At 64.1% G+C, this 57,671-nt stretch carries 33 protein-coding genes and 1 tRNA gene (2 of these 34 running past the window's edge); 2 read left to right on the top strand and 32 right to left on the bottom strand.

What is annotated here, in order from left to right; genetic code table 11:
* From BE0216_RS09125 to BE0216_RS09115, 3 genes are all read right to left on the bottom strand, one after another.
* Positions 1-2,016, bottom strand: partial view of an alpha-L-rhamnosidase-related protein gene (locus BE0216_RS09125; RefSeq protein WP_094637215.1) — the 5' portion only. 786 nt of this gene lie to the left of the window's left edge; 2,016 of the gene's 2,802 nt are visible here — the first part of the coding sequence; the start codon lies at positions 2,014-2,016; the stop codon falls past the left edge of the window.
* Between the two features lie 74 nt (positions 2,017-2,090).
* The gene (locus tag BE0216_RS09120) at positions 2,091-3,635 is read right to left on the bottom strand and encodes a glycoside hydrolase family 30 protein (protein ID WP_094637214.1); all 1,545 of its coding nucleotides are present in this window, start codon (positions 3,633-3,635) and stop codon (positions 2,091-2,093) included.
* 73 nt (positions 3,636-3,708) lie between these two features.
* Positions 3,709-5,268, bottom strand: coding sequence for a glycoside hydrolase family 30 protein (locus BE0216_RS09115; protein ID WP_193042853.1), 1,560 nt, complete (start codon positions 5,266-5,268; stop codon positions 3,709-3,711).
* Positions 5,269-5,531: 263 nt separating this feature from the next.
* Here BE0216_RS09115 and BE0216_RS09110 point away from each other — a divergent pair, with 263 nt between their 5' ends.
* On the top strand, positions 5,532-6,725 hold the full coding sequence (locus BE0216_RS09110; RefSeq protein ID WP_158217261.1) for a substrate-binding domain-containing protein: 1,194 nt from the start codon (positions 5,532-5,534) through the stop codon (positions 6,723-6,725).
* Between the two features lie 89 nt (positions 6,726-6,814).
* Here the strand turns inward: BE0216_RS09110 and BE0216_RS09105 are convergent, their stop codons facing one another.
* The 3 genes from BE0216_RS09105 to BE0216_RS09095 all read right to left on the bottom strand — a co-directional run bounded on the left by BE0216_RS09105 (position 6,815) and on the right by BE0216_RS09095 (position 11,931).
* Positions 6,815-7,492 (bottom strand): HAD family hydrolase, encoded by a 678-nt coding sequence (locus tag BE0216_RS09105; RefSeq protein ID WP_158217260.1) that lies wholly within the window; start codon positions 7,490-7,492, stop codon positions 6,815-6,817.
* Positions 7,493-7,604: 112 nt separating this feature from the next.
* The gene (locus BE0216_RS09100; protein WP_158217259.1) at positions 7,605-10,940 is read right to left on the bottom strand and encodes a DUF5107 domain-containing protein; all 3,336 of its coding nucleotides are present in this window, start codon (positions 10,938-10,940) and stop codon (positions 7,605-7,607) included.
* 100 nt (positions 10,941-11,040) lie between these two features.
* Positions 11,041-11,931 carry an AraC family transcriptional regulator gene (locus tag BE0216_RS09095; protein WP_158217258.1) on the bottom strand — a complete coding sequence of 297 codons (891 nt, stop codon included), beginning with the start codon at positions 11,929-11,931 and terminating at the stop codon, positions 11,041-11,043.
* A 194-nt stretch (positions 11,932-12,125) separates the two neighbouring features.
* Between BE0216_RS09095 and BE0216_RS09090 the strand changes: the two genes are divergently transcribed.
* The gene (locus tag BE0216_RS09090) at positions 12,126-14,363 is read left to right on the top strand and encodes a beta-galactosidase (protein WP_094637764.1); all 2,238 of its coding nucleotides are present in this window, start codon (positions 12,126-12,128) and stop codon (positions 14,361-14,363) included.
* A gap of 58 nt (positions 14,364-14,421) precedes the next feature.
* Here BE0216_RS09090 and BE0216_RS09085 read toward each other — a convergent pair whose 3' ends face one another.
* The 26 genes from BE0216_RS09085 to BE0216_RS08960 all read right to left on the bottom strand — a co-directional run.
* On the bottom strand, positions 14,422-15,279 hold the full coding sequence (locus BE0216_RS09085) for an AraC family transcriptional regulator (protein WP_094637763.1): 858 nt from the start codon (positions 15,277-15,279) through the stop codon (positions 14,422-14,424).
* A gap of 25 nt (positions 15,280-15,304) precedes the next feature.
* On the bottom strand, positions 15,305-16,204 hold the full coding sequence (locus BE0216_RS09080) for a helix-turn-helix domain-containing protein (protein WP_094637762.1): 900 nt from the start codon (positions 16,202-16,204) through the stop codon (positions 15,305-15,307).
* Positions 16,205-16,235: 31 nt separating this feature from the next.
* Positions 16,236-18,527 carry a beta-galactosidase gene (locus BE0216_RS09075; protein ID WP_158217257.1) on the bottom strand — a complete coding sequence of 764 codons (2,292 nt, stop codon included), beginning with the start codon at positions 18,525-18,527 and terminating at the stop codon, positions 16,236-16,238.
* A gap of 2 nt (positions 18,528-18,529) precedes the next feature.
* Positions 18,530-19,363 carry a carbohydrate ABC transporter permease gene (locus tag BE0216_RS09070; RefSeq protein WP_094637760.1) on the bottom strand — a complete coding sequence of 278 codons (834 nt, stop codon included), beginning with the start codon at positions 19,361-19,363 and terminating at the stop codon, positions 18,530-18,532.
* On the bottom strand, positions 19,360-20,322 hold the full coding sequence (locus BE0216_RS09065; RefSeq protein WP_094637759.1) for a carbohydrate ABC transporter permease: 963 nt from the start codon (positions 20,320-20,322) through the stop codon (positions 19,360-19,362). The genes BE0216_RS09070 and BE0216_RS09065 overlap by 4 nt, the downstream gene beginning before the upstream one ends.
* Positions 20,323-20,427: 105 nt before the next feature.
* On the bottom strand, positions 20,428-21,681 hold the full coding sequence (locus BE0216_RS09060) for an ABC transporter substrate-binding protein (RefSeq protein WP_158217256.1): 1,254 nt from the start codon (positions 21,679-21,681) through the stop codon (positions 20,428-20,430).
* A gap of 325 nt (positions 21,682-22,006) precedes the next feature.
* On the bottom strand, positions 22,007-25,372 hold the full coding sequence (locus tag BE0216_RS09055; RefSeq protein ID WP_094637757.1) for a DUF5107 domain-containing protein: 3,366 nt from the start codon (positions 25,370-25,372) through the stop codon (positions 22,007-22,009).
* A 268-nt stretch (positions 25,373-25,640) separates the two neighbouring features.
* Positions 25,641-26,042 (bottom strand): HI0074 family nucleotidyltransferase substrate-binding subunit, encoded by a 402-nt coding sequence (locus BE0216_RS09050; protein ID WP_094637756.1) that lies wholly within the window; start codon positions 26,040-26,042, stop codon positions 25,641-25,643.
* The gene (locus BE0216_RS09045; RefSeq protein ID WP_094637773.1) at positions 26,029-26,316 is read right to left on the bottom strand and encodes a nucleotidyltransferase family protein; all 288 of its coding nucleotides are present in this window, start codon (positions 26,314-26,316) and stop codon (positions 26,029-26,031) included. Before BE0216_RS09045 ends, BE0216_RS09050 begins: the two co-directional genes overlap by 14 nt.
* Before the next feature lie 488 nt (positions 26,317-26,804).
* Positions 26,805-27,806 carry an alpha/beta hydrolase gene (locus BE0216_RS09040; protein ID WP_226805758.1) on the bottom strand — a complete coding sequence of 334 codons (1,002 nt, stop codon included), beginning with the start codon at positions 27,804-27,806 and terminating at the stop codon, positions 26,805-26,807.
* A gap of 46 nt (positions 27,807-27,852) precedes the next feature.
* Positions 27,853-29,124, bottom strand: coding sequence for an MFS transporter (locus BE0216_RS09035; RefSeq protein WP_094637754.1), 1,272 nt, complete (start codon positions 29,122-29,124; stop codon positions 27,853-27,855).
* A 159-nt stretch (positions 29,125-29,283) separates the two neighbouring features.
* A complete protein-coding gene (locus BE0216_RS09030) occupies positions 29,284-30,267 on the bottom strand; it encodes an AraC family transcriptional regulator (RefSeq protein WP_226805757.1) in 984 nt (327 codons plus the stop codon).
* Positions 30,268-30,602: 335 nt separating this feature from the next.
* A complete protein-coding gene (locus BE0216_RS09025; protein ID WP_094637753.1) occupies positions 30,603-31,463 on the bottom strand; it encodes an aldo/keto reductase in 861 nt (286 codons plus the stop codon).
* Between the two features lie 318 nt (positions 31,464-31,781).
* Positions 31,782-34,040 (bottom strand): DUF2207 domain-containing protein, encoded by a 2,259-nt coding sequence (locus BE0216_RS09020; RefSeq protein ID WP_094637752.1) that lies wholly within the window; start codon positions 34,038-34,040, stop codon positions 31,782-31,784.
* Between the two features lie 343 nt (positions 34,041-34,383).
* On the bottom strand, positions 34,384-34,950 hold the full coding sequence (locus tag BE0216_RS09015) for a LemA family protein (protein ID WP_094637751.1): 567 nt from the start codon (positions 34,948-34,950) through the stop codon (positions 34,384-34,386).
* A 217-nt stretch (positions 34,951-35,167) separates the two neighbouring features.
* A complete protein-coding gene (locus tag BE0216_RS09010; protein WP_094637750.1) occupies positions 35,168-37,822 on the bottom strand; it encodes a polyribonucleotide nucleotidyltransferase in 2,655 nt (884 codons plus the stop codon).
* A 336-nt stretch (positions 37,823-38,158) separates the two neighbouring features.
* Positions 38,159-38,428, bottom strand: a complete 270-nt coding sequence (gene rpsO, locus BE0216_RS09005; protein ID WP_072723388.1) for a 30S ribosomal protein S15 — start codon at positions 38,426-38,428, stop codon at positions 38,159-38,161.
* 126 nt (positions 38,429-38,554) lie between these two features.
* The gene (locus BE0216_RS09000; protein ID WP_226805756.1) at positions 38,555-39,328 is read right to left on the bottom strand and encodes a hypothetical protein; all 774 of its coding nucleotides are present in this window, start codon (positions 39,326-39,328) and stop codon (positions 38,555-38,557) included.
* 617 nt (positions 39,329-39,945) lie between these two features.
* Positions 39,946-40,019: transfer RNA gene (locus tag BE0216_RS08995), tRNA-Gly, on the bottom strand.
* Between the two features lie 235 nt (positions 40,020-40,254).
* Positions 40,255-41,172 (bottom strand): biotin--[acetyl-CoA-carboxylase] ligase, encoded by a 918-nt coding sequence (locus BE0216_RS08990; RefSeq protein ID WP_094637748.1) that lies wholly within the window; start codon positions 41,170-41,172, stop codon positions 40,255-40,257.
* 51 nt (positions 41,173-41,223) lie between these two features.
* Positions 41,224-41,703 (bottom strand): holo-ACP synthase, encoded by a 480-nt coding sequence (locus tag BE0216_RS08985; protein WP_094637771.1) that lies wholly within the window; start codon positions 41,701-41,703, stop codon positions 41,224-41,226.
* A gap of 204 nt (positions 41,704-41,907) precedes the next feature.
* On the bottom strand, positions 41,908-43,734 hold the full coding sequence (locus BE0216_RS08980; RefSeq protein ID WP_094637747.1) for an alpha-amylase family protein: 1,827 nt from the start codon (positions 43,732-43,734) through the stop codon (positions 41,908-41,910).
* Between the two features lie 228 nt (positions 43,735-43,962).
* A complete protein-coding gene (locus tag BE0216_RS08975) occupies positions 43,963-45,174 on the bottom strand; it encodes an ATP-binding protein (protein ID WP_226805755.1) in 1,212 nt (403 codons plus the stop codon).
* A gap of 204 nt (positions 45,175-45,378) precedes the next feature.
* On the bottom strand, positions 45,379-54,789 hold the full coding sequence (locus BE0216_RS08970) for a type I polyketide synthase (RefSeq protein ID WP_094637746.1): 9,411 nt from the start codon (positions 54,787-54,789) through the stop codon (positions 45,379-45,381).
* A gap of 231 nt (positions 54,790-55,020) precedes the next feature.
* Entirely contained in the window at positions 55,021-56,676 is a 1,656-nt protein-coding gene (locus tag BE0216_RS08965; RefSeq protein ID WP_094637745.1) for an acyl-CoA carboxylase subunit beta, read from the bottom strand.
* Positions 56,673-57,671, bottom strand: the 3' portion of a protein-coding gene (locus tag BE0216_RS08960; RefSeq protein ID WP_094637744.1) for an acetyl/propionyl/methylcrotonyl-CoA carboxylase subunit alpha. 903 nt of this gene lie beyond the right edge of the window; 999 of the gene's 1,902 nt are visible here — the last part of the coding sequence; the start codon falls outside the window, past its right edge — the gene reads right to left on this strand; it ends in the stop codon at positions 56,673-56,675. The genes BE0216_RS08965 and BE0216_RS08960 overlap by 4 nt, the downstream gene beginning before the upstream one ends.

Genomic DNA, 57,671 nt, shown 5'->3' with positions numbered 1-57,671 from the left:
GTATGAACCGCACGAGCCGCACGAGCCGGCGTACGAACCATACGAACCGGCGGGCGCGTCCTCCAAACCGTCGATATACGCGCCAATCGTCCGGTCGTAGCAGTATCGATGCAGGGCGGAGCGGATGCCTTCGGCCGCATGCCGCCAACGTTCGGCGTCGCGGGGACGGCCGAGGGCCGCGGCCATATCGGCCATATCGGCGTATGCCTGGCTGGCGATCGCGTTGACCACCGTGTTGACCCGACCGAACACGTACCCGTCGCGCTCACTTTGCGGCCAGTCGACCAGATCGCCGTCCATCACGCTGGGTTCGCCCGGATCCTTGACGATCAGCCCGCTGGCCTCGTCACGGTAGCGTTCGGGCAGCAGCGCCGCCAAACCTTCGTATCGCATGCGAGCCTGGTCGAGGGAGCCCGTATGCATCCAAGCGTCGTGCACGGCGAGAATCAGGTAGAACGGCCATTCGGTGGGCCAGGTGCGGTTCGCGATCAGATGGTCCACGGTGAGACGGCCGAGCGCGGGCGCGTCGTCAAGGGCCAGGTGCGCACGCTGTTGGATCCACGCGTCGGCCTCGTAGGGCGCGCGTTCGCGGGTCCACGAATCGACGTAGATATTGCCGTTGAAGGCCTCGATGGTGTGGCGGCACAGCTCCCACACCCGGTTGAGGGTGGCGTCCGACGAGACGAAGCGGCCGTCGCCAGACATCGGCTGCACCAGCACGGCCGCGCGCAGCGCGTCGGCGGATCCCTTCAACCGTTCCAGCAGATCGGGCATGGGCCGGTCCGGAACCAGTTCGACGTACCTGAACACGCGGATGCCCCACGTCTCCAGCGGTGTTCCGTTGGCCCGCGGCATCAGGCTCCATCGATCCTCGTAGGTGTTGAAGCAGCTCAAGTGATATCGAACCGTGCCGTCGGGCTCCAACTGCTCTCCGAAACGCACCGTGAGGCCCAGCGGCTCGGCGACGTCCAGCAGCAGACGGATGCCGCCCATCCAGCCGCGTCCGAAGTCGACGACCACGCCGCCCGATTCGGTCGGGCGCAGGCTTTCGGCTTGGACGTAACGCACGCCCATCGGGTCGGCCGGCGTGGCCTCATACCGCGCGAACGGCCGTTTGACGGCCACCGGCGTCCAGGCCGCGTCGTCGAAGCCCCTATCGGCGAAGCCGAACGGATACAGCCCGGTCTGCAGATCCTCGCTGGGCGCGTCGAAGGCCCATGTGCCGATGGTCGGACTGGTCGGATACGCCAGCGAGCCGTCGTAGCCCCGCCAATCCGGCCCGGTGCCGACATGCAGCATCGTGGAGTCCTCGAAGCACACGTCCAGTTGGGCCGCGAAACGCCGGTCCGCCATCGCATAGGCCACAACGCCGATGACGTTCTCCCCGGCCGCGAGCAGACCGGTGACGTCGTAGCCGTCGTATCGGGTTTCGTCTCCGGTCGGAAACACCGGACCGCATCCCACGAACGCGCCGTTCATCCACATCCGGTAGACGAACTGGCGGGAGGGCGCGGTAGAGGCGCCGGTCGCGTTCAACGTGGCCCAGGCGATCGGCTTGTCCGGCAGGATGAACCGTCCGCGCAGAAACGCCCAGCCGGTCGCGTTGTCCTCGGCCGCGTCGCCCGCGTCGTCGCGCCCATCGAGCCAGATGGGCCGCGCCGGCTCCCAACGCGCGCCCGCGCCCGTGCCGAAGGTGACGGCCCTGCTCCAATCGGACCAGACGCCATCGTCGTCGCGCAGCCGCACGGCCGTCCAATACCGGCGCGAAGGCGACATATCCACCTCGAGTTCGACGCCGTCCAATCCGTCCGTAAGCCGCGGGCCGGAATCCCACACGTCGCCCTCGCCGGCCTCGGCCGCCTCCGGGCGCAGGGACACCACCACATGGCAGGCGGAGATCCGACGAGTCGCGCCGTCGCCGTCCGCGGACGGACGCCAGCGCAACGTCGCCGGCCGCCCCGGTTCCAAATCAACCGGCTCGCGGCGGTCGTCGACCATCAAATCGATCGCGTTCATCGGGAGAAGCCCTTTCCATACCCGTGGGCGGGCGGTTTGCGGGGAATCCGCATCGCCCGCAAGCCATTCGAACGTCAGAACAACGTCTCGTCGTGGTCGTCGGCCGGGTGGGGCGTGCAGACGATCTCGAACTCGTCGTCGGACGGGGCCTGCGTGGTGTTGACCGGCCGGTCGGATTTGCGCAGGCTCACCGTTCCGTAGGCGGGAACGACGGCCTTCTGCCAGCGCGGGCCTTCGCCGTTGACGGTGACGGCGGTCTCGATCGGCGTGTCGGTGGGGTTGTGGAGGATGGCCGACAGATCGCCCCGTCTCGAGACGAAGGCGACGGAGCCCAGCCCGCCGTTGCGCCCGTCGGGCGTGCGGTTGGTGGAGGCGACGCGGCGTGAGCCGACCGAAACGTCCTGTCCGAAGTTGCGCAGCATGAAGTATTCGAGGTTGCGCTTGACCTTGCCGGTGGACGAGTCGACGGTGATGACGCCGCGGCGGCCGGAGGTGCCGGCCCAGCTGGGCCATCCCCGCTCGTCGAGCGCCATGTTCCACAGGTTGATCAGGCCCACGCCGTTGCGCACCATCCAGGTGCCGATCTCGCCGAACATCACATGGCTGGCTTCGGCCACGGTTTCGTCGAGCATGCAGCGGCGCTCGGTCATGGCGGCCTTCCAATGCGGGAACTGGCGGGTGCCGTTGCCCACCCACTCCGGCAGGCCGGAATAGGTGTGGAAGGCGGCCCCCGCGAAGGCGTTGGCCTGGGCGGGAGTCATATACTCGGACGCCGGACGCTGCCAGAAGCGCAAGGAGTCATCTCCGAAATAGATCTCCACATCGGGGAAGCTGCGGTCGAGCGCGGGACGCAGGTATTCGCTGCCCCATACGGCCAACTCCTCGGGAGTCCACACGGTGATCGGCCACGGACAGCCGTTGCTCGGCTCGTTCTGCATGGTCACCGAGCTGATGCGGATGCCGAGCCTGGCGTAGGCGGCGATGAACTTCACGAAATACTGCGCGTACACGTAGTCGATGGTGTCCTGGTAGCGGTAGCCGTTGCCCACGTATTCGCCCAGCCGCAGACGGCCCGCGCCGTCGATGCGGTTGGAGGTCTTCATCCAGGCCGGAGCGCTCCACGGCGAGGCCATGATCTTGACGGCCGGGTTGATCGCGAGGATCTCCTTGAGCACCGGCACGACGTATTTCATGTCCCGCGTGGCGTCCGGCGCGCCGGGCTCGCCCTCGCCGATGGAGAAGTACGCGAGCGAGGGGTCCGCGGCCACGCCTTCGGGCAGATCGTCGTAGGTGTAGTACTTCTGGCTGGAGAAGTCGCAGGCGCCGATCGATATGCGCACGGAGGAGAAACCGCCCTGCTCGGGGTCGAACATCTCGCTCAGGATCGCATGGCGTTGCTCCGCGCTCATGGCGGTCATGAACAGATATGCGGAGGAGTCGGTGATGGCCGCGCCGACGCCCTCCCACATCTGGTATTCCCGGGTGGGGTCGATCACCACGGCGACGGCGTCGCCGAGTTCGTCGGTGACGTCGGGCGTGGGTATGGGCGCGCGGCGGTCGGCCAGGTCGCCGCTTGTGCGGGTCCAGTATTCGTATGCGTATTCGTTGATGGGGTTCATAGGTCCCTCCTTGGCAAGGACGGCGTTCATATGACGCTAGGGCTCGGCTTCCCGACGGGTTCGCCGCCGTGGGTCACTCGTCGGCGCCCCAGACGCGGGTTTTTCCGGGGGCCACGTCGCCGAGCAGATGCTTGGGTTCGGGGTTGAGTTCGAATTGGTCGTCGTCGGGGACGGTGGATTCGTTGATGGGGTGGTGGTTTTTGTGCATGGTGACGGTGCCCCAGGCGGGCACGACGACCTTCTGCCACATGCCGCCCATCCCGTTGATGGTCACGGCCGCCTCGACGCTCTCTCCGGTCGGGTTGTAGATGTGCGCGGACACGCCCCCGTCGGGCGCGAGGAACGCGACCGATCCCAGGCCGCCGGACCATCCGTCGGGCGTGTGGTTGGACGAGCGCACGACCACGCTCCCGGGCTCGACGTCCTGGCCGAAGGCGCGCAGCATGAAGTACTCGAGGTTGCGGATCACGCCGCCGGTCTCGTGGTGGACGGTGACCACGCCGCGCCGTCCGGTCGCGCCGACCTGGTTGGGCAGGCCGCGCTCGTCGAGCGCGAGGTTCCACAGGGCGATGAACCCCTCCCCGTTGCGCACGAGCCAGTTGCCGATGACGCCGGACATGATGTGCGCGGCGTCCTCGGGGGTCTCGTCGATCATGCAGCGGCGCTCGGTCATGCCCAGCGTCCAGTGCGGGTAGGCGCGCGACGCGTTGAAGAAGTTCTCGTACGGGCCCTCGTAGGTGTGCACGGTCAGCCCGTCGATCGAGGACGCCTGGTCCGGGGTGACCAGGTCGCGCACCGGCCACATGAGGTTGTGGGTGGAGTCGTCGTTGACGAAGATGCGCATCTCGGGGAACCGCTCGTTCATCGCGGGGCGCAGGAAGTCGTGGACGAACGCGGCCTGCTCCTTGAGGGTCCACATCATGGCCGGCCATTTGGGCGCGTTGGAGGGCTCGTTCTGCACGGTCACGCCCCAGATCGGGATGCCCAGTTTGGCCATCTCCTCGACGTATCTGACGAAGTAGCGCGCGTAGCAGCCCTCGAAGGAGTCGTGCATCGGGTCGAAGCCGTTGCCGGTCCACTCGCCGAAGCGCAGGCGGCCGCCCTGGCACAGGTGGCCGGTGTTCTTCATCCAGGCCGGCGCGCTCCACGGCGAGGCGATGATCTTGACGGCCGGGTTGATCGCGAGGATCTCCTGAAGGACCGGGACGATGTGCTTGAGGTCCTTGGTCGCGTCCGGCGCGCCGGGCTCGCCCTCGCCCAGGGAGAACTTGGAGAGCGTGTTGTCGTGCTCGCCGAAGGGCACGTCGTCGTACGTGTAGTACGGCTGGGCCGCGGGCTCGCACGAGCCCAACGGGACGCGCACCACGGAGAACCCGCCCCGCTCCGGGTTGAAGCACTCGTCCAGGAACTCGTGGCGCCGCCCGGCGTCCATGCTGTTCCAGATCAACGAGGCCGCGGCGTCCGTGACGGCCGCGCCCGCGCCGATCCACGGCTGCCCGCGGTCGGCGGGATCGACCACGATCCTGACCGCGTCCCCCGGACCATCGACCACGGCCGGCACCGCCAGCGCCTCGCGACGCTGCGACAGATCACCCGACGTCGACGTCCAAAACTCATCAGAGAACTTCAACATTGGCGTTCCTTTGATCATTTCCTCATCGATGTTCGCGCTGTTGCGATCATCGATCCTGTTGTGAACACCATCATCATATCATAATCAATCAGTTTTAATCATCTCCATTCACAAACATTCATCAAAAAAGGCAATATCACCTCGATAACGACTCCTAAACGATCACAGCCACTCGGCGTTTCGTGCTATGCTCGAAGATGATCATAAGTGATAGATTGCAGGCGCCGACCAGCGCCCACACAGACTTCGAAAGCGGTGAAGCCATGTCAGACACCGACCTCGCCCCGGCCGACGAAACCGCCAAACGCGACTACCTGCCCGCAGAACGCCAGGACATGATCCTCAGCCTGCTCACCCGGCAAAGCGTCGCCACGGTTCCGGAACTCGCGCAGCTGCTCAACACCACGGAAATCACCGTACGCCGCGATCTGACGGTATTGGCCAAGGCGGGACTGCTCAAACGCGTGCGCGGCGGTGCCATGTCCGTCAGCGACACCGCCGAACGGATTGCGACGAAAGCCGCGCTCAACGACATCTCCAGCGTGGTCTCCGAACGCACCGACTCGGGAACCACCGTGCGCGCCGTGGACGGCCGCTTCGAACTTCCCTCGGACCAACCGGCCATCGGCGTGATGCTGCCGGAGCCGAGCTTCTTCTGGCCCGGCGTCATCAACCACATGCACGAGATCGCCACCCGCATGGGACTGCGGCTGATCACCCGCGAGTCCGCCTACGAGGAGGACATCCACGAGGAGAACATCCTGCAGGAGTTCGCGGACGATCCCACCGTCTGCGGGCTTATCGTCGCCCCCAACGCCCATCCCGAAATCGGACAGCGCACCTGGGACTGGATCGCGCGGGCCGCGCTGCCCACCGTGGCTGTCGAGCGCAGCCAGCCGCTGCTGCAGGCCAGCTTCGTGGACTCCGTGCGCACCAACCACCATTACGGCGTGCGCAAGGCCGCCACGCATTTCCTTGAGCGCGGGCACACGCGCGTGGGCGCCGCCTTCACCGAAACCCCCACTTCGAATCAGATCCTCACCGGATGGAAGCGCGTCGTGAACGGCACGGACCGCATCGACTGCCCGTTCATCATCGACGGCATCATGCCCTACGACACCCGCGGCGTGGACGATATCGTCGCCACGGTGCTCTCGTCGAACGTCACCGCCCTGCTGGTGCATTCCGACTATCTGGCCATCGCCCTCGCGCAGGCGCTGGAGCGGCATGGCAAGAAGGTGCCGCAGGACATCTCGCTGATCTCCGTGGACGGCTTCGCCACCCCCAGCTCGCGGCCTCTGACCGTGCTGCGCTCCTCCGATCGCGACCTTGCGCAGGCGGCGATACACACGCTGCTCCACCGCATCCAGAATCCGGAGGCGGCGGCGCGCCACGTGTACATCGACCCGATGCTCGTGGACCGCGGATCGGTGGTGCCGCCGCCGACGCACGACTAGACCCATCCATAAGCGCGAATCCGCTCGCGCACCCAGTCCTACGGGAACCAACGCCTGCCCACCTTCTTGGCAACCGACAGCCACGCCCCTCATACGCAGAGCAACGACTCCGCGCTCAGTTCGCGAAAATCGCGAACGCGGCGGTACGCGGGGCTTGCCGGCGCCGGCGTGCGGGCCAACGCCGTCACGGCTATGACCTGCGCTCCCGAGTCGACGGCGCTGCGAAGTCCCGCGTCGGAGTCCTCGAAAATCACGCAGCGGCGAATATCCGCCCCCACCATGCGGGCCGCGGCCACATATCGGTCCGGCAGGGGCTTCGCGGGCAACGGGCAGTCCCCAGTGATCACTTCGGCGAACGCCCGCCGCGGCAAGGCCTCCAACACGAGACGAACGATGCGCGTCGGAGAGCCGGTGACCAGCACGGAGGGAACGCCCCGCCTCCCCAATTCGTCCAGAAGCCCGAGGGCTCCGGCTGCCCATCTCCCCTGACCGCGCTCCCCGCGCATCCCCTTCATCCGCGATTCGACGGCGGCGACCAGAAGCTCCGCGATCGCGTCCTGAGACAATACGACACCGGCCTCGCGCAACACGTGTGCGCATAGCGGCAGACTGGCCCCCTCCAACATATGTTCCGCACTTGCATCCAGTTCCAGACCCCATTCCGATGCCACGTTCCGTTCCGCCTCCAACCACAACGGATCGGAGTCGATCAGCGTGCCGTCCATATCCCACAACACCGCTTCGGGATAACGCGATCGTGCCGTCATGATTCCTCCTGGATTCCCGGCGACGCCCATAAGCGCCCATTCATCTCAGCGCCACATGGCTCGCGCCGCGCGCCTGGCTGTGGAGCCATGGCACGCGGCGCGAATCGGCGCATCAGGCCAGCTGCGTCAGTTCGAAGCGAGCCTTGGGATTGTCCGGGTTGGCTTTCAGGCTGTCCTCGAACAGGGCCTTGGCCCCTTCCTCATCGCCGAAGTAGAGCCGGCTGTAGGCGAGCGCGCGCAGGATCTCGCCACGGTGCTCGCCGGCTGCGTCCGGCACGAAGGACCAGTACAGCGAGGTGACGATGGGCTTGCGGTCGACATCGCCCGCCGCCAGATCCTTGCGCCATGCGACCACGTATTCGCTCAGGTACTTCCTCGCGGTGGTCTCGTCGCCGAGCATGCGGTACGCGCCGGCCACGTACACATCGCATTCCGGTCCCATGTAGGGGCTGTAACCGGAGTGGATGAAGGGGATCAGACGCGCGACCGAAGCCTTCGCCTCCTCGTCCCGTCCCAACGCCTTAAGCGCCAGTCCTTCGAAATACCTCGGATAATACAAGGCCTGCGTGTCCCACCATCCGGCGCGGAAGTTGGGCGGGATGGTCTGGGCGGCGCGGAAGCGTTCGAGCGCGCCCGCGGCGTCGCCGTCGCGAAGCAGCGTGCGTCCTTTGCACACGTTCGCGAAGGTCCACGCCTCGACCTGGTAGGTCTCCTGGCATTCGGCGGCCACGAACTCGTGGTTGAGCATCACGTCCATCGCCTTGTCGAATTCGCCGTTGGCGTTGTACGCGTCGGCGAGATCCCACGTGAGATTGTCGGACGGCCGCTCGGGCATGTTGTCGAGGAGGAAGCGCAGCCGTTCGGATGGTTCCACGCCGAGTTTCGCCATGACGTAGTTCGTCTCTTTGACGAGCACATCGTTGCCGGGATCGACGTTCACGGCCTTCCTCATCAGTTCGAGCGCCTCGTCGCGACGCCCGAGCTTGCTGAAGCAGGCGATGGCGAGGTTGCGGTAGGCGGGGTGGAAACCGGGCCTGAGCGCGATGGTCGCTCTGAAGCAATCCGCGGCCTGCGCATAGAAGGTCTTGTCATAGAGGATGCAACCGAGCAGATAGGCGGCCTGCGCGTCCGAAGGATCGGCCGCCACGGCCTCACGCAGAACGCCGATCTCCTCGACGCGGTACGGGAAGGTGTTGGTCAACGGCAGGGCCGCCGCGGACCGGCGGGCCGCGGCCGCGGCGTCGACATCGCCGAGCGACGCGCACACATGCGCGAGCGTGTATTCCACCATCGGATCAAGCGCGTTCCAGCCGTCGGCTCCGGCCGGCGAAGCGGCGCCCAACTCCAAGTCGCGGGCGATCAGCCCCTCGAGCACGGCCTTCGCCTCGCGAAGCAGACCGGCGTCGATCAGATCGAAGGCCACATCGAGCACGGTCTGGGAGGGATCGGAATACATCATGTCGTAGTAGGCCGCGGGATCCGCCTCGAAACCACCGTCGAGCCAGGCGAGCATGAATCGACCGAGATGGTCGAGCCTGTCCTCGTCCACGACCTCGCGCAGCAACGCGACCGCGCCGGAGACGTCGTCCAATCGCGCGAGGGCGGCCGCTTCGTAGACGCGTGCGAGCGCATGCTCGCTTTCCTTCGCCGCCGCCTCGCGCGCGTGGCGCCTCATCAGCTCCCAATCGCCGCGCCTGCCGTCGATGGCCGCGATAAGCGCTTTGGCCGGACTGACGACGTTGTTGCTCCATGTGGCCTTGAACAACACGTCATACGCTTCGTCGAACCGTCCGAGACCGCGCAGCGCCAGTCCTTTCAGATAGTTGACGGTGCCGTCGTACGGGCTCTGGTTGTATGCGCCCTGCACCTCGAGGGCGTGGTTCAGCAGGGCCAGCGCCTCGTCGTAGTGGGCTACGTTGATGCGGTCCTCGGCAAGCGAGGTCAGCGTGGGAAGATGGTCCGGATCCCGCTCGAGCGCGACCCGGTAGTATTCGCGTCCTTTCCATGCCGGATCGCGGTACTGGTCGATGTGCTCGCCGGCCAGCCACACGTCCTGCGCCGTTTTCAGGCTCGCATCGTGCGGCGTGGGGATTCCGGGATTGTCGGCGGGAATGTCGAGCACCTGCACTTTGTCTTCGGTGTAGTCGACCAGCACCGTGCCGTCGGATGCGGTCAGACGCACGGTCAGATCGTCCTGCGGCAGGGCGGCGTCGAATTCCACCGCCTGGGAGGGCTTGAGGCATACGGTCTCGTCCACCAGCACGTTCCGACCGTCGAGCACCTGGAAACGCGCGCCCTCAAGCGTTTTGGTGCCCATCACCCGCGCCTTGCCCGCGTCCTTGTCCAGACCGACCGCGGCATGGATATTGGCGAACACCGGCGCCTTGACTCCTTGGAACGGGTACCAGAACTGGTTGAAGCGGCGGATTTCGAACGGCGCGAGATAGTCGAAGTCCGGCTGGTCGTCGTTGTAGCATCCGGCCATAAGCTCGGCGTGCTCGCCGTCGGTGTCGGTCAGATTCGCGTTCCAAGCCTTGCCGAGATCCTCCTGCGCCCAACGGAAGTTCTTCTTGCCCGGGCTGACATGATGGTCGGCGATGTGCATCGTGCCACAGTCGCGCTCGTGGTCGTAGCCGCCGAAGAAGTCGTATTTGGACGGACCGGAGAAGAAGGAGTTGCCTTTGACCACATTGCCGTGACGAGAGATGTCGGTGGCCTCGGGGAAGTTCTCGACCGCGTACCAACCCTTGTTGATGGGGAATGTGGCGTGGTGGCGGTCGTAATGGTGGTGCACCCAGCCCACATCCTGCGGGAAGAACAGCTGGTAGCCGTCGTTGACGTGCACGCCGCAGTTCTCCCACCACATGAACGGCTTGCGCAGCGGGGTGCGGTTGTCGAGTTTGGCGATGGTCTCGAAATAGCTGGCGTCCGGAGTGAGTCTGATGCCCCACGTGCCTTTCATGCGGTACTGTCCGGGAGACGGGGACGACTCGGACTGCCAGACGGTCACCGAGCCGTCCTCGCCGTGTTCGACGGTGAAGTCGACGGGCATGAACGTGGAGGGACGATGGTGGAAGGGATAGTTGAATTCCATGCCGCCCGCGAGCCACGAGCCGTAGGATCCCACGGAAACCGGTTTGATCACGCTCTGGCGGTAGATGAAGTGGTAGTCGGTGGTCTTGTCGTAGCCTTCGAGGATCTTGCCGCCCAGCGCTGGGATGACCAGCAGTCGGATGTAGTCGTTCTCCAGACGCACGACATCGTAGTCGACATCGGTTTTCGCATCCCTTTCGACGCCGATGGTCGCCTTGTTCGGATAGGCGTAGCCTGTGGATCCCTGATGCTGGCGAAACTCGGAGAACATCGGCATATCCTCCGGTTTCGGTGGGATGTACGTGGGGATGGTCATCCGTTCGGTTTCGCAGATGACGGTTCCGGACTCGTTCATGATTCGCTCCTTTGCGGGTCTGTTTTCCATATTCCGTGATGGGAATTGGTTCCAGTCTCCGCCGGTTTTCAGGAGGAAAATCGAGATAGTCTTGCCAAAACTATAGATTTTGACGCGTTGCCTTACGGTATTCCCGAGGGCTCTGCCCCATTCGTTTCCTGAACGCGGCGCCGAACACCGACGCGTCCGCGTATCCGCACGCGCGCATGATATGCCCGATCGGACGGTCGGTGCGCGTCAGCAGGTAGCTGGCCGTCCGCATGCGAGCCTCCAACACATAGGCATGGGGAGAGAGTCCGGTGACCTTTCGGAACGCCGCGGTGAATTGGCTTTTACTCATGAACGCCCGTTCCGCCAAATCCTCGACCCTCAGGTCGGCGTCGAGATGGGAGGCGATGTAATCGACCGCGTCCTGCGCGGCGGCGACCGCACGCGAGGAATCGTCGCGAATCTCGCTCAACCGCGCGTCCGCGCATTCGGTGAGAACATCCACAAGAAGCCTGCCGACGCGGGCCTCGGAAAGACGGGGCCCCGATATGAACGAATCCACCAGAGCCCGCAGTCTCGCTATCGCATAGGTGGGGTCGCGCAGCTCGACGACCGGCGTCATACGCGGATGGCCCGCGCCGACGATGAGATCGACATAGCCTTTGACCATCGGCCCATCGCAGTGCACCCAGAGCAGCTCCGTCTCCTCGTCGGTGCCGTAGGAATGCGGCGGGCGACAGTCCAGGACCACGAACTGGCCCGCGCCGGCCCTCGCGTGACAGCCGTCCGCGGTGCCGTCGTCGCACCACACATCAAGGCCGCCGTGCAGCACCACCATGATCAGATAGCTCTCGAACGAACTGCGGGATTGCCGATACCCCGCCTGATACACGTAGTCGCCGATCCATACCACATGCGCGAACGTCCGGCGGGCCACGGCGCTGGGCGTGTTCGTCATGAAATCGGACCGATCCGCCGCCACAAGCTTCTCCGCCGGCTTCATCGCCCACCTCGCATTCCAGAACACCGTTCGGCATAGCATCGTTCTTTTTCTAGAGTATTGGATTCAAATACCAGAGAACGACGCCGTTTCACTCCATATGCTTGGCTTCACAATATCACCATTCGGCGCCCAGGAGCGCAGGCCGCACCGACGGCCCACCCGCCTTCGCGCCCAAGTCCCAACGAGGAGCGCCCATGTCCCCGACGCAACGCACAAACCGACAGCCCTCCGATCCGAACCGCGACCGATCGGTGCTGTTCGGCGCATCTTACTACGCGGAATACCGCCCGCGGTATATCGACGACGACACCGATCGGCTCGAATCGGATATGTCCCTTATGGAACAAGCCGGCATGAACGTGATCCGCGTGGGCGAAAGCGTCTGGTCCCACTGGGAGCCCGAGGACGGCCGCTTCGATCTCGACTGGCTCGAACCGGTGCTCGATGCCGCGGCGAGACACGGCATCTGTGCCATCATCGGAGTGCCCACCTATGCGGTTCCCCTGTGGCTGGCGCGCAAATACCCGGAGATCGGCCTGCGCGACATGCACGACCATGCCACGGCGTTCGGAGGCCGCGAGGAGGCCAGCATGAGCCATCCCGCGTTCCGCTGGTACGCGGAGCGTATCATCCGCGCCATCGTCACCCGGTATCGCGACCACGGCGCGGTGATCGGCTGGCAGCTGCATAACGAGCCTGGTATCGCGCAGAACCGCACCAACGACGCCTTCGAGGGATTCAAGGACTGGCTGCGGCACCGTTACGGCACGGTCGAGGAGCTCAACCGCCAATGGGGCACCGCGTATTGGTCGCACGAGTTGAGCACGTGGGACGACCTGTGGCGACCCGAGGGCAACGCGCAGCCGCAGTACGATATCGAATGGCATATCTACCAGGCGTCGCTGGCCGAGGAATCCCTGGCATGGGAACGCGCCGCCATCGACGGGCTCCGCAGGCCCGACCAGTTCGTCACGGTGAACATCGCCATAGGACGCTACGCCTTGGACGAGGGCAGGGTTCCCGACCTGCTGGACGTCGCCTCGGCCGATCCGTACATCCATATGGGCGACGGTCTGCGGCTTCCCGGGAACACGACGATCGATTCCTCGTGGATCACGTCGGGCGCCGTCGCGCCGTCGCTGCTCGGCGACCGCATGTTCTCGTTCAAACAGGCGCCGTTCATGGTCGCGGAGACCAACGGCGGCCCCATCGACGGTCCCGCCCGCCATTACCCCGGATATCACGGGCAGTGGCGGCAGGTCGGATGGCAGTTCGTCGCCCGCGGCGCGAGGATGATCTCGTACTGGCCTTGGCAGCAAATCCATTTCGGCACCGAGACCTTCTGGGGAGGCATCCTGCCCCACGACATGACGCCGGGACGCGTCTACCAGGAGGTCTCCGTGCTGGGACGCGAGCTTGCGCGGGCGGGGGCGCGGGTCACGGGACTCGAGCCCGACGCGGATATCGCCATGGTCTATTCGGTGCGTTCGCGCTGGGCGCTGACCCAGCAGCCCCACACCTGCGCAGGAGAGATCCCCTACAATCCCGCGGCCTATGATGAGCTGTTCCGCGCGTTCTACGACGGTGCCGTACGCTCGGGCCGTCAGGTCCGCATCGTGCAGGACACGCAGCTGGTCGATATGGACGCCGACGCGGCGCGCTTCGGATTGACCGCCGGAAGCGATGCCGCCTTGGACATGGCGTCCGCGTTCCGCACAGCGCCGTGCGACTTCGCCGCCGCGCATCCGGTGTTGGTGGCCGCCGGTCTGTATGTCGCCACGGACGCGATGCTGGAATGGCTGCGATCCTACGTGGTGGCCGGAGGGCATCTCATCATCGGACCACGCACCGGCTACGCCGATGGGCTCGCGCGCGCCCGGACGCAATCCAAGCCAAGCCGGCTCGAGGATCTGGCGGGCGCGGGGTATCAGGAATCATGGAATCTCGACGCTCCCATCACACTGCACGCACGCACGGACGATGACGCCGGGTTCCGTCTGCGCGAAGGCTCGCAGGCCACCATATGGCTCGACAGCCTTGTCCAAAGCGGCGAACCGACGGACCGTCACGCCCTGGCCGGCATCGATCCGGCCGACAACCCGCATTTCGCCCAATATCCGGTGATCACCAGCAACGCGCTCGCATCGGGACGCGTGACGATGGTGGCGACGGTGCCGAACACGGCTCTGGCGGCCTCGATCTACGACTTCGCACTGCCGGGCTCCCCTTGGTCACACGCCCTGTTCGACCATCCGACCGTCACGCATTCCTCCGCCGTCAACGAGGACGGCGAGCGCATCCACTGGTTGTTCAACTGGTCATGGAATCCCGTCTGTCTCGACCTGCCCGACCCGCTTGCGCGGTGGGATGACGGGGAGAGGACTTCCACCGTGACGCTTGGCGCCTGGGATGTCGCCATGTTCGTCGAATAACGTCGGAATCCCGCCGTCCGTAGGGCGTCCGCCGCCTCACCTCGAAGCGCCGGACGCCCTATGGACGGCGGCCTTGGTTATTGGCCCGATATTCGAGCGGGGAGACGCCCACCTTTCGTTTGAAGACGGCGCAGAACACCGAAGTGGACGAGAAACCGCACTGCTCGCATATGCGTCCGAGCTGGGCCGATCCATTGACCAGCAGGTATTTGGCCGCATGGATCCGAGCGTCGACGATATACGCGTGGGGAGTCGTCCCCGTCTCCTTTTTGAACACTCTGATGAAGTGGTACTTACTCAGAAAGGCGCGCGAGGCGAGATCATCCACGGTAAGCGGTTCGGACAGATGCGCCGCGATGTAGGCGAGGCAGTCCTCCACCGATTGGGACTGCCTCGCGGACGCGCCGGGCTCCTGTTCGGCGGCGAATTCCGTAAGCACATCGGTGAGGTATTTCGACATGCGGGCCTCGCAGAACCCGGACGTCCCGCGCGACAGTTCGACGATCTGCCGCAGCCGGTTCGTCGCCGCCGCCGAATCGCGCAACGAGAACGCGTTGCCCAGTTTGCCGACGATCATCTCGTAATAGGCCCTCGCCATAATGCCGTCGAAATGCACCCACAGCACATCGGTGGCCTCGTCGGTGCCATAGGCGTGCGTCGCATAACAATCGACGACCGCGAACTGTCCCGCCTCGGCGCGGCACGAGGTGTTCGGCAGCCGCAGATCCAGGGACCCGGACCGCACATACGCCACGAGGAAGCTGTCGAAGGATCCGCGCTCGAGCCGATATCCCGGCTCATAGACGAATTCGCCCGCGCGCAGCAGATACAGGAAGGTACGCCGGGCGATGGCCGATGGCGTGCGGATGATGAAATCCGACTGATCCACGTCGACGAACCGTTCCGCTGGTTTCATCGCGAGCCTCCTTATCCGGCGTAGGTCACGTCAACGGGCTGGTGACGGCCGCGCCGCGGCGTCGGTATTCCATCGGAGACATGCCGGTTTTGTTTTTGAACGCCATGCAGAAGGCGTTGGTGGAAGAGAATCCGACGGCGTCGCAGATCTCCTGCAGCGACGCGGTCATATTGACCAGCATCGATTTGGCGTTGCTCATGCGGATCTCGATGATATAGGCGTGCGGGGTGTATCCCGTCTCCTTTTTGAACGCCCTCATGAAGCTGCGCTCCCCCATGCCGGCGACCGCGGCGAGCTCGCTTACCGATAAAGGCTCGTTGATATGGCTCATGATGTGGGTCATCGCGTCGCGGACGCCCTGCGGCCGCGAACGTTCCCCTACGTCGCCTCCGCCCTCCGCCTCCGACTGCCGTCGTTTCGCCTCCAACAGCAGGTCCCCCAGAACGTCGGTGAGCAACCGGTCGGCGACCAGTTCGTCGTACCGCTCCCCCGACACGGCATCCAGCAGATTCCGCAGGTTCGCGGCGACCGCCTCCCGAACCTCGTCGGGCAAGGTGATGATATTGCGCATCGTCGCGCACACCTCGTCGTAGTACAACCGCGCGCCGGCCCCTTCGAAATGCGCCCATAGCGCGCGCGTGGGCTCAAGCGCCACGTACCGGTGATGTTGATAGCAGTCGATGAGCACCACATCCCCCGCATGGGCCACACCGACGCATCCGGGCACGTCGATCTCCATGGATCCGGATTCGACGAGCATGACCAGAAGACTGTCGAATGTGGTCCGTTCGGTCACCTGACCGGTCTCGTATTCGAAACGCCCCACAAGCGAGGGATAGATCAGCACCTGCTGGGCCGACCGACTCGGCATGCACAGATGATAGGCGTCACGACCGCTCCAGGTCAGATGCCTTGCCACGGCCATGACGCCTCCTTTGAGTGTCTGAATGTTGCGTCTATGCTATCGCAAATCCGGCTTCGTACACCGCGCGGGCCTCGATCGAGACCAGGCCCGCGATCCGGGCGTCCACATTCTCCATGCGGGCCGCCATAGCGGATTCGACGTTCACGTTTGCGCCTTCTTTGATGGGGGTGATGGTCAGCACAAGCCGGTTGCGGTTGTCCACCAGTAGGTCCGCATGCTCCCGCAGGCCGATCTCCCACACGTCGCCGTTGGCGAAGTTGTCGTCGACCAGCGTGGCGCCGGCCCATAGCCATCCGATATCGCCTTGGTAGCGTATTTTGAGGCGTACGTCCTTGACGCCCTCGCTCGCCATGAGATCGTCCGGCAGGGTGATGACATAGCGCGTGTCGGAAAGCCTCTCGACGACGGGTGTGACGACGTGCGGGGCGAACGACGCCGAGCTCGAGGAAAGATAGTCGGCGGGGAAGGTCTCGACCGCGATGTCGGCGTCCAAGGATTCCACTTTGACCTTGCCGTCGGCGATATACGCCGCCGGGGCGTCCGCAGCGGGAACGATGCTCTCCGCCGAGTCCCACTCGCCAGTCGGAACCGCGGAGAAGACCAGGGCCTCGTCGTCGACGACGGTCATGGCGTTGGCCCATGCCCGGCTGACCACTACGATCGAAACGATGTTCCCATTGTCTTCGACTTCGAAATCGGTGATGTCGGCATCCGACGCGATGACACGCTTCCCGACGCCCTCGAACCGCATCCATGCCTCGTCCATGCCGTCCGGGCGCATGAACACGAAGGTCCGATGCCCGGATCCCGGCGTGGAGATCACCGTGACCGGCTGCACGGTGGCGGCGGTGAGGGTGATTCCGTCCAGGTCCATGTTGAACGGCAGCACGCAGTTCTCGTCGCGGGCCATGCCGATGCCGTCGAACACGACCTCGGCACCATCCGCCAAGGTGATGGCGATGATCTCGCCATGCTTGTCGTCCATGGCGGCGTGGTCCTGGAAATTATTGAGGAACACGAAGCCACGCCGCCCATCGGTGCGCACGCTCCATCGAAGCGAGTGCATATCGTTCGGATCGATGGTTCTCTGTTCCTCCGGCACGGCGACGCCCAGCGGGGTGAGCCTGTCGGCGAAGGCGAGCGCGAAGCGATGCAGCGTTTTCAACCTGCGGTACGATTCGCGCATCTGCCCGAACTCGCCGAGCGCGGCCTGGAAATCGTAGGAGATCTTCGGCAGCTGGCTTTCGTTGAGATAGACGCCGTTTCCGATCGGATTCGATCCGCCCTGGTACATGTAGTAGCCCAGGAAGTTGCATCCCGAGGCCATTTTGATGTTGGCCATGGCGTCCACGGACTTCATCGGCAGCACGAAGCGGTAGTTGTACGACGAGAACATGCCGCCGCCCATCTCGCAGCAGGCGTAGGGCTTGGTCTCCGGCTCATAGGTCGGATCGAACTCCTCGCCGCGGGGGCAGTCGTTCGCGTGAAAATCACGGTACACGTATTCGTCCGTGACCGGATGCTCGCCCGGACCGGCGTAGAACAGCCAGGGACGATAGGCGTATCCTCCCCACAGCGGCAGCACGTCGTCCGGCACCGGAGAGCCGCCCCAGCCGGTGTTGGTGTAGAAGGGGACCGAAATCCCCTCGCTTTCGGCGATCTCGCGCAGCGCGTGCACATAGGCGAAGCCTTCGTGCCCTCCGGGGATCCATTCGTCGGTGATGCCCGTGGTCATCTCCCACGGCGCCGAGGAATGCATGTATTCGTTATCGAGCTGGGCGGCGATGATGGGACCGCCGTCCTTGAAGTACAATCCGTCGATCTGTCCGGCGATATGGCGGTAAAGGTCGCGCACCTTGTCGAGGAATCCGGCGTCGCACGAGCGCACCTCATAGGGCTTGCCGTACATCCAGTCGGGGATGCCGCCGTTGCGCACCTCGCCGTGGTCGAAGGGTCCCAGACGCACGATCACCTTGAGACCGTGCCTGGCGCACAGCTTGATGAAACGGCGGATGTTGCGCCGGCCGGTGAAATCCCATTCGTTCTCGCGTTCCTCATGGTGGTTCCAGAACACGTATGTGGACACGACGTTGATGCCGCCGGCCGCCATTTTGGCGAGCTGCTCGTCCCAGCGAACGGGATCCATGCGGGAATAATGGTATTCTCCGCAGATTCCATAGAACGGTTTTCCGTCCACGGACATGTGGTAGTTGGTGAAGTCGATGGTCTCCCCCTGTGGAGACACCCCCCACTCGCCTCGCGTGATGGGGAATCGGACGATCGACTTGGGCTGAAAGCCGGTGAGGTCAAGGGTGTGGGTCATGGTTAGCCTTTCACTGAGCCGGCGACGAGACCGGCGACGATCCATTTCTGGCATAGCAGGAAGAAGATGAACACGGGGATGAGGGCGATGGTGGTGATGGTCATGAACAGCGGCCAGTTGGTGGAGAACTGTCCCATGGCGTTGAACACCTGCAATACGATGGTCTGCTTGTCCACCGAGGAGATGTAGATGTTGGGGGTCATGAAGTCGTTCCACGTCCACATGGTCTGGAACACGACCACGGTGGTCATGATCGGACGGATCAACGGCATCACGATGGTCCAATAGATCCGCCAGGGGCCGGCGCCGTCGATGCGCGCGGCCTCGAACAGCTCGCGGGGCAGACTCGCCATGTACTGCACGATGAGGAAATAGCAGAAGGTGGCGCCGGCGGTGTACAGCACGATCAGACCAAGCAGGCTGTCGACCAATCCGAGCTGGGCCTCCATCTTGTACTGCGGAATCAGCAGCGTCTGTCCGGGGATCACGAAGGAGAGCATGAGGAAGGCCCCCACGGCGGTGGTGAATCCGCTTTTCTTCATGATCATGCCGTAGGCGGCGAGCGATCCGATCAGGGCCTGCAGGCCCACGCCGACCACGGTGACGATCAACGTGTTCTTGAACGCGGAGAGGATCGGAAGGTTGCTCCACGCATCCACGTAGTTGTCCAAGGTGAAGTCCTTCGGCAGCCCGAAAGGATCGGACATCATGTCGCCGGAGGTTTTGAAGGTGTTGACCACCACCACGTAGAGCGGAACGGCGCAGATCAGCGCCAGGGCGATCATCACCACGGATCGGATGACCGATCCGACGCGTTCACGGGTTTTCAGACTCATGACAGCCTCTTTTCGATTTGCCGGACCACACCCTGCTGGATGGCCACCAGCAGCGCGCAGCATAGGAAGAAGATCACGCCGAGCGCCGATCCGAGGCCGTAACGGCCGGAATTGACGCCCGTGACGATGATGGATTGCGTCACGGTATAGGTGGCGTGGCCGGGACCGCCGGTGGTGAGCGTGAACGGTAGGTCGTAGACCTTCAGACCGCCGGTGAGCAGCATGAAGATCGACACGCCCATGGCGGGCACCATCTGGGGCAGGGTGATGTTGAGGAATTGCTGGCGGCGGTTCGCGCCGTCCACCGCGGCCTGCTCGTACAGGTCGGACGGGATGGCCTGCAGATACGCCAGATACAGCGTGGCGTGCCATCCCACCTGCGCCCATACGGCGATCACGATCACGCACAGCCGCGCGAGGTTCGTGTCGGACAGCCACGGCACGGCATCGATGCCGAAGCGCGCAAGCAGCTGATTGATGGCGCCCGAATCGACCGGCGAGACGATGTACTGCCAGACCAAGCCGAGCACGGCCATCGACGGCACGGAGAAAAAGAAGAACAGCGAGCGCACGAAATTGCGGCCGAAGAACCTGCGGTTCAGCACAACCGCCAAAGGCAGGGCCAGCGCGGTGATGGCCACCGTTGTGGCGATGGTGTAGAACAGCGTGAAGCCGAGTCCGGCGAGCAGCGTCTGGTCGGTGAACACGGTGACGTAGTTCTCCAGTCCGACGAATTTCGCCGTGGAGAAATCGTATCCGGAGTAGTCCGTGAAGCTGAACACGACGCTTTGCCCGAAGGGGATCAGCACGACGACGATGAACACCACGAGGATAGGCAGCAGGAACTCGAAAGATGTGAGATTCTCCGTGAGATTGCGCCGTCTGAGGGCCTTGCGGTGCCTGGTTTCGAACGATGCGCGGGAGCCGTCCGGCTCGTCTGGGGATGATGCGAGTGACATGGTGTGCCTTCTTTCCTGAATCCGCCATCGGGGCGGCCGCCATGCGGCGGACCGGCCGATGATGCGGCCGGTCGCCGGCCCGCGCCCACGATGGCGGGGCGGTCCTTAGGACAGCGTCTTGATCTTGGCGTCGAGGTTCGCGGCCGCCTCGGCGGGCGTCTCGGAACCGAGGGCCACCTGCTGGAGTTGAGCGAAGGTCTCGGCCCTCAGCGCGGAACGGCCGGTGGTGGGCCATCCAAGGGTGTTGAGATAGAGGTTTCCGGTGCTGATGTACATCTCGTACGGCTCAGCGAAGGTCTCGTCGATCACGGGCGTGTAGTTCTTGGTGGCGGGGATGAGTCCGACGCCCTCCTGCAGGAGTTTCAGCCCTTCTTCGGAGGCGATGTATTCGAGGAACTTCTCGGCGTTCTCAAGCTTCGCGCCGCTGAGCTTCGCATTGATGGCATACCCCGAGTCGGCGGAGCCGGGTGCGTAGGGCGTGTCCCCTTCGTGGAGCATCGGCAGACGGCCGAACGCGAAATTGAGGCCGGCCTCCTTGAACGTGTTCACGTCCCAGTAGCCGGACGGCATCACCGCGAGCCTGCCGGAGGCGAACTCGGTGCGGACCTGGTCGTCGCCGAGACCCGTGACCTCGGAGCCCATCACGCCTTCGTCGAACAGCTTCGCCCATTCGGCGTAGTATTCGCCGTAGGTCTGCTCGAAGGTGGTGTCGCCGTCGGTGATCTGCTGATCAATCGACTTGTCCGCCGTGGAGGAATCATATCCGATCCAGCTTTCGACCATCGCCCCGAGACCGGCCTTGGGCTCCAGATACGGCGTTTCGACGCCCGCGTCCTTCAGATCCTTGAGCATCCGCACGAAGTCGTCCCACGTCTCGGGAATGTTGTCGTATCCCGCTTTGGCGAGCAGATCCTTGTTGTAGGCGAAGGCGTTGGTCCATGAGGTGACGGACATGGAATAGACCCTGCCGTCCACGGAGGATTGCTCCTTGTTGGTGTCTCCGATGACGTCCATGAAGGGCTCGTCGGTCAGATCCTTCACGCAGTTGTTTTTGACGAGGTCGTTCAGCTGCTCGGGAGGCGCCACGAACACGTCGGTGAGCTGGCCGCCGGAGATGCGCGTCTGCAGCGTCTGCTGATAGCCGGCCTGGGCGCCGTTGGTGGTGGAGAACTTGATGGTGAGGCCGGGATTCGCCGCCTCGAAGCCGTCGATGAGCTTCTGATAGTTGTCCTGCGTGTTGTTGGCGAAGAAGGTGATCTCGTTCTCGTTGGCGGACGAGCTCCCGCACCCGGCGAGGGAGGCGACCACTGCGATCGTCGTCGCGCAACCGATGGCGGTTTTCTTGATTGAAGACCTCATAGTCTCCATCCTTTCATAAGGCAGTTTTCATTAATCAAAAATGCTTTATCTGAGATAACTGCGTTGTTTTTAGCCGATATCAACATTTTCGATAAGATTATCTTAATGTCAGTTTTTTTGAATCAGTGTGTCGTGATTGCTGACGGATATATAAAAATTGCTTGTCGACCACAAGCCCCGCATGTCAGCCAGCACGCCGCGCCAGCCCTTGCCATAAACAACGAAGGTGGGGCGAAGGACCGTGGGCCCACGGTCCTTCGCCCCACCTCATTCGCGGGCCCGCCGCCCTCGCCGAAGGACGCCGGCGAGACGCGTCACCCCAGAGTCACCGCACGATATGGCGACGCTCCACCTCCTCGAGGAAGAGATTGCCCTGGATATGGCTGGGATCGGCCTCCAGCGTCCGGCGCAGCAGTGAAAGCGCCGCGTCCACGTCGCCCATGCCGATACGGGCCAAGGCCATGACATACAGGCAATGGACGCGGTTCATCATCGTGTAGTCCTTGTCGTAGATGAGGAAATCCGGCAACGATACGGCGAAATACTCGATCGAGACCCGATCGTCCAGATGCTGTTCGCCGAAGTCGAGCAGACGGTAGAAACGGGCGTTGGCGGCGCCCCGCTCCCCGAGGGCCTGATGCGCCAAGCCTTGGAACAGAATCATCTCGGCCGGCTGATCGTTGTAGTACATCGCGCCCTTCACCTCGTCGGGTCCGATGGTGGCGAGTCTGAACTCGTCGCGGGCGGCCCGCTCATTGCCGAGCCGGCGTTCGACAAGACCGAGGTAGTAGTGCAGGTCGTTGTCCTTCTGCCCTTCAAGCTTGCCTTCACCAAGATTATGCGGATAGGTTTCGGCTTCGACCAGCAGCTCCTTGGCCCGTTGCCAATCGCCGCCGGCCATGGCGTCCTTCGCGAGCAGTGTGAGGCTGATGCGGTATTGCGCGGTGATCTTGCCCTCGCCGCCCTCCCACGCATGGAAATGACGGCGCGACATCAGCTCGTAGGCCTTGCCGTGATGGCCGGTCATATTCAGCACGGTCAGGTATTCGATATACAGGTCGTCGCGTCCCTGGATCACATCGAGATGCCGCTCGAATTCGACCAGACGCCGCTCATAGCTCCATCCAAGCGTGCGGTGCAGCTGGTCCAGCTCCAGAAAGACGCGGGGGTCGGTGGGATCGAGACGGAACGCCTCCTCCATCTCGACCGAGGCCCGCTCGCTGTCGCCCTTCTTGTTGTAGTAGGCGAGGGACAGGTTGCGGTGTACCGTCGGGAAGCTCGGGTCCGCGGCGCGGCTGGCCTCCCACAGCGCGATGGCGGCATCGGCCTGCAATTTGTCGTAGTAGAGGCAGCCGAGGTAATACGGCGCCTTCGAGACGACGAGATGTCGCCGCTCGCCGAGTTCGATGGCATGACGCAACACCGCGATGTCCTCAAGCCTGTTCGGGAAGCAGCAGTAGCTGTCCGCGGACTCCCCCGCCCTGAGCGCCGCCACGGCCTCATCCTCATGGCCCAGCCGGGCATGGTAGTAGGACTCGTAGTAGTTGACCATCGGATTGCCATGGTCGGCATGACCGAGCAGACGCAGTGCCTCGTCGTATCCGCCGAACGCGGCGTATTCCCGCGCGGCCTTGAGATAGTTCTGCGCGAAACCGCGCATCAGGTCGAAGCCTCGCCCGTCGCCCGAGGCGAGGAACCGTTCGAAACCGGAGACGTAGTCGAACGCGTCGAGCCGCAGATTGTCGGACACGACGGCCGCCGCCTCTTCGACGCGTCCCATCTTGCGTAGGATGTAGGCCTTCAGTCCACGCGCGCGAAGATTCCCGGCGTTCTTGTCGAGTCCGCGCCCCACATAATCCAACGCGTCCCGCCAATCCCCGCGCTTGGCCGCGATCGCCGCCATATGGTAGTAGCCCATCTCCTGACAGGAGTTGTCCCATGTGGCCTTATAGAAGGCGTCGAAAGCCTTGTCTTCCTCGCCCAGGAACAGCTCGACCAAGCCGAGATTGTAGTAGGCCTCGCTGTCATACGGATTCGGATTGCGGCGGGTCAACCGCTCGATCGCGGCGTCGAAGCGCTCCTTGGCCTGCTTGAACGCGCCGCGGCGCATGAGCAGGCTGCCGTAGGCGTTGTTGATGCGGGCGTCCCCAGGGTCGCGCTTCAGCCCTTCGAGATAGTACGGATCAGGCAGATAGGTGGCATGGCGGTATTGCTCGAGATGGAGACCCGTCAGAAACAGCTCCTCGTTGGTGGGCACATCGGCGGGGGCGGGCGCGGCTTCGGCCGGCGAGGGGATCTTGTCGATTTTGGCCGGACGCTGCGTATAGTCCACCAGCGTCGCGCCACTCGCCATATCGCTCACCGTCACGGTGATCTCGGTCGGATCGGCGCCGCCGGTGGGGAATTCCGCGACGACGATATCGTTGGGCGAGATCGTCCGCGTCTCCTCGAAAAGGATGTCGCCGGCGGCCGTGGCGACGACCACACGCGCGGCGTCGACCATATGGGTGGCGTACACGGTGACCCGCCCCTGACCGGCGGAAAGACCCTGACCATCCACCCCCTCGGTCTCGCCGGCGGCGCGGGCGGGATCCACCGGGCCGAATTCGAGGTTCACCGCCGCGTCGAGCGTGGCGTTTTTGACGAGCCCCACGGCCTTGTACGGCATGAAGTACTGCGTGAACTTCTTGGATTCGAACGGCTTGAGCCATGTGAAATCAGGCTGGTTGTCGGTGTAGACGCCGGTCATCAGCTCGGCGTACGGACCGTTCTCGTCGGTGAGGTTGCGGTCCCACGCCTGGCCGAAATCCCCGCATCCCCACACCCACTGCTTTTTGCCGGGGCTGATGTGGTGGTCGGCGTAGTGCAGGATGCCCGCGTCCTTCCCGTAATCGTAGCCGCCCACGAAGTCGTAGTCGCTGCCGGCGGCCATATAGGAGGTCGGCACCGGCACGTTCTTATAGCGGCCGATATCCACACCCTCGGAGTAATCGTGCTTGTAGTAGGTGCCCGTGGCGATCGGATAGCGGCTCACATCGCGCTTGCCATGGTCCATCACGGCGGTCACGTCCGGCGGCATGACGGTGCGGGTATGGTCGTTGACGGGCACGGCGGGATTGGCCCACCACAGGAAGGTCTGGGGGAAGCTGGTGCCGTTGTACAGATCGCCGGTGATTTCGATATACGCCTTGCCCGGATAGAGCGCCACGGTGGTGACGACCTCGGTGCCGTGCATCTGGTCGACGTCGTGGCATTGCACGCCCTTGCCGCCGCCTTCCAGATCGACGACCTGGTAGTCGACGGGCAGATAGGTGGTCGGCCGATGATGCTGGGGCCAGTTGAACTCGATGCCTCCGGAGATCCACGGACCGGTCAGGCCCACCAGAGCGGGCTTGATCACATCGTTGCGGTACACGAAATCATAGTCGTTGGTCTTGTCCTTCGCCCATTGGATGCGGCCTCCCAATTCGGGAAGTACGGTCACCTCCAGGTATTCGTTCTCGATGATGACGGCTTTGTATGATTTGTCCTCCTTCTCGTCCTTGATGGATTCGACCACCGGATACGGATACACCTTGCCGGTGGACCCTTGATAGACCCGCTTTTCGATGAACTGCGGGTTCTTATCCGGATCGCCGATGCCATACGTGGGGATGGTGATGACGGTGTCTTGGATGGTGACCGTAGACATTTCGTCCTCCTGTGATAGTCGCTGTAGGTTTCCGGTCTACGACAGCTATGTCGTTTTCCTGCTTTAAGGCTATAGGCAAAAATCCACTGTTTTTATACAACTATTGACATGAGATATAGCATTATTGCTTTTCCTGAATGAAGGAGGGAAAACTCGACGCCCATTATGCGCCCGATACGGAAAGCGGGCCGCATGCCCGGCACGGCATACGACCCGCATTCTCGCGATCATTCCTTGACTGCACCGGCGGCAAGGCCGGATTGCCAAATTACGCCAACAACATCGAGCCGTAACGGTCGTTCAGACCTTGCCGGAGACGCTCGAATTCGGGGATGTAGTCGGCGATGATCGTATCGACCAAACGGCGGGCGAGACTTGCGTCATAAACATGGGCGGAATCATTGCGGTCGCGCAGCATACGTAGCCACAGACTCTCATCCATAAAGTCGTAGTATTGGAACGCCGCCTTGACGGTATCCCTCGGAGAGCCCGTGGCCGAGACCGGATCCCCCTCGTAGGTGAGCAGCGCCTTCATCAGCTTCCAGCCAAGCTCGAACTGCGTCTTGTATTTACCAATGACGCCGCTTTGCACGAACTCATTGTCGAGATCCTGCTGCGGAGCTTGGGACAGCGAACGCAGGGCGGCGGCGTAGTTCTCATACTTTCTCATACAGCACCTTCCCGTCACGCTCGATTTCGACACACAACTCGTCACTGATCGGCTCGTCGAGGTTGACCACGTCCAATTTCAGCAGCGACCACAAATCGTTCTGCAGCGCATCCTCCAGCTGGGAGAAGTTCGGACAACCGGCGACCGCCAGATCGATATCGCTTTTCGGCCGGTTCGTGCCCATGGCGCGCGAACCGAACAGCACCACCCGACTCGCGCCGGCCTCGGCGGACATGGCTCGAATCTGCTCATACACCTGCTCCACAGGAACCACCATCCGCCTCACCTCCTCGAGGAAACAAAGACCGTTCCCGCCCATCATAGTGGGATTTCGATATCCTGAACGCAGTGCAGCCAAGCCCGTCATCCCGAGCGCAGCACACAGCCCCACCTGTCGTCCTGGGCACGGCACACAGCCCCACCCGTCATCTCGAGCGCGGCACCGCCCCACCCGTCATCCTGAGCGCGGCACCGCCCCCCACCCGTCATCCTGAGCGAAACGAAGTGGAGTCGAAGGATCTCACGTCCGGGAGCGGAAGTTCCGAGATCCCTCGACTGCGCTCGGGATGACGGGTGGGGCTATGCCGCTCACAGGTGACGGAAAAAGACCGCTCCCGCACACAAGTGGCGGAAGAGACCTCCCGCGCACAGGTGACGCAGAAAGACCGATCTTCGCTCAAGCTGATGAAGAATCAGACAACGCGTATGGCCCGAACCAGCGAAACGCTTGGACTCGGGCCATACGTCGAATGAGGTGCGGCGCTACAATCGCTCGGCCAACCAGTCGAGCACCATCGCGATGGCCTTGTTGCTGCGGAATCCGTAGGCGGCGTGGCTGGCGTTGTTGAGCTTGTAGAACGTCACATCCTTGCCGAGCTCGCGCATGGTGACGTAGAGGCGGCAGCTCTGGTTGAACGGCACCAGCAGATCGCGGCTGCCGTGCATGATCAGCGTGGGCGGCGTGGGTCTTTCGGCGGTCAGATACGTCATCGGCGAGGCTTGACGGCTCAGTTCGGGATGGTCCAGCACATTCACGCCGCCGATCTCCATACCCTCCGGGCATTGCGCCGGATTATGGCTCTGCGAGCTCGGATAGTAGTTCATCATCGTGAAGTCGGTCGGACCGTACCAGTCCACGATGCACCGCACCTCGGCGCTGGTCTGCGCATAGTCCGGGGTGTCCGGCTCGTTGTCACCGGTGAATCCGGCCAGCAGCGCGGTGTGGCCGCCGGCGGAATCGCCGAACAGGGCGATACGGTCCGGATCGATGCCGAAGCGTTGCGCATTGGCGCGCACGAAACGCACCGCCGTCTTCGCATCCTGCATCTGCGCGGGGAACGGCGCCACGGGCGCGGGGCGGTATTCCGGCACCACAACCACATAGCCGCGCTCGGCCAAACGGATGTACAGGCTGTTGAAGCTGTTCTTACGTGGCTTGAAGAATCCCGCGCCACGCATGTACACGATCACCGGCCAACCGGCCTCCGGCCTGCCGTCGGGCATATTGTCGTCATCATGGAACGGCGTGTACACCATCATGTTCAGCTCGTAATCCGAGCCGTCGGCCAGCGTGCGCGTGGCGTACGGCACCTCCTCGATATCCGTCGAGTAGAAGAAATCGTCGGTGTCGACGCCGTCGACCACCACGCAGCCCTCCGGCACCTCGTCGCTGTGGGGGAACCCGGCGACCTGATCGACCGGAGTGGGGATGGGGGCCAGGGGTTCGGCCGCGGCGGGGGCGACCAGCGCTTCGATGTCAACCATTGTCATATCCTTTCCAAAACCGTTGCCGTATCGGGCTTCCTCATATTCAGGCGGCCTGCGCGGCGGCGCGATTCGCCTTCGCCTTCGTGGACAGCATCAACGCGAGCACCATCACCATGCATATCACCAAGAACACGGCTCCCATATTCAACGACTTCCACGTGCTGGTCATGCCGGTGAGAGCGCCCAGCGCGGCGAACACATAGGACGGAATGAACGAGCCGACGGAATTGCCGAAGAAGGCGTAGGAAGTGGCCTGGGCGGAGATGGAGGGATCGGTCTGCTCATTGACGAGGAGGTTCACATAAGGCATGAACCAGCAGAAGCCCACGCCAAGCAGCACGCCGGCCACGCACCACAGCGCCATCGAAGCGGTGTTGGCCCAGATCAGCAGCGCGGCGGCGTTCATCCCCAAGGCCAGCAGGCCGATCCACATGCCCACGAAACGCTTGACCAAGCCGAAGAAAAGACCTCCGATCAGCGAGGAGATCGACACGACGGTGATCACGGTGGCGGCTTCGGTCGCGGTGATGACGCCGGTCTCCTCGGCGGCGAGCGAGAGATTGATGCTGTAGAAGCCGTAGCCGGTGGCGAACACGATCTGCAGGATCATGCCGAAATAGGCGGACAGCGGCATCTTGGTGCGCTTCTTGGGCGCGTTGTCCGCGCTCTTGCGCTCGCGGCCGATCTCATTGACGGCATTGGGAATGAACAGCATCACAATCACCATTACCACCAAGGCAAGGCAGTAGACGAAGTAGAAGTAATGCCAATCGAAGGTCATCACGCCGGCGATGCACGACGAGATGATCGTGGCGCCCAGACCCACGGCGGAGGATTGGAATCCCATCAGCGTATCCGCCTCCTTGCCCTTGAAGCAGTCCACGATCAGCGAGGCGGACAGCGGCTGGATCAGGCCGAGACCGAAGCCCGCCAGTACGCGCAGCGCGGTCTGTCCGTTCAGAATCGGCACGAACATCGGCAGGAATCCGCCGATGAAACACAGCAGTGTGCCGATGATGCACAGGTTCTTCTTGCCGACGATCGGGGCGATGCGGCCACCGACCAGCGTGGCGATGATATTGCCCAACACCGGCACCGTCACGAATCCCTGCAGCTCCATCACCGACGCGTCGGGGAAGTCCTGCTTGAGACTCGACACCACCGCCGCGGTGACGGAGATGCTTTGCAGCAGCAGCGCAAGCGACAGGATGGCGGCCTTCAGCATGACGCGCTTGCCGCCGGACTGGGGCAGCTTCGCCAGGGGATCGTCATGCACCATGGCCGAACCGGCGTTCGCGGTCACGGTTTCGCTCATAATCAGCTCCTTTGCTTTCTCGATGTTGATTCTTATGGCAGCGGTACTCTCGCTGTGTTCCGCCCTTTTGACGGTTTCCAACATCTGTTTTCAGCTTAGAAGCTCACAAAAAAGCTCTTTTCTCCAAATGTGACCATAAAGGTTGATTTTGTGACTTACCTATTGCGTATTGCGATGCGTTCTTCGAAACACCGAAGGCGTCAATGAGAATCGGTTGGAGAACGCCCGGGAGAACGCTTTGGCGCTGGAGAATCCGTTGTTCCTCGCGATATCCGCATTGGTGTCGCTTCCGTTCAGCAGATCATCCACCGCGGATTGCAGACGGATCTCCGTCAGATATTGCTCCGGGGTCACGCCGGCATGTTTTTTGAACAGCCGGGAGAAATATTCGCGCGAATAGCCGAACCGTTCCGCCAGTTCGCCGATGGTCACACCGCTATGGAAGTGATGTTCCATATATTCGATCACCGCATAGATCTCGGCGGAAGACCGGGCCGACGCCATCGCGCCCGAATCCCCGCCATCGCGTTCCCAACATTCGGCAAGGACATGCACCAACATGCCGTACAGCAGCTCGTTAAGCCGAAGAAGCCGCAGTTCCGGATCGAAGTCGTCGACGCAGGCGATCACCTCCTCGCATAGGGAGATCAACGTGGAATCCCGAACCACGGGACGCTCCCCACCATGGTTGCGCGGCGCATGCGCATGTCCCTCGGATGGCGGCTCCTCCGCGGCGATCGCCACCGCCTGCATCAGCCGACGATTCGACAGTCCCGGGCTGAGTCGCGACAGGAATTCGCCGTCGAAGGAGATCGACAGCACGCATTGTCCATCGTCATCCGGCTCGGGGTAGATCGCATGCAAGGCGCGCGGGCTGACCAGACACGCCTGGCCGTCGACGATCGTGGTTTCGATCCCATCGATGAACAACCGCACTCTGCCGTGCCGCACGTACACGAGTTCGGCGCCCAGATGCCAATGCAACGGCACGTCCTGCGCGGGCATCTCGGTATGGATGCGCACGATGGCGGGATACAGGGACGACGAACCCCACGACTCATGCTGGTCATGGTCGATAACCGCGGTGTAGTCGAGCTCCCGATTGATGCGGAACATCTGCGCCGACGCTGCACTGGTGAACATGACGTCACCTTAGCACGTCTCCATCATCCCGAGCGTGGCCCGCCCGTCATCCCAAGCGCAGCACCGTCATCCCGAGCGCGACACAGTCCGTCACCCCGAGCGCGACACAGCCCACCCGTCATCCCGAGCGCAGTCGAGGGATCTCTGAACCTCCGCTTCCGGGCGTGAGATCCTTCGACTCCACTTCGTTTCGCTCAGGATGACGAACGGAGAAGAACACGCTCCCAGCTCAGGACGACGGGAAAAGGCACGCTCCCGACTCAGAATGACGTGTACGGGTACATCCACTCCGATCGGGATGACGGGTCCTCCGCGAGCGACGGAAAACAACGCAATCAGCCGAGCTTGGCGAGTTCCTCGGCCGTCAGTTCCAGATCGGAGGCCTTGAGGGAGTCGAGGATCGTTTCGGGGCGGTGCGCGCCGGGGATCACGAACATATGGTCGCCCTTGGCGAGCTCCCAGGCGAGCACCACCTGCTGGTAGCTCACGCCATGCGCGGCCGCGACCTCGCGGAACGGGTCGAACGTGCTTTCGTCATACGGGTGGCGGTAGCCGCCGAGCGGACTCCAGCACACGAACGCCAGGCCGAGTTCGGCGCAGTAGTCGAGCGTGTCCTGCGTCTCCAGATGGATCGGCGAATACTGGTTCTGCACGGCCACGAGCTTGTCTCCCAGGATTCCGCGCGCGATGTCGAGTTGTTCGATGGTGACGTTGGAGACGCCCGCCCACTTGGCCACGCCTTGGTCGAGCAGCGCCTTGATGCCTTCGACGGACTCGTTGTACGGCACCTCCGGATCATGACGGTGCAGATACAGCAGATCGATGGCGTCGACGCCGAGCGCCATGGCGGACTGCTTGCCGTATTCGATGAGATGCTCGGGCTTGCCGTCGCGCGGCCACACCGGCTTGTCGCCGTCCCATGCGCGGCGCAGACCCACCTTGGTGGCCACCGTGACCTCGTCGCGCGGGCCGTTCCAGGTTTCCAACGCCTCGCGGGTGAGCTTCTCGCCGGTCTGTTCCTCCTCGCCGGGCGTGTAGTAGGCCCACGCGGTGTCGATATGGCGGCAGCCCGCGTCAAGCGAGGCGTGCAGCGTTTCCAAACCGACCGCATGACCGCGGTTGTTCTCGATGGTCAGCGGCATCTCGCCATGGCCGATGGCGGTGGTGTGGAATGGGCCGAGATCACGAAACAGCATGTGTGCTCCTTATATTCTCGCAACTTTTCTCACTACGAACGGATGTTCCGCCCTCTACGATACGCGGCATGGACCGCTTTTCGAGTTTGGTGTGTCCGGACGAGGAAAAGACGCGAAAACCGTTTTCAAGAATGGCGGAATTTCGCCATTCTTAAAAACTGAAAACTGCGCTCTCTGAGGTTCGGTCACACCAAACTCATCCCAAGCGGATCTCACAGCCTCTTGGGTGCCCAATAAGGACCGTCACGACGACAACCAGCGGCATCCATTGATATACGATACAGCGATGCGCGGCAACGGACACAGCATGAAAACCCGTTAACGGCCTCCGAAGGAGCCGCCGCCAGAGCCTCCGGAGGAGCCGCCGAAGCCGCCGCCGGAGAACGACCCGCCGGAACCGCTGAATCCGCCGGAGGACGAGGGTGCCGCGGCTTGGATGGTGGAACGCACTTCGGCGAAGCCCGCGTTCAGCTGCGAGCCGATGTCGCCGAATCCGGCCGCGAAGGAGTCCCCTCCGAACGCGAACGCAGGGCCGCCCATCCCACCGTCCGACGCCGCTCCGGCCGCCGCGCCAACGCCATAGCCATACCAGCCGAAGGGACGATACGACCAGTACAGCAGCGAACCGGAGGCGTGGGAATCCAGCCATGTGGGATCGGTCACCTGCGGATATGCCTTGGCGAGCTCCTTGCCCACCCGCTCGGAGATGCCGAACGCTGCGGCGTACACCATATACCAATCCCACAGGGCGATGTCGGCGGCACCACGGTCGGAGAAATCGGAGAAATCCTGCATATAGCGTTTCAAGCCGAGGCAGCGGCCGGCATGCTCCTGCCCGGCGTCGGTCAAACCCGTATAGGAGGCGCCGAACACGCAGAACAGGCCCACGATTAGCACCGGCAATCCGGAGGCCAGCGCCATGGCGAGGTTGCCGTTGGTGATATTGACCACCAGCATGGCGACCCCGAGAACCGCCCCCACCAGACCGGCGGCCGCGGCCTGCCCGCCGGTGCTGCGCGTGGCGCCCAGCAGCGCGTATTCGTTGCCGCAGGCCGTGGTGAACGATCCCAACGATTCGTAGCCTTTCTTCCACTTCTTGCAGGCCTTCGTCATCTGCTTGAGGTCGAACACCGGCCCACCCACGCGCTTCGAAATCGCGATGAACAGGTCGAGGCAGGCGCTTTCGGACTGGCTCAGGCCCATCGCCTCCCGCGTTTCGTCGTTCAACGCGGCAGGCAGGATCACCATGGTGCTGGTCTGCTTCGCAGCGGCGAGACGATTCGCGTCGGTGCCGATCATGCCGGCCAGCCCGACCGGATTCGTCGCCTGGCTCATATCGATGCCCGCGTACATGCTCGCCGGCCCGGGATAGATGGCGATGGCTTTCTTCACGGCGAGGGCAAGCACGGTGGAGGTCATCACGCGCGAATCCAGATCGCCGGCGGGAGAATCGACCACGTCGATCAGCGTGGCGGCGCTGGCTGGGCTCATGCCGGGCGGGTCGCGCCAGTATTCGATTCCACCGCGGTATCGCGCGGCCTCGAGGGATTTGCGCACGCCGAACAGACCGATCACGCATAGCAGGACGCCGATGGCGATGCTTGCCGCCCAGAAGACGACCATCCGGATGGCATGGGCGCGCTGTTGCTCGCGCCATTGCTGTTCCTGCCGGGTTTCGTCGGCTTGGAGCGCGTCGAGATGGTCGCCGGTGATCACGCGCGTGACGGCGGAGGAATCGGCCGCAGTCCGGTCGTATGCGGCGACCACGTCGAGATAGTCGCCGGCTTTCACATCGTAGGCGGTGAATCGCAGGCCGCCGTCGGCGTCACGGCTGGTTTCGCTGGTGCGTTCCGTGTGCAGCCACGCCCACGACGTGTCTTCGTCGACGCCGTCGGGGAATCGCACCGTGCCGGTGACGGTGCCGATCGGCACTTGGTTCGTTTTGCCGAACGGCTCCCATTGCAGGCTGACGATGTCGCTCCACGCGGTGGCCACGTCGTGCAGGGTCATGGTCACGTCGAATCGCAGACTGTCCGCTTCGACGGTTGCGGGGATGTTCCAGCCGATTTCGATGATTTTGCTGCTGGCCGAGGTGGAGGAGTCGCTGCCGCCCGACACGGCCAGCCCGTCCACGCCCGGCTCGTAGGGTTGCGGGTCGCTTTCGCCTTGGGATACGTCGGCGATGTACCAGTGGTTCGCGTATTCGCCGTTCCATGTCGTGTCGCTGATGTCGCTCGGCGTCTGCGGCGCGATCTGCGTGTAGGTCTCCCCCGTGGTGACGTTGGTGACCGAGATGTCGGAGATGTCGGTGAGATTGCTGGAATTCAGCGTGTACTGCTGGTAAAGCTGCTTCCAGGGGCGGTCGCCGTCATCGTCGGACCGGTCGCGCAGTTTCATATCGATATGTTGTGTGACGGTCAGGTCGCCGTTGGATTGCACGGTGGCCTCCAGATCGAGCGTGCGGTAGCTCAGGTCCGCGCCGTCCGTGTCCGCGACGACGAACAGCATGGATATCGCCATGATGAGCGCCGCGACCCCAACCGCGAAGATTCCCGCTCGTATCAGTCTCTTCCTCATATCCCCTCATTCCCTTATCTCCGGCTGGCCCGATTCCGCATCCATGCCCGTCCAGTTGCGACGCATACACCCCGTCATGTTGAGCGGAGCGCAGCGGAGTCGAAACATCTCAACAGCACGCCCACCAGCAACACGCATACCTCGTCATGTTGAGCGGCATCACACCCACCGAACTAAGCATCATGCACTCCTCGTCATGTTGAGCGACGCCATGCCCCACCAGATTAGACGACATGCACCTCTCGTCATGTTGAGCGGAGCGCAGCGGAGTCGAAACATCTCAACAACGCATCCGCGTGCCCGATAGCCACTGACGCGCCCAACCCGCCGCAAGCCGCCAGAATCAGAATTTGACCTGCGGCACCTGGCGCGCGGCCTCGTCGGCCTCGAAATACTGAGCCTGCTCGAAGTGGAACAGCCCGGCGATGATGTTGCTCGGCACCGTCTCGATGGCGGTGTTGAGCTTAAGCACCACGTCGTTGTAGAACTGACGGGCGTAGGCGATCTTCTCTTCGAGCGCCTTCAGCTGTGCCTGCAGATCGAGGAAGTTCTGGTTGGCCTGCAGGGCCGGATACGCTTCGGCCGTGGCCTGCAGATTGACCAAAGCGCGGGAGAGCTGGTTCTCGGCGGCCGCGCGTTCGACGGTGGTGGCGTTCGGATTATTCGCCGCAGCCACTGCACCGGCGCGGGCCTGCGTGACTTCGGTGAACACGCTCGATTCGTGGGCGGCATAGCCCTTCACCGTCTCCACAAGATTCGGAATCAGGTCGGCGCGCTGTTTGAGCTGCACGTCGATCTGCGCCCATCCGTTCTTCACGCGGTTCTTCAGCGAGACCAAATTGTTATAGGCCGTCACGGCCCAGATCAGCACAATCGCTATGACGGCGACCACGATGATGACTGCGATCATGAGCACTCCTTTGTTCGATCAGCTCATTCCGCCCTATTCTCCCAGCACGTCGGTACGAAAAACAACGATTTAACCACCGAGGCATATGCGGCCACGGAATCAAGCCATTATGGTCGACCAAGTGGTTAAATCGTTGTAAGCAGAGCGTCCGACGCCGGCACATACAAGAGAACCCGCCACGATGGGCGGGTTCTCAATCACGTCAACCGATGATCAATCAGTCCTCGAAGGGATCGAAGTCGCGACGGACGCGGCGACGAGGACGTTCGGCGCGCTCTTCACGCTCGGAACGGTAGTCGTCGTAGTTGTCGTCGGTGGCATAACGCGGGTTGCGGTCGGAACCGCGGCCGCGGCCGGAGGAACGGCGATCGGAGTGATCATCGCGGTCAGCGGAGCGGCGGCGACGCGGACGATCCTCGAAATCATCATCACGATCGTCAGAACGGCGGCGACGCGGACGATCATCGAAATCGCGGTCGGCCTCATCGTAGTCACGCTCGGCGCGGCGGCGACGTGGACGATCCTCGAAATCATCATCACGATCATCGGAACGACGACGACGCGGACGATCGTCATAGTCACGATCGCCACGACGATCGTCGCGACGGCCGCCACGACGGTCATCACGGCCGCCACGGTCACGGCCGCCACGGCCGGCACCGGATTCCTGATCCTCGAAGCCGGGGATGGCGAGCGAGATCTTGCCGCGCTCGTCGACACCCTGCACGATCACCTCAACGGTGTCGCCTTCCTTGAGCACGTCCTCGACGGCGTCGATACGCTCGCCGTTGGCCAGGTTGCGGATCTGCGAGATGTGCAGCAGACCGTCGGTGCCCGGGGTGAGGTTCACGAACGCGCCGAACGACGTGGTCTTGACGACCTTGCCGTTGTAGGTCTCGCCGGCTTCCGGCACATGCGGGTTGGCGATCTGGTCGATGATCTCCTTGGCCTTCTCGGCGGCCTCGCCACCTTCGGAGGAGATGTAGACGGTGCCGTCGTCCTCGATCGCGATCTCGGCACCGGTGTCTTCCTGGATCTGGTTGATCATCTTGCCCTTGGGGCCGATGATCTCGCCGATCTTGTCCACCGGAACGGTGGTGGTGATGATGCGCGGAGCGTACTCGCTCATCTCGGACGGACCGTCGATGCACTCGTTGATGACCTCGAGGATCGTGGTGCGCGCCTCCTTGGCCTGCTGCAGTGCGGCGGCCAGGATGTCGGCGGGGATGCCATCGAGCTTGGTGTCGAGCTGCAGGGCGGTGATGAACTCGGAGGTACCGGCCACCTTGAAGTCCATGTCGCCGAACGCGTCTTCGGCACCCAGAATGTCGGTCAGGGTCTTGAAGATGTGCTGGCCGTCCACATCGCCGGACACCAAGCCCATGGCGATGCCCGCGACCGGAGCCTTCAGCGGCACGCCGGCGGCGAGGAGGGACAGGGTGGAAGCGCACACGGAACCCATGGAGGTGGAGCCGTTGGAGCCGAGGGCCTCGGAGACCTGACGGATCGCGTAGGGGAATTCCTCACGGCCCGGCAGCACCGGCAGGATGGCCTTCTCGGCGAGGGCGCCGTGGCCGATCTCGCGGCGCTTCGGGGAGCCGACGCGGCCGGTCTCACCGGTGGAGTACGGCGGCATCTCGTAGTTGTGCATGTAGCGCTTGGACTGCGGTCCGGAGAGCGCGTCGATCTGCTGCTCCATCTTGAGCATGTTCAGCGTGGAGACGCCCAGGATCTGGGTTTCGCCGCGCTGGAACAGGGCGGAGCCGTGCACGCGCGGCACGATGTCGACCTCGGCCGACAGGGTGCGGATGTCGCGCAGGCCGCGGCCGTCGATGCGGTAATCCTCGGTGAGGATGCGGCGGCGGACGATTTGGCGCTGCAGTTCCTTGAACGCGTTGCCGATCTGCTTGTCCTTCTCGGCCTCGTCCATATCCTCGAACTCGGCGGCGAGGGTTTCCTTCACGGTCGCCTTGATCTCGGCGATGCGGTCCTGACGCGGCAGCTTCTCCGCGATGGTCAGGGCGGAGTCGAGGTCGGCGTGGGCGATCTCGTCGATGCGGGCGTACAGCGCGTCGGTGTACTCCGGGAAGAGCGGGAATTCCTTGGTCTCCTTGGCGGCGATGGCCTTGAGTTCGGCCTGGGCCTCGCAGATCACCTTGATGAACGGCTTGGCGGCTTCCAGACCACCGGCGACGACTTCCTCGTCCGGCTTGATCTGGCCCTCCTCGTAGATGAGCTGCCAGGCGTTCTTGCCGGCGCCGGCTTCGATCATGGCGATGGCGACGTCGCCGTTCTCGACCACACGGCCGGCGACCACGATCTCGAACACGGCGCGGTCACGCTCGCTCCAACGCGGGAAGGCGACCCACTGGCCGTCAATCAGCGCCAGACGCACACCGGAGACCGGGCCGGCGAACGGCAGGCCGGAGATCATGGTGGAGGCGGAGGCGGCGTTCAGGGCGATTACATCGTAGGCATCCTCGGGGTTCACGGCGAGGATGGTCTCCACGACCTGCACTTCGTTGCGCAGCGTGTGCGGGAACAGCGGGCGCAGCGGGCGGTCGATGATACGGCAGGCCAGGATGGCCTCGGACGAGGGGCGGCCCTCGCGGCGGAAGAACGAGCCGGGGATCTTGCCGGCGGCGTACATCTTCTCTTCCACGTCGACGGTCAGCGGGAAGAAGTCGTAGTTCTCCTTCGGGCTGGAGCCGGCGGTGGTGGTGCTCAGCACCATGGAATCGTCGTCGAGATAGGCGGCGACGGCGCCGTCGGCCTGCTGGGCGAGGCGTCCGGTCTCGAAGCGCAGCGTGCGCTTGCCGAATGATCCATTGTCGATTACGGCCTCAACGGCCTTGATTTCGGGACCCTCCATAGGGTTCCTCCTTCTGTTTTTATTCCTTGCTATCGATGTCCTCTTCAGCGGACGTCACATGTCTTGCGCGGCCCCTTGGCCGTTGTTCCTCTATCAAACCCTCTGTCTGATCCCTGCCGGCCGTCGTTCTGGCCATTCCTCTCGCGAGTGGCATCGGCCTCTCGCCTCATGCTCGCAGAGCCATCGTCCTGTCTTCATTCGGATCACATGCGACACGCACCTGACGTGCGTTCACGGGACGCCCGGCCGTGGCCGGTATGGTCCCGTCATCTTCAGTTGTGGATTCAGTTATGTAAAACGCCCGAGCGCCAATCGCGGCACTCGGGCGGAAGACTACTAGCGGCGCAGGCCCAGCTTCTCGATGAGCGCACGGTAACGCTCGATGTCGTTCTTCTTGAGGTAGTCAAGCAGACGACGACGGGAACCGATCATGAGCTGCATGCCACGACGGGAGTGGTGGTCGTGCTTGTGCTCCTTCAGATGCTCGGTCAGGTCGGAGATTCGCTTGGACAGCAGCGCGACCTGGACCTCCGGGGAGCCGGTGTCGCCTTCGTGCGTCGCGTACTTGGTGATGATCTCGTTCTTTTCCTCAGCCGTCAGTGCCACGGCATCCTCCTTATGGTCGTTGCGCGGTGCTCCGAGCACGGTGCTCGCAGCGCTCTCTATCCGCGGGCGAAATTACGCCAAAGGGAGACTATACGCGAGGGGTGGGACTTGGGGCGGGTGCCGCGCTCACACCGTGTTGAGCAAGCCGCCGAACAGCACGATCAGCAGCGCCGCGAATTCCAGCACGAAAAAGAGGATGAACGACGACCAGCTGCGCGTAAGCACGTTGAACGGCGAATCCTTCTTGATCACCACCAGCAGACCCACCCATAGGACGGCGAATACGGCCACCCCCGCGCCGGCGGCGAGGATGCCCAGATTGGCAGCGTTCGCAAGGCCCGAATGCTCGCCGTAGACCACGTAGGTGGAGTACCAGAAGTTGGTTTTGAGAATGCACAGGCCGGCCACGAACTGTTCGCACGCGAGCCCCACCACGAACACGATCAGCCATGGCCAGGAGGGCGAGACGACCACCGCCATCGCCAATCCCACGAAGGTCACCACGGTGACGGCCCAGCTCACCAAAGCGATGCCGCGCGGGTCGATGCCGCTCAGATGCGCCACCAGCCATGCGGTGTTGTTCACAGCCAGCGTGCGACCCAACCAGTAGGGGCCGATGATGGCGACTAGTACCGTCAGGATATAGGCCGCCCAACGCGCGGGATGCGCGCGGCGTCGGCCGATATCCGCCAAAGACAGGTCGGATTCGGGAATCGAGGACGCGCTGACTTTCGCTTTGATGGCCCTCGGTTCCGCGGTTTTCGCCACGGCGGTCGGCGCTTCGGCGGATGCGGCCAAGACGTTCGCGTCCGAAACACTCGCGTCCGCATTGGTCGAAGCCACATCGGTCGGCGTTCCGGCAGCCGACGCCGCTCCGATCGCATTCGTGGTCTCGTTCATGCCGTCCACCATGGAAACCCCTTGCCGCGCGTTCCGTTCGTTGTGCTGTGACTACGATACCCCGCCCATCGGGAAAATCAATCGCCCCACAGGATGAGTCGCGGCGGCCCCAATCGAGAGTCATCGTCGCCACTCCTCGTAGGAGGCATACGAGCAGTCCCATTGTTCCTCGGAACATTAAATCACCCGAACCACGAACAATACCCACATTCTATTGTTCCTTTTGCCTCAAAAGGAACAATAGAACACCGGACAAGCTTATAGAATAGGTTCTTAAGGTGCGGAAGGAACAATAGAACACCGGACAACGCCCCGCCTATTACTCCCTCACCGAAGAATATCGGGACCTGCTGCTGCCTGGCACGGACACCGAAGATGCCGGCAGCCGCTAGAATCACACCAGCGACCGAGCCGATGACCTTGGCGGTCACGATTCGAGCGTTATCCCAGGTCTCCTTCGCGGGGTTTACGGGGCGCGACAGAGGTCACCTCTTATAGGTCACCTTAATGTGGTGTAAATAGGCGAACAATGGCAAAATCACATGTGTGGTTGCACCACGGCCTGCTGGAGTGGTGCCGAAAACCGTTGAAATCATTGGGTTTTTGGCAGGAAAAAGTGGAGCGGATGACGGGAATCGAACCCGCGTAATCAGTTTGGAAGACTGAGGCTCTACCATTGAGCTACATCCGCAAAGTGTCGCTTTTGGCGACTTGGCTATTATACATAAGTCCGACGGGAAGGCAACCGGCGCGCCCGTATATCGTTCGAACGTGTGTCGTGATGGCACGGACCGGAAGCGCCGCCCATCACACGGTGGCAAACGGAGCATAATGCACTCAATGCCGCTCCGCCCACGACACCCCAGCAGCCGCACATCGAGTTCCGTCCGAGATACGCAGAAAAGCTTGGCCCACAACGGCCGCGATCACCGGGGCAGCACGCCCACGTCCGCGGTGCGCACCACATGCTCCGCGCCATCATCGGTACGTACGGTGAGCGACGCGTCGGCGTTCAGCGCGATCGCCTCGCCTTCCAACGTGCCGCCGTCCACGAAATGCGCCTCGACCCTGCGCCCCAGCGTCCAGCTCTTCGCGGCGGCCTCGTCGCGCAGGGCGGCGCTTTGGCCTCGCGGATCTTCGACGAACATGGTGACGCGACGCTTGAGCGACGAGACGATGCCCGCGGCGATCATATCGCGCATCACCGCTCCGTCGGGCAGTCCCGCCACATGCAACTGCAGCGAGGTGGACTGCGGCGTGGGCAGGTTGGATGCCGAAAGGTTGAGATTGAGGCCGATACCGAAGATGATCGCGACACGCTCACCGTCGGTTGCGCGTTCGTCGTCGACCGCCTGAGACATCGGCAACGGCACAAGTTCGGCGAGGATGCCGCCCAACTTGAGCCCGTGCACGAAGATGTCGTTCGGCCATTTGAGCGTGCGTGAACAGTCGGGTTGGTTCGGCCGAGCGCCGCACTGGCTGATCGCCTTGTCCAATCCGTCGAGCACGGCCAGTCCGGCGATCATCTGCAGCCAGCCATTCACCGATTCGTCCGTGGCGAGACTGCGCGGCACAACGGTGGCGAAGGAGACGGTGAACGATTCTCCGGGCCTGCTCACCCAGGTATGGTCGAGCCGCCCACGCCCGGCGGTCTGCATATCGGCGGCCACCACGGTCACCGGAACTCCGCCGTGGCCGCCGTCCGTCAAGCCGAGCGCGTCGGCATCGACGAGGTTGCGCGCCAACGAATTCGTGGATTCGGTCTGCGCCATCGCCACCATATGGTCGGCCACATGTTCGGTTCGGGGCATGCGGGGCGTCATTGCCTTCAACATTGTCATCATGGTTGACACAGTAGTCGAAGTCGTCTGATTTGACGACATCGACGGCGATGTCTAGCTCACCATCCGCTCGAGTGGCGATTCGTCGGTGGAATGTTTGTCGTTCGGGTCACGCCGCACCAGCATCACCACGGCACCGGCGATAAGGCCGTCATGGCTCAGGGAGATCAGCCAGCCGGGTTCGCCGTCGCTCCATGCCAATGACGCGCGCAACGTCTCCTCCACGTCCTCGCTCAGCACCACACGGGGGCGTCCGCGCTGGTCGTCAAGGATTTCGATGCTCTTCCACGGGAAATCATCGAGCGTGTATGGGCTGGGCCGCTCCCCCAGCGCCTCTTCCCACGCTTTGAGCACCGCCTCCTTGCCGGCCCACTTGGCGGCGAGATGCACGGTCGCGCCATCGCCTTTGACCGACGCGATGCGCAGTGCCTGATGCATCTCGCGTGCGGAGAACAGGTTGCGCATGCGGGTGCCGGGTTCGGCCAACTGCTCATCCAACGCTGCAACATCCACCACGTCGTACCCAAGTCCCATGCAATTCGACACCATGCGCCTAAGCATAGCGGCAGGAAACGCCCACTTCCGTAAAAACGATCGCTGACATTGACTCAATGGCGGTTTTTACGCAGGAGAAGGCCATACTTCCGTAAAAACCATCACTGATTCGACGGCAGCGATCGTTTTTACGGAAGCATGGCATCATGTCGTGGGGCAAAACCACCGTCCCAACCTACTGGCCTACTGGCGCAGAATCAGCGCCTCATAGGGGGCCAGATCGGCGCTGGGCTGCAGCGTCACGCCGGCGGCGCTGTCAAGCCATGCGGTCTGGGGCACGTTCGAGAAGTTGAACAGGCCCAGCAGCGTGCCGGAGTCCGTCTTGCGCACCACAGCCAGCACGGAATCGTTATGCGAATCCCATGTGGTCACCCACGCGTCGGCCGCGAAGCAGGGATCGGAACGCATCGCACGCAAATCGGCCATGCCCTCCCACAGTTGGTTCTGCACGGTGCCGGGCTGCGAGCGCAACGCTGCCTTCTCCCAATCGAACTTGCTGCGGTGCAGGTTGCGGCTGTCTTCGATGCGGTCGGGATCCTCCTTGTAGTCCCATCCGTTGAGCTGGGCGATCTCGTCGCCGCAGCTGAGCATCGGGAAGCCGCGCAGGAACGCCATCGCCTTGTGCATGAGCAGGTCGCGGTTCACGGCCACCTCGAGCGCGGGCTTGTCGTGTGTGATCAGGGCGCGTTCGATGCCGCACAGGCTGGCCGTGGTGCCGCAGCTGCGCGCGTCGCCGCTGGCTTCGTCGTAGTTGTAGAGCTCGCCCATGGCCCAGCTGCCGGGCACCGCGCCCTCGTAGAAGTGGTAGAGGAATTTCTTGTGCTTGAGCGGGTCGATGCCGAGGCGCTCCTCCTCGGGTTCGTCGAGCCCCCAGCCGATGTCGTCGTGGCAGCGCAGATAGTTGACGAACCAGCAGTTTTCGGGCAAGGCGTTGAGCTTGTCGATCTGCGTTTTAAGCAGGCGTGTGTCGCCGTTGGCGAGCGCGCTCCACAGGTTCACCATGATGGAGACGTTGTAGAGCATGTGACATTCGGGATGCTCGGGGGTGCCGAAGTAGGCGGCGAGCTCCTTGGGGGCCATCACCACCTCGCCTTTGAGCACCACGGCCGGGCAGACGCATTCGAGTGCGATGCGCAGCATGCGCACGATGGTGTGCACCTGCGGCAGGTTGCGGCTGTTGGTGCCGAGCTGCTTCCAAATGTAGGGCACGGCGTCGATGCGCAGCACCTCCACGCCGAGGTTGGCGAGGTTTAGCGCGCTGGCGAGCATGGCGACGAGCACTTTGGGATTGCGGTAGTTCAGGTCCCACTGGAAGGGATAGAACTGGGTCATCACCCACTTGTTCATGCGTTCGTTCCACGTGAAGTTGCCGGGCGCGGAGTTGGGGAAGACCTGCGGGACGACCGCGTCGTACTGGTCGGGGATGGTGCGGTCGTCATAGCAGAAGTAGTAGTCCTGGTATTCGGGGTCGCCATTCTGCGCGGCTTCCGCCCAGCGGTGCGATGAGGCGGTGTGGTTCATCACGAAGTCGAGGCACAGGCTGATGCCGGCTTTGCGCAGTTTCGCGGTGAGGTTGGCGAGGTCTTCGTTGGTGCCGAGCGTGGGGTCGACGTTGTTGAAGTCCTCCACCGCGTAGCCGCCGTCGTTGGCGGGATGGGGCATCTGCAGCAGCGGCATGAGATGCAGGTAGGTGAGCTTCTGCTCTTCGAGGTAGTCGATTTTGTCGGCGAGTTTATTGAGATCGCCAGCGAAGAGGTCGGTGTAGAGGGTCATGCCGAACATGTCGCCGCGCTTGTACCATTCGGGGTCGGATTCGCGGGTCTTGTCGAGCGCTTTGAGGTCGGCCGGACGGGCGGCGTAGGTTTGCGCCATCATGGTTTCGAGGTCGTCGAGCGCGGTGGGGTCGTCGTATAGCTCCATGAACAGCTGCTCAAGCTCGTCGTGGTGGCGGGCGAGGCGGGCGCGGAAGGTCTCGTCGGCGGTTTCGACTGCGGGGGCGGACGGCTGCATGCGATAACTCCTTTGTTGCGTGTGATGTGGTGCGGCGCATACGTCGGCGTATGCGATCTGAGGGATAGTGTAACTCGCCCCGCAAGCGCTGTTCAACCGGTTCGAGACGTGTCGCGGGACTCTTCGCCGCAACAACATCCAAAGCCGCGGAACCGACGAATACGACGTGCGATGCCGGTCGATGCCCACATACGTCCGACATCGATTGCGCCGCGCATCGTCCTTTTCTCACCAATCCTGGGCCAACAGGAATTCCTCCACATTTCTATGTTCGATGCCGTCGCGCGGGCGAAGCACCGGATCCATCGACACCACGGTTTTGGGATAGTTGTCCTCGATTCCCCGGAACGCGCCGAACTCGCGTTCCACGGTCCTCTCTTGGGCCATAAGATACGTCACTTGGATATAGCGACGCTCCGCTCCCCTGTCGAGCACGAAGTCAACCTCGGCGTCATCGCCCACACCTACGGACACGTCGTATCCGCGACGGCGTGCCTCCAAAGCCACCACGTTCTCCAACAGACCTTGAATATTGGTCATGCCGTCGCTCACGATCGCATTGCGCAGACCTTGGTCGGCGACATAGTATTTCTGCTGCGTTTTCAACAGCTTCTTCCCCACCACACCGACGCGGTTCATGCGTTCCAGCAGAAACGAATCAACGCAGTATTCCAAATAGTTGATCACCGTCTGCACGCCGATCTCCATACGCTCGTTCTTCAGGTACGCCGCGATGGAATTGGCCGATATGATGTTGCCGACATTGGCCATCACATAGGCCACCACCCGCTCAAGCAACGTCACATCGCGGATGCCATGCCTCTGCACGATGTCCTTAAGCACCACGGAACGGTAGATGTCGGTCAGATAGGTGCGTCGGCTCTGCTCGTCCCATTGCTGCGTGGTGAGGAACGGCATCCCTCCCGACAGCAGATAATCCATGAACGAGCCGTCGCCCCCCGCTTGCTTGCGGGCCTCTCGGTATTCCGCATATCCGAACGGATACACTTCGAACTGCACATAGCGTCCGCCGAGGTATGTGGCCAATTCCCCGGACAGCAGTTTCGAATTCGATCCGGTGATATACACGTCCGCCTTGGTGGCGGCCCTCAACGAGTTGACGACCTTCTCAAAAGACCGAACCTCCTGGATCTCGTCGAGGAACACATATGGCCGCCCCTCGACGGCGTTGATTCGCTCAAGCAGATACGGATACAGCACATCGGGATCGCTGTATTGCGTCAACGCGTAGTCTTCGAAATTCATGGTGATGAACTGGCTTGCGTTGCACCCGCGCTCAAGCAGACGACGCTGAATCAGCTTCAGCAAATCCGACTTGCCGCTACGGCGCAGTCCCACCAAGACCTTGACCACATCGGCTTCCATGAACGGTTCGATGCGGTCGATATACAAAGGCCTGTCAATCAGAATTTCTTCCATACAAGAAATTGTAGCGCATTTCGATACATGTTTCTTGTATAGAAGAAATTAGGTGCCGAAACGGGGATTTCTTCTTGTGTGGAAGAAAGAAGCGACGCCAAGAAAACAACGATTTAACCACCGAGATGACAAGGCTCCCGGTTTTCCGCGGAAAATCGGGAGCCGAACTCGTCAAGTGGTTAAATCGTTGTCAGCACCCACCAATCAGACCTCGAAATAGCCATTCGCGCCCAGGCGAGCACTCGGATCGAGCAGCATGGCCTTCTCAACCTCGTGCGCGTCGTAGCCGCGGCCGTTCTCATGGAAGCGACGGTTGTCAATCGGCTCGTAGAGCGCGGCGTGGCCCATCATGCCCTCCTCGAGGCGGCGCTGTCCGGCGGCGAGACGCGCGTTCGCTCGCCCGCGCCAAGCCTCCAAAGCCTCCAAGCCGGCGGTGTTGGCCACGGCGGCTTCGAAGGCGCCCGGGTTCACGATCGCGGCGAAACCGCTCACATGGCCGAAGCCGAGGGAGGTCGCCAGACCGGCCTTGACCGGTCCTGCCGCACCGATGTTGAGCGGCTTGGTGACCCACACCATATGGTCGTCGCGTTCCAGCTTCGGGTCGACGCAGTCGAGCGCCGCGTTGGCCGGAACCACGCCGGAGCCGAACAGCTGGGTCAGGCCGTTGACCTGGAAGATGCAGGCGCCGCCCTTCGCATGGCCCGTGACCGTCTTCTGCGAGATGACGAACAGCGGGTTGCCCTCCGTACGCCCGATGGCGTGGGCGAGCGTGTTGTGCAGCTCGGATTCGTTCGGATCGTTCGCGTTGGTGGAGGTGTCGTGCTTGGACACCACGGCGATGTCGTCCGGGGTGACGCCCAGCTTGGCCAGGTCGCGCGCCAGCTTGGAGTCGCGTCCGCCGAGGCCCGCGGCGAGCGCTCCCAGTCCCGGCGCGGGGATGGAGGTGTGCGCGCCGTCCGCGAAGGAGTGGATGTATCCGACCACGCCGGCCACCGGCAGTCCCATCTTCAGGGCGATGTCGCCGCGCGTGAGCAGCACGGTGCCGCCGCCCTGGGATTCCAGGAAGCCGCCGCGGCGACGGTCGTTCGCACGCGAGAAGAAGCGCGCGTCGATGCCCTTGCCGTACATTTCGGCGGAGTTGGCGGTGGCGTTCATGTTGCCGAAGCCGATCACGGATTCCACGCCGATGTCGTCGATCGCGCCGGTGACCACGAAGTCGGCCTTGCCGAGGGCGATTTTGTCGAAGCCCTCCTCCAGCGAGACCGCGGCGGTGGCGCAGGCGGAGACCGGCTGGATCATGTTGCCGTAGCCGCCGATGTAGCTTTGCATCACATGCGCGGCCACGACGTTCGGCAGGGCCTCCTGCAGGATGTCGGTCGGGATTTCGTGGTTGAGGAACCGGTCGAGGTAGAGCTTGCGCATGGAGTGCATGCCGCCGAAACCGGTGCCCTGCGTGCTGGCGACCATCGACGGGTGCACGGCCTGCAGCACCTCGGTGGGCGTGAAGCCCGCGGAGAGGTAGGCGTCCACGGTGGTGACGATGTTCCACAGCGCGATCGGATCCACGGCACCGACCATGGAGGCGGGGATGCCCCACTTGACCGGGTCGAAGCCGGTCGGGAACTGGCCGCCGACGGTGCGGGTCATGGTGGCGCGGCGCGGCACGCGGATCATCGAACCGGCGTGGCGGGTCACGCTCCATTCGCCGGATTCCGCGTCCGGGGCGATGGTGGTGTGCGTCTCGTCCAGCTTGACGTATTCCTTGGCGATGGCCTCGGTGGGCACGGCGAAGGTCACGTCGTGGTCGAGGAAGACCTCGGCCTCCTCTTCGTCGGCGCCGTCCTTGTAGTCGGATCCCATGCCCTCTTCGAAGGGGCGGATGCCGGAGCGGGCCACGACCTCGTCATGGTAGCGCTCGTGGATGTCCTCTTCGGGCACGAGGGTGCCGTCGGCGTCATACCAGCCGGGCGTGGGCGAATCCTGCCAGGAGAGCAGGCCCATATTCCACGCGAGTTCCAGCACCGCTCCCGCGGACAGGTCGACCGTGCCGTCGGAGTGGATGCCGAGTTCCGCTTCGAAGCGCGTGCGTCCGGAGCCCCACGGTCCCAGCTCGCCCACGGAGACGATGACGATCTGGTCTTCGGGACGCGCGGTCACGCTCTGCCAGTCGGCCAGGTCCACCTTGGGCTGGGTCGGAGTGTGCGGACTCGGCAGCGCCTTGATCAGCACGCCGGACTGCTTGGCTTCGGAGGCAGTTTCGCTCTTCTGTTCGCTTTCCTTCGACGCCATGTCCGCCATCGCTTCGGCGCGTAGCGCCTTGATGTCGATCGGCTCGCCGCCCAGTCCGCCGGTCAAGTCGGCGTCAATCGGAGCGAGCGCCGCCTGTTCGCGGGATTCGCGGGAGGCCAGATCGAGCAGCTTCACCGAGATCTCCTCGGTGGAGTAGGTCTTGAGGCCATGGCGTTCGACGACTTCGACCAGCGGGTCGTTGCCGCCCATGAGTCCGGTGCCGCGCACCCAGCCGATGCGCGGGTGGGCGAAGGTCACGCGCTCGCTCCATGTCTTTTCGGCGCGGGCGCGGTTGACGATCGCGTCGAACGCGCTTTTGACCTCGCCGTACGCGCCGTCGCCGCCGAAGATGCCGCGGTTCGGCGAGCCGGGCAGGATCACATGCAGCTTGTGCTGCACGTTGGTGTCGGCGCCGATGGCCGAGAATCCGGCGATCGCGCGTTCCACGCCCCACAGCATCAGTCGCGCCTGCGATTCGAACAGTTCGCCCGAATCGGCCAGGGTGCCGCGCACCGGCGGGGCCGCGAACGGGAAGAACAGGCTCGGCTCGTAGGCTTCCTTGAGGATGGTGGTGGTCGCGCCGGAGGTCTTCTTCTGCACGTTGCCAACCCAGTTCACGAGGGCGTCCACATCGCGGTAGCTCGAGAGGTTCGCGGGCACGAGCCACAGCTTGGCCTCACCGGTGGCGTGCTCGCGGTAGGCCTGCTTGGCCCATGCCTTGACGCTCGGCTTGAAGCTGTGCGAGGTGGCGATGACGGTCGCGCCGCCGGCCAGCAGTCCCACGACCACCTGCGCGGCGATCGAGTTGGGGGCCACGCCGGTGACCACGGCGATGTCGCCGGCGAATCGCGTCTGCGAGCTCTCGGCGGAGTGCAGCGAGATCAGCGCATCGTTGGCCACGCGGTCGAAAGCCTCGGCCAGCTCGCGATTGTCGGCGGACTGCGCCTTGGCGGCGAACCACTTGGCTTCGTCGACCACGGCCTTGCCGAGTCCGGCGAAGCTGCCGGACAGCGCGGAGGCGTCGTCGTCGTAGAACGCGCGGGCGAGATCCTCGCGGGCGGAGGCCCAGCGGTCGTCGAAGAGGATGGCCTTGTCGGCGTCGAAACGCGGTTCGACCTGCTTGGGCCAGTCGGAGCCGAGCTCGGCTTCGACGGCGGCCACCACGGCGGCGTTCTCGTCGGATTCGGTTTCGGCCACGGGAGCGCTCACGCCAAGCTCGCCCAGAATGAAGCGGGCGGTGGAGGCGAGCACGCCGTTGGGGCCGGTTACCTGTTCGGCGAAGGCGTTCAGCGCGGCGGAGTCGACCACGGCACCGCCGGCCGCACCACCGGCGCTCGGCAGGGCCACGTTCACGCCGTTGGCGGCGGCGACCTTCTGCACGGCCGCGTCGATCAGCTCGTTCGCGGCGGAGGCGTTGGACGCGGCCGCGGTCGGCAGGCCGGCCAGCTCGCCGCCACGGGAGCTTGCACCCTCACGGGTTTCGAGCACCAGCGCGGCGACCACATGCGAGGCCCAGCCCGCGCCCAACTGCCAGGTGTCGGTGACGCGATGCTCCACGCCGGCGACCTTGATGCCGGCGGCACCGAGCAGACCGCGCACGCGGTCGCGCACGATGTCGCTGAGCACCGGTCCAAAGGCCTTGTAATTAGGGGCCACCTTGTTGACCAGCGCGCTCAGCGCGTCGATGCTCGCCTCGGCGGCACCGTCGACGCTGGCCACGCCCAGCTCGGAGCTGATGTCCATAAGCAGCTGGTTGCGACGGCTGGAGACGCCGTTGGTCAAGGTGTCGGTGGTGTCGTTGCCGCCGATCTGGTCGGGACGCACCTTGGCCGAGTAGGCCAGCAGCATGGCGATGGCGTCGGAGGCCTTGAAGGGGATGTCGACAATGGACGATCCTAAAACGGCACCGGATGCCGGAGCGGAGGTCTCGGCGACGGGAACCGCAGCGGCAGGCACGGCCTGAGCAACCGGAGTCGGGGCAACAGCAGAAGCCGCCCCCTCACCCGACGCAACCTCCTCGACCTCATCCTCCACCTCAGCGGCCAGCGAATCGGCGTCGGTCATGTACACGCGCCCCTCGTCGCGGCCCACGTTGTACACGGTCACGTCGCGGCCGGCGAATTCCGGCAGACCCAGCGTCTTGGAGGCGAGGTTGGCGAGCGTCGGCGAATTGCCGAGGCCGACCTCGACGTATTCCTCGACACCCAGTCCGCCCTGCGTCTCGCTGCCGAACAGCAGAGCCTGGGTTTCGATCCAGCGCACCGGGGAGGCGAACTGCCAGGAGAGCAGTTCGGTGAGCAGCAGACGTCCGAGCTTCTGGTCGTCGGCGGCGTAGGAGTCCCACACGGCCGGATCGTCCAACGCGGCCTGGATGCGCTCGGAGGGCACGACCTCGAGGATCTTCGCGGCGAATTCGCGGGTCATCTCGAACGGCGCGGCCACGAGGTTCGGAATATAGCGCCCCTCAAGGCGGCCGCGGTAGTCGATATACGCCGGCAGCAGCGCGTCGAGCTTGTCGCGGAATTCCGGCACGCCCTTGCGCAGCAGCGTGGAATGGAACGGCACGTCGATGCCGGGCACCAGCATGAACGCCTTCCTGCCGCCATATTCGGCCACACGACGCGCGGAGTCGGCCTGCAACGCCTTGAGTCCGGCGATGGTGCCCGCCACCGCGTACTGCTGGCCGGCGAGGTTGTAGTTCACGATCTCAAGGAATTCGCCGCTGGCCTCGGCCACGGAGGCGACGTATTGCCTGACGTGCGCGTCGTCCACGCCGAACTGGTTGGGTCGCAGCGCGCCCATGCGGTAGTTGGAGCGGCCCTGCGCGTCGCGTTCGATGAGATGGTGCATGGTGGATCCGCGGTGGAACACGAGTTCCAGCACGGTTTCCAGCGGAATCACGTCGGCGAAGGAGCTCAGCGCGTTGTATTCGCCCAGCGAGTGGCCGGCGAAGTAGGCGGGCCAGATGTCGGCGCCGGCTTCGCGCAGACGCGCGGTCTGGGCGAAGGCCACGGTGGCGAGCGCCACCTGCGTGAACTGGGTGAGGTTGAGCAGGCCTTCCGGATGACGGTAGGTGACGCCGTTGGCGGTCAGTTCCTTGGGATTGTCGCGCACGAGTCCGAGGATCGAGAATCCGAGACGGGAGCGGGTGAGCTGGTCGGCACGCTCCCACACGTCGCGTGCGGCCGGGGATTTGGCGCGTTCGTCAAGCACCATGCCCTGCGACTGGATGCCCTGTCCGGGGTATACGAAGGCGGACTTGGGCGCGCGGGCGATGGCGGTGGCGCGCGAGACGAGCTGTCCGTCGATGCGGCAGGTCACTTCGAGGGCGAGGCCGCCGTGGCGCACCTTGCCGACGCGTTCGACGGAGATCTCCACCTCGTCGTCAAGCTGGACCATGCCGTACATGTTGTAGGTCCAGCCGGCGATCTCGTAGTGCGCGCCCTTCTCATCCACGGCCTGGGCCACATGCTGGGCGGTGGCGGAAAGCCACATGCCGTGCACGAGCGGGTCCGCGAGGCCGGAGATGCGCGAGCCGCGCACGGAGGTGTGGATCGGGTTGAAATCGCCCGAAGTGCGCGCGAACGCGGTCATCTCGTGCGGTGCCTTCACCTTGACGCGGCGCAGCATACGCCTCGGCGTGGGCTCGACCGTCTCGAAGCGGATGTCTCCGTCGGCGGACAGCCCACTGGACTGTCCTTCTCCTCGAGCGACCTGCTTGTACGCTTCTGCGAAGCGCGGCAGGTCGCCATACTCCGGCACCTCACTCGGCAGCGCGTCGGAGAACACGCGTCCGCGGATGGCGAAGCGTTCGGTTTCGCGCGCGAGCACGGCACCGTCGGCGGCGGTGTGGGTCACATGGATGGTGACGACGCGTCCGGAGGCGGATTCGAAGTAGTCCTCGGCCCAGGAGGTCAGCGTGATGGTTTCGCCCACATGCTCCAGCAGCTCGTCCTCGCTCACCTCGAGTTCGATGAGGTGGTCGAGATGCACCGCGTTGAGCAGGCCTTCGATCACCGGATAGCCCTTGACGACCACGGAGCCGAGCGCCGCGTAGATCGCCGGCCAGGCCGGGCCGACCAGCGCGTCGGGCGCGATGCGGGAGGTGACGAGTCCCGGCAGGGTGCCGGCAGTGGCGGCCTCATGGTCGAAGCCAAGATTGGCGGACAGGGTGTAAGACGCGCGCGCCACACCAAACGGCGCGTCGGCACCCGCCCCTTCAATCACGGGCATGGCTTCGAGCTTGTCGCCGGTGATGGCGGTGTTGCCGATGCCGGCGGTGGCGGCGAGCATGTCGTACACGTGTCCGACGAGACGCTCGCGGTTGACGACCGGCAGCAGGCCGGTTTCGCCGGAGCGCACGGTCAGGGGGATGACGATGTCGCGCACGGCGTGCTTGGATGCGCCGCCGTCCGGATCACCGTCCCAGAAGGTGTCGAGGTGAATGTCGAGGTCGTATTCGCCGTCCTTTCCGTCGACGGCGCGGATCTCGTAATGCTCGTCGCCCGTTTCGGTGCCGAAGGCGGGGTTGGAGGTCAGGTGCCCCACCCAAGAGATGTTCGGGGATTTGCGGATGAACTCCTCGACGCTTGCGGCGGCACCCAGTTCGGATTCGGCCGCCGTCGCCTCACCGACCATGCCGCGCACGCGTTCCAGCGCGGCCGTCTCGAAACGGCCGAGGATGTCGGCGACGGGCTCGTCTTTGGTGGTGATGCCGGCCACGGCGATCGGGCCGGGGATGATGCGCACGGAGTCGGCGGAATAGCGCGGATCCTCGGACTGCCACAGCTGGTCCTGCCCCCACCAGCGCAGCAGGTCGTTGTCGATAACCGGCACGAAGGGCATGGGCTTGGGGTATTCGCGCACGAGCACCGGGAACCAGGCCACGTCGGCGGCGGTCACGGTGATCTCGTCGGCCTGCGGATAGGCGGCGGCGAGACGCTCGATGGCGGCGAACGGGTCGGACTCCACGTCGGCGCGCGAGGCGAACAGCGAGGCGAATTCGCCGCTGTCCTGCGCGCTCACGCGGGCTTCGATGCGCTGCAGCAGATGCAGGAATCGGTCGGCGTAGGTCTCGTCGGCCCACGGGAACGACAGTTCGGCGAAGCGGCGCGCCCACGACAGATAGGTCATGGCGGCAAGGTCGCCGAAATACGGCTTGGCGGTGGCGTTCAGCGCGTCGATGATCTCGCCGCGGCGCGATTCCAGCTCTTCGGGGTGCTTCATGACGTGCACGAGCAGGCGTCCGCACGCGGCGGAGGCGTTCTCCACCTCGTAGATGTCGGCGTGCAGGTGGCTCAGGCCCGAGGCTACGCCGCCGACGGAACCGCCGGCCGGCACCCACTGTTCGCCGCGGGGCGCGAAGGGGTCGGGATTCTTCTCAAAGGAGGTGATGCCCGGCGTGTTGACGAGCAGCTCCTTGACCTGCGGGCTGGTGTGCGCCTCTTTGGCGGTCATCACCGCGGTGCCGACGAGCACGCCGTCCACGGGCATGTCGGGCAGATCGTAGGCGCGGGCCCACTGGCCGGAGATGTAGTCGGCGGCGCGCTCCGGCGTGCCGATGCCGCCGCCGGCCACGAGCACAAGGTTCTCGCAGGCGCGCACTTCGGCGTAGGTGTTGATGAGCAGATCGTCGAGCGACTCCCAGCTGTGGTGGCCGCCGGCGGAGCCGCCTTCGACCTGCACGAGAATGGTGGTGGGGGCCACGGCCTTGGCGATGCGCACCACCTGGCGGATCTGGTCGACCGTGCCGGGCTTGAAGCTCACGTAGGGCAGTCCGTCCGCCTGCAACGACCTGACGAGTTCCACGGCCTCATCCAACTCGGGGATGCCGGCGGAGACGACCACGCCGTCGATCGGAGCGCCCGAAGCGCGCTTTTTGGTGACGATATGCGAGGAGCCGAATTGCAGGTTCCACAGGTAGCGGTCCATGAACATCGCGTTGAATTCGACCGTGCGGCCCTCTTCGAGCAGTTCCTCGAGGCGGGCGATATGGCGGTCGAACACTTCGGCGGTCACCTGTCCGCCGCCGGCGAGTTCGGCCCAGTAGCCTGCGTTCGCCGCGGCCGCGACGAGTTCCGGCTCGACGGTGGTGGGCGTCATACCGGGCAGCAGCACCGGCGGCTTGCCGGTCAGCTCGGAGAATTTGGTGAGGATTTTGTCGCCGGCGGGCGTGCTGAGCACACGCGGGGCGAAGTCATGCCAGTTCTGGGTGCGTTCGGGTTCGCCGTCCAGTGTGGCGAGCGTGGCGCGCGCGGCGATGGTGTCGGCTTCGACCACGCCCACGCCGGTGCCCTGCACGAGATTGGAGACGAGTTTGCCGAGCGTGACGCCCGGGCCCATGTCCACGATCCACAGGGAGGCCGGGTCGGTGGATTCGAGCAGCGCGCGCACGCGGCCGGCCCAATCCACATGGTTGACGAGGACCTCTTCGGCGAGGGTGCGGGCGCGGGATTCGTCGAGTCCGGCGGCACCGGCCCAGGCGACGGACTGTTCGACGGCGTCGGCCATCAGCGGCGAGTGGAACGGCAGGGTCACGTCGAGGTATTCGAGCACGGGGTCGAACACGGAGCCGCCGCGCACCTTCTCGTCGCGCAGCTTGGCCTGATGCTTGTGCTCCTTCTCGACTTCGACGGCGAAGGCGGCGAGGTCCTCGGGGTGGCCGGAAAGCACCATGTGGTCGGCGGCGTTGGTCACGGCGATGGAAATCGGGCCGCGGGCGCGGGCCACGCGGGCGATCAGCGTTTCGGCCTGTTCGCGGCTCACGCCCTTGGCCGACAGCATCGGGGTGGCGTCGCCGCGCTTGGCGGCCAGTCCCAGCGCGCGGGCCTGGCGGGTGCCGGCCACGCCGATCAGTCGGGCGATGGCTAGAATCGCGACGATTTCGTCACGCGCGGCTTCGATCGAACCGGTGGCGCGAATCGCGTCGACGATATGCACGGCGAGGATGCCCTGCGAGTGTCCGAGCACGGCCACCGGCTGAGCGGAGGCGACGTCGTAGCCGAGGTTGGCGGCGTCGGCCAGCGCGCCCAGCTGGGTCAGGGCGATGCCTTCGACCGAGACGCTGGCGTCGGCGGCCGCGCCGAGGCGTGCGGAGTCAGGCGCGAAGCCGAACAGGTCGACCGGGCGTCCCGTGGTGGCGAGCAGGTCGGCAGCCACGGGGGCGAGCAGACGGTCCGCCGCGACGGCATGGTCGCGCAGCATCTCGTCGAGTGTGGGGTCGGACGTCAGGTCGGCGAGCGCGGCGATCCACGGCGTGGACTGGCCGGCGAAGGCGAGCGCGTGCGGCTCGGCGGCGAGACGGCTGAGGAAGAAGGTGTCTGTCATTGCTTGTCCTTGCTGGTTGTGTGTTTGGTCTTACGTATGCGGTTCGTTACGACGGGTACTCCGTCATGCTGAGCGGAACGGCTCTCCACCCGTCATGCTGAGCGGAACGAAGTGGAGTCGAAGCATCTCACTGGGATCCTTCGACTCCGCCCTGCGGGCTCCGCTCAGGATGACGGAGAAATGGAACGGGCTCCGCTCAGGATGACGAGGGAGGACGGGATGAGTGGCGGGTCATAATGGTTGGTTGCCGTGGTGTTTGGTGGTGCGTTTGCGCCGTCGTTTGCCGGCGAGGGTGCGCAGCGATTCGGCGATGGCCTCGCGCGTCTGCTCGGGGTCGATCATCGCGTCGATGGCGCCGAGTTCGAGGGAGAGGTTCGCGTTGACGGTGCTCTCCTCGTATTCGGCGATGAACTTGGCGCGCAGAGCCTCCACGTCGCGCCCTTGGTCGCGCGCTTTGGCCAGGTCGTGGCGGTGGATGATGTTCACCGCGCCGGCCGCGCCGAGCACCGCGATCTGCGAGCTGGGCCAGGCGAAGTTCATGTCGGCGCCGATGGCTTTGGAACCCATAACGATGTACGCGCCGCCGAAGGCCTTGCGCAGCACCACGGTGACCATGGGCACCTGCGCGTTGGCGTAGGCGTAGATGACCTTCGCGCCGCGGCGGATGATGCCCGCGTGCTCCTGGTCGGAGCCGGGCTTGTAGCCGGGCACGTCCACAAGGGTGACGACGGGCAGGTTGAACGCGTCGCATAGGCGCACGAATCGGGCCACCTTCTCGGAGCTGTCCACGTCGAGGATGCCGGCGCGCACGTTGGGCTGGTTCGCCACGATGCCGACCGGACGGCCTTCGATGCAGGCGAATCCGACGAGCGCGGAGGCGCCGAACATCTCCTGCACCTGCACGAATTCACCGTAGTCGGTGATGCAGCGCACCACATCGAGCATGTCGTAGGGCTGGCGTTCGTTGTCGGGCACGATGCCGGCCAGCCGTTTGGCGGTGTCGCGGTCGGCGCGGGTGGCGGCGTAGGCGTAGACGGGCGGTTTCTCGTCGGAGCAGCCGGGCAGGTAGGCGAGCACAGTGCGCGCGTAGTCGATGGCGTCGGATTCGTCCTCGCCGAGGTAGTGGGCCACGCCGGAGACGGTGTTGTGCACGAGTCCGCCGCCGAGGTCGGCCATGGAGATGGTCTCGCCGGTGGCGGCTTTGACCACGTCGGGCCCGGTGACGAACATATTCGAGTTCTCGCGGGTCATGATGATCAGGTCGGTCAGGGCCGGGCAGTAGACGGCGCCGCCCGCGCAGGGCCCGAGAATCAGCGAGATTTGGGGGATGTATCCGCTGGCTTCGCAGGTTTTCTTGAAGATGCGCCCGTACTGGTTGAGTGCGGCGACGCCCTCCTGGATGCGCGCGCCGCCCGAGTCGATCAGGGCCACGACGGGCACGCGCAGGTCGAGCGCCATATCCATGAGATGGCAGATCTTCTCGCCTTCCGCGGTGCCGAGCGTGCCGCCGCGCACGGAGAAGTCCTGCGCGTAGACGGCGACCTTGCGTCCGTAGATCTGGCCGAAGCCGGTGATGACGGCCGCGCCGGCCTTGCCGTCGTTGATGTCGCCGCCTTGGAAGCGGCCGATCTCCTCGAAGGAGCCGGTGTCGAACAGCAGGTCGAGGCGTTCGCGCGCGGTTTTCTTGTTTTTGGCGTGCTGGCGCGTGCGGGCGTTGGCTTCGGCGTCGCGCGCGAGCTCCGCGGCTTTGACGACGGCCGTGCGCAGCGGCTGCCTCTCGCCCGCGCCGGCCCCAGCCCGTCCGCCGGTCTTGGTCTCGCCGCCGGACGGGGATCCGCCTTGCGCCACCGCGTCCTGCACGGCGGGCATATCCATGATGTCGGTCATCGCTCGCCTCCTTCGCTTGGGGATTGGGATGCCGGAGCGGACTGGCCCGCCGCAGCAGGCCGGGCTCCGCCGGTCACGTCCAGCGTGACGAGTGTGTCGCCGGCTTCGACGCCGTCGGCCGGGCCGACAAAGATTTTGGTCACCTCGCCGGCGGCGGGCGCGTACACGTAGTTCTCCATCTTCATGGATTCGAGCACCACGAGCAGGTCGCCCTTGGCCACGCGCTGCCCTTCGGCCACGGCGATGCGCGTGACGACCGCCTGCATGGGCGAGGCGATCACGCCGGAGCGCGCGCCGTCGTCGCGGCGTTCGGCGGCCGCGGCCACGTTGTGCAGGCCCTGCCCACGCAGCGGCTGGGTGGGGCGTTTGCTGCCGCGGGCGCGCGCGGAGCCGGTGATGTTCTCGACGATGTCGAGCGGCACGGTGAGTTTCACGCGCCGGTCGTTCACCTCGATCGTGAAGGTTTCGGTCGGTGTGGAGGCCGGCTCCCCCGCCCCGCCGGCGGCCAGCGACGCGGGCTGTCCGGAGCGGGCCGCGTCGGGTTCGCGGTTGAGATACGTGCGTTCGAGCCATTTGGTGCTTACGGCGAAGTCGTGGCCGTGTTCGGCGGTGAACTCGTCGTTGCGGAAGATCTCCTTGTACAGGGCGACCGGCGTGGGCACGCCTTCGATCACCAGCTCGTCGAGCACGCGGCGCACACGGGCCACGGCGGCCTCGCGGCTTTGCGCGGTGACGATGACCTTGCCCATCATGGAGTCGAATTTCGGCGAGACGGTGTCGCCTTCCACCACGCCGGTGTCGATGCGCACGCCCGCGCCGGAGGGCCAGACAATGCGTTCCAGCGTGCCGGCGCCGGGGGTCAGGTTGGTGGCCGGATCCTCGCTGGTGATGCGCAGTTCGAAGCTGTGGCCGCGCGGTTCGCCCGCTTCGGTGAGCGCGCCGCCGGCGGCGATGGTGAGCTGTTCGCGCACCAGGTCGAGTCCGCACACCTCCTC

The sequence above is a fragment of the Bifidobacterium eulemuris genome (genome assembly GCF_014898155.1).
GTDB classification, from domain to species: Bacteria; Actinomycetota; Actinomycetes; order Actinomycetales; family Bifidobacteriaceae; genus Bifidobacterium; species Bifidobacterium eulemuris.
Note: the sequence above shows the minus strand (reverse complement) of the source record. Positions and strands in the feature narration are given on the sequence as shown.

What these genes read in the sequence shown, in the direction of transcription:
- BE0216_RS09020 (WP_094637752.1), bottom strand. Translation starts at nt 34,040, where the DNA reads ATGAGGAAGAGACTGATACGAGCGGGAATCTTCGCGGTTGGGGTCGCG.
- BE0216_RS09030 (WP_226805757.1), bottom strand. Translation starts at nt 30,267, where the DNA reads ATGTTCACCAGTGCAGCGTCGGCGCAGATGTTCCGCATCAATCGGGAG.
- BE0216_RS08975 (WP_226805755.1), bottom strand. Translation starts at nt 45,174, where the DNA reads ATGGAAGAAATTCTGATTGACAGGCCTTTGTATATCGACCGCATCGAA.
- BE0216_RS09065 (WP_094637759.1), bottom strand. Translation starts at nt 20,322, where the DNA reads ATGTCACTCGCATCATCCCCAGACGAGCCGGACGGCTCCCGCGCATCG.
- BE0216_RS09105 (WP_158217260.1), bottom strand. Translation starts at nt 7,492, where the DNA reads ATGACGGCACGATCGCGTTATCCCGAAGCGGTGTTGTGGGATATGGAC.
- BE0216_RS09055 (WP_094637757.1), bottom strand. Translation starts at nt 25,372, where the DNA reads ATGTCTACGGTCACCATCCAAGACACCGTCATCACCATCCCCACGTAT.
- BE0216_RS09100 (WP_158217259.1), bottom strand. Translation starts at nt 10,940, where the DNA reads ATGAACGAGTCCGGAACCGTCATCTGCGAAACCGAACGGATGACCATC.
- BE0216_RS09040 (WP_226805758.1), bottom strand. Translation starts at nt 27,806, where the DNA reads ATGGTTGACATCGAAGCGCTGGTCGCCCCCGCCGCGGCCGAACCCCTG.
- BE0216_RS09015 (WP_094637751.1), bottom strand. Translation starts at nt 34,950, where the DNA reads ATGATCGCAGTCATCATCGTGGTCGCCGTCATAGCGATTGTGCTGATC.
- BE0216_RS08990 (WP_094637748.1), bottom strand. Translation starts at nt 41,172, where the DNA reads ATGATGACAATGTTGAAGGCAATGACGCCCCGCATGCCCCGAACCGAA.
- BE0216_RS08980 (WP_094637747.1), bottom strand. Translation starts at nt 43,734, where the DNA reads ATGCAGCCGTCCGCCCCCGCAGTCGAAACCGCCGACGAGACCTTCCGC.
- BE0216_RS09110 (WP_158217261.1), top strand. Translation starts at nt 5,532, where the DNA reads ATGTCAGACACCGACCTCGCCCCGGCCGACGAAACCGCCAAACGCGAC.
- BE0216_RS09025 (WP_094637753.1), bottom strand. Translation starts at nt 31,463, where the DNA reads ATGCTGTTTCGTGATCTCGGCCCATTCCACACCACCGCCATCGGCCAT.
- BE0216_RS09075 (WP_158217257.1), bottom strand. Translation starts at nt 18,527, where the DNA reads ATGACCCACACCCTTGACCTCACCGGCTTTCAGCCCAAGTCGATCGTC.
- BE0216_RS09085 (WP_094637763.1), bottom strand. Translation starts at nt 15,279, where the DNA reads ATGAAACCAGCGGAACGGTTCGTCGACGTGGATCAGTCGGATTTCATC.
- BE0216_RS09115 (WP_193042853.1), bottom strand. Translation starts at nt 5,268, where the DNA reads ATGTTGAAGTTCTCTGATGAGTTTTGGACGTCGACGTCGGGTGATCTG.
- BE0216_RS09090 (WP_094637764.1), top strand. Translation starts at nt 12,126, where the DNA reads ATGTCCCCGACGCAACGCACAAACCGACAGCCCTCCGATCCGAACCGC.
- BE0216_RS09060 (WP_158217256.1), bottom strand. Translation starts at nt 21,681, where the DNA reads ATGAGGTCTTCAATCAAGAAAACCGCCATCGGTTGCGCGACGACGATC.
- BE0216_RS09120 (WP_094637214.1), bottom strand. Translation starts at nt 3,635, where the DNA reads ATGAACCCCATCAACGAATACGCATACGAATACTGGACCCGCACAAGC.
- BE0216_RS09000 (WP_226805756.1), bottom strand. Translation starts at nt 39,328, where the DNA reads ATGAACGAGACCACGAATGCGATCGGAGCGGCGTCGGCTGCCGGAACG.
- BE0216_RS08965 (WP_094637745.1), bottom strand. Translation starts at nt 56,676, where the DNA reads ATGACCGACATCATGGATATGCCCGCCGTGCAGGACGCGGTGGCGCAA.
- BE0216_RS09095 (WP_158217258.1), bottom strand. Translation starts at nt 11,931, where the DNA reads ATGAAGCCGGCGGAGAAGCTTGTGGCGGCGGATCGGTCCGATTTCATG.
- BE0216_RS09010 (WP_094637750.1), bottom strand. Translation starts at nt 37,822, where the DNA reads ATGGAGGGTCCCGAAATCAAGGCCGTTGAGGCCGTAATCGACAATGGA.
- BE0216_RS09035 (WP_094637754.1), bottom strand. Translation starts at nt 29,124, where the DNA reads ATGAGCGAAACCGTGACCGCGAACGCCGGTTCGGCCATGGTGCATGAC.
- BE0216_RS09080 (WP_094637762.1), bottom strand. Translation starts at nt 16,204, where the DNA reads ATGGCCGTGGCAAGGCATCTGACCTGGAGCGGTCGTGACGCCTATCAT.
- BE0216_RS09070 (WP_094637760.1), bottom strand. Translation starts at nt 19,363, where the DNA reads ATGAGTCTGAAAACCCGTGAACGCGTCGGATCGGTCATCCGATCCGTG.
- BE0216_RS09050 (WP_094637756.1), bottom strand. Translation starts at nt 26,042, where the DNA reads ATGAGAAAGTATGAGAACTACGCCGCCGCCCTGCGTTCGCTGTCCCAA.
- BE0216_RS08970 (WP_094637746.1), bottom strand. Translation starts at nt 54,789, where the DNA reads ATGACAGACACCTTCTTCCTCAGCCGTCTCGCCGCCGAGCCGCACGCG.
- BE0216_RS08985 (WP_094637771.1), bottom strand. Translation starts at nt 41,703, where the DNA reads ATGGGACTTGGGTACGACGTGGTGGATGTTGCAGCGTTGGATGAGCAG.